The following is a 54,665-nucleotide window of genomic DNA, read 5'->3' on the forward strand; positions in this document are numbered from 1 at the left end:
GAGAGTAGGACGTCGCCGGACAACCACACAGCGCGAGGCCGCCCCAACCCTGGGGCGGCCTCGCTGCATTTACCCCCAGGATATTCTTGTCCACAGTCGGCCCACGGCGCCCTGGCGGCCAGGATGTGCGCGGGGCGAGTCTGTCGCCATGAGCGAAGAATCCGTCAACGCGGTATCCCTGGCGGGCCGCATCTCCGCGGCGCCGGTCACCCGGACGTTGCCGAGCGGCGACGAGATCGTCTCCTTTCGCGTGGTCGTCGACCGCAGCCGGGCGGCACGTCGTCGTTCGCGGGTGCGGGTCGACAGCTTCGAATGCGCGGCCTGGACGGCAGCGCTCCGCCGGTTCTGCTCGCGTCTCGAGGTCGGCGATCGGGTGGCGGTCGAGGGCGAACTGCGATCCCGGTTCGCTCGGTCCGGCGACGGTGTCGTCGGACGCGTGACCGTCGACGTCTCCTCGGTGCGCCGGGAGGTAGCCTCGTCCCCATGAGCCTGTCGAGCTGCGAGCGGCCCCTCGTCGATGGCTACGACGCGGTGGTGCTGGATCTCGACGGTGTCGTTTACGTGTCGTCGCAGGCGGTGCCCGAGGCCGTGCCGGTCCTCAACCGGGTCACCGACGCCGGGGTGCCGCTCGCTTACGTCACCAACAACGCGGCGCGCACCCCTCAGGAGGTCGCCGGGCAGTTGAGGTCGCTCGGACTGAAGGCCGACGATGACGACGTCATCACCTCGGCGCAGGCCATCGCCCGGGTCATGGCCGCCGAACTCCCCGCCGGCTCGCCCGTCCTCGTCGCCGGCGGCGCAGGACTGCGTGTGGCGGTGCAGGAGTCGGGCCTGTCGCCGGCGGCCGATCTCGGCGCCGGTCCGGTTGCCGTGGTGCAGGGCTACTTCCCGCAGATCGGCTGGGAGGACCTCGCGGAGATCGCCTACGCCGTCGAGGCGGGGCTCCCGTGGTACGTCAGCAATACCGACCTCACCATCCCCACGTCGCGGGGCATCGCACCGGGCAACGGTTCGCTCGTTCAGGCGGTCCAGAACGCCGCACGCGTCCCCCCGCGCGCGATCGCTGGCAAGCCGCACCGTCCGCTCTTCGAGGTGACCCTCGAACGGCTCGGTGCCGCGAACGCGCTCATGGTCGGCGACCGCCTCGACACCGACATCGCCGGAGCGCGCGGCGCCGGCCTCACGTCGCTGGCGGTGCTGACCGGCGTGTCCACGCTCGCCGACATCGCCGCGGCCACCGGCGACGACCGCCCGGACTTCGTCGCAGCCGACCTGCGCGGACTGTTCGCCCCCCACCCTCCGGTCACCGTCGACGATGTCGAAGCCCGGTGCGGTGCGGCGCGAGCGCTCCTGACCGGCGAACAGGTCGGGCTCGAGCGCCGATCCTCGCAGTCGGTCGAGAACCTCCGCGCCGTGCTCGGACTCGCCTGGTCGATCCGCGACAGGTCCGGCACATCGCCTCGCCTCGATGGGACACTGGGACCATGAGCAGTCCCGACGACACCGTCGCGTCCGTCCTCGCTGCCCTCGACGGGCTCGAGGACGTCGACGTCCACGAGCATCCTGCGCGGTTCGATGCAGTTCACGGCGCATTGCGACGGCTGCTCGACGGCGACGAGGCCGCCGAGTCCTGATGGGACGTCGGGTACGACTGGACAGCGAACTCGTGCGCCGCGGCTTGGCCAGGTCACGTGAGCACGCGGCAGAGCTGATCGATCAGGGCCTCGTCAGTGTCGGCGGGCAGACCGCGCGCAAGGCCGCCACCCAAGTCACGACCGATCAGCCCGTGGTGGTCAAGGAATCACTCGAACCGACCTACGCCTCCCGAGGCGCTCACAAACTCCTCGGCGCGCTCGCGGCCTTCGAGCCGCTCGGACTCGACGTCGCCGGGCGCCGGGCGCTCGACGCCGGGGCCTCCACCGGAGGATTCACCGATGTCCTGTTGCGCCGGGGGGTGCGTGAGGTGCTGGCCGTCGACGTCGGTTACGGCCAGCTCGTCTGGGCCTTGCAGTCCGATCCGCGCGTCCACGTCATGGACCGCACCAACGTCCGCTCGCTGACCCTGGAGCACACGCAGGGGCCGGTCGATCTGCTCGTCTCCGACCTCTCCTTCATCTCCCTGACCATCGTCATGCCCGCCCTCACATCGGTCACCGCCGCGGGCGGCGACATCGTGCTCATGGTGAAACCCCAGTTCGAGGTCGGCAAGGAGAACCTCGGCAAGAACGGCGTCGTCCGCGATCCCGCGCTGCACGCGACCGCGGTCCACCGTGTCTGCATGAGCGCCTACGATCACGGATGGGGTACGCGCGGTCTGGCTCCGAGTCCGCTTCCGGGCCCCGCTGGCAACGTCGAGTACTTCTGCTGGCTGCGCACCGACGCACCGGCACCCGACCCTGCCGCGGCCGACGAGGTCGTCGCGGCCGGACCGTTAGGAGGCGAGTGCGGATGAGACGAGTGCTGCTCACGGTGCACGTCGCACGCCCCGAAGCCGCCCGCGTCGTGACCGGGTTCGCTCGCGAACTGCAGGCCGCCGGTATCGAAGTGCGGGTCGTCGAGACCGAGCTCCCCGCGCTGATCAAGCAAGGAGCCGTCGACCTCGTACCGGTCGAAGCCCGTCCCGGTGCTGCCGCCGACTGTGAGCTCGCGGTCGTCTTCGGCGGCGACGGCACGATCTTGCGCACCGCCGAACTGTGCCGGGGCACCGGCACCGCCGTCCTGGGCGTCAACCTGGGCCATGTGGGCTTCCTCGCCGAGGCCGACGTCGAGGACCTCCACGAGATCGCGGCGCGGGTCATCGCCGGAGACCTCGAGGTCGAGGAGCGACTGACCGTCGACGTCGTGGTGTCGGTCGGGGGCGAGGTCATCGCTCACAACTGGGCGCTCAACGAGGCGACCGTCGAGAAGGCCTCGCGTGAGCGCATGCTCGAAGCGGTCGTCGAGATCGACGACCGGCCGGTCTCTCGGTGGGGCTGCGACGGCGTCGTGTGCGCCACGCCCACGGGGTCGACGGCCTACAACTTCAGCGCGGGCGGGCCGATCGTCTGGCCCGAGGTCTCGGCGCTGCTCATGGTGCCGATCAGCGCGCACGCGCTCTTCGCCCGGCCGCTGGTGGTCTCACCGGACTCCACCCTGGCGATCGAGATCGTCGGCGAGACCAGCACGGGCGTCCTCTGGTGCGACGGCCGACGCGCGGCGGAGGTGCCCATCGGCGCCCGGATCGAGGTGAGCCGCGGCGCGGAGCCGGTCCGCCTCGCCCGCTTGCATGCGGCCCCCTTCGCCGACCGGCTCGTGCGCAAGTTCGAGTTGCCCGTCGCCGGATGGCGCGGGGCGGCGGAGCGTCGCAGAGAGGAGCGCGGCTGATGTGGCAGTTCCTCCGGCTGTCGTCCCTCGGCGTCATCGAGGAGGCCGAGCTCGAGCTCGGCGCCGGCTTCTCGGTCATCACCGGCGAGACCGGCGCGGGCAAGACGATGGTCGTCACCGCGCTCGGGTTGCTGCGCGGCGAACGCGCCGACTCCGGTCTCGTCCGGATCGACGCTGACCGGGCCAGAGTGGAGGCCACAGTCGCGGTGGCGCCCGGATCGACCGTCGACCGCCTCGTCACCGAGGCCGGCGGGTCGCTCGACGACGGCGAACTCGTGCTCGGTCGCGTGCTCTCTGCGCAAGGTCGCTCCCGCGCCACCGCCGGTGGTGCCACCGTGCCCGCCGCGGTGCTCACCCAGGTCGCCCGCGAGCTCGTCGCGGTCCACGGCCAGTCCGATCAGCAGCGGCTCGTCCTGGCCAGTCAGCAGCGCGAGGCGCTGGACACCTTCGGGGGAGATGCGGCGGCGAAGGCGCTCACGGCGTACCGCGCCACCTACGCGCGATGGCGCGAACTCCAGCGCACCCTCGTCGAGCTGCGCGACCACGCGGGGGAGCGGCTGCGCGAGGCCGACATGCTCCGCCACGGGCTCGACGAGATCAACGCCGTGGAGCCGCAGGTCGGCGAGGACGAGGAGCTCGCTGCCGAGGAGGCGCGACTCGCGCACGCGGAGTCGCTCATCGGCGCCGCGCTCCATGCGGCCGGGGCCCTCTCCGACGACGAGAACGGCGCGGCGACGGCGGTCGCCGTCGCTCACCAGCAGCTCTCCGGTGCTGCCGGCCACGACCCCGTTCTCGACGCGCTCGCCACCCGAGTCGCCGAGGCGGGCATCGAACTGAGCGATATCGCCTCCGAACTGCAGCGCTACGGCTCCGACATCGACCTCGACCCGGCTCGGCTCGCCGCGGTGCAGGAGCGCCGAGCTGCGATCTCTGCGCTCGTCCGCCGCTACGGTCCCACCCTCGACGACGTCCTCGCCTGGGCCCGCGACGCCGCAGAACGGCTTCCCGAACTCGACGACGACGATCAGCGCATCGCCGCACTCGAGAGCGAGCTCGCCGAGGTGGAACCGCAGCTGCACACGTCGGCCGACCGGCTGCGTGAGGTACGCCGGGCCGCCGCGGCCGAGCTCGCCGAGCGGGTTCAACGCGAGTTGGCGGCGCTGTCGATGCCGTCGGCGCGACTCGAGGTGGTCGTCGAACCCGCCGAGGAACTGACCCAGCACGGCGGTGACGCCATCGAATTCCTCTTCGCCGCCAACAGCGGCACCGCGCCGCGCCCGATGAGCAAGGGCGCGAGCGGGGGAGAGCTGTCCCGACTCATGCTCGCGCTCGAGGTCGTACTCGCCCACGAGCACACCGTGCCCACCCTGGTCTTCGACGAGGTCGACGCCGGCATCGGCGGCAAGGCCGCGGTCGAGGTCGGCCGCCGGCTCGCCCGGTTGGCCCGCAACGCTCAGGTCATCGCCGTGACCCATCTTCCGCAGGTGGCAGCCTTCGCCGATCACCACTTCGTGGTCTCCAAGAGCGACGACGGAGCCGTGACCCGCAGCAGCGTCCGCCGCCTGTCCGATGACGAGCGGGTCGACGAGCTCGCCCGGATGCTGGCCGGCGTCGACGAGTCGCAGGCCGCTCAGGAGCACGCCCGCGAGCTGCTGGACCTGGCGCGCCGCTGATCTCCGGCCCTGCCTCCACGGATCGGGCCCCTTCGCGTGTCAGCATGGGAAGCGCTATGGCTCTTCTCAAACGCAAGCGTGCGGACGCGGTCGACGCCCCCGGTGTCGTCGGTCCCGCGCGGCTGGCTCGTCAGCCCTCGGACTTCGCCGGGGTCCGCCCCGGCGATGTCGTGGTCATCGACATCGCCGACCTCGAGGCGCAGGATGCCGAGACGCTCGCCGCGCGCGGGGTCGCCGCCGTGGTCAACGCCGCGCCCTCGTCGACGGGCCGCTACCCGAACCTCGGTCCCCAGGTCCTCGCGAGCACCGGCATCACGCTGGTCGACGACGTCGGCGAGGGCATCTTCGCGCGGTTGCGCAGCGGCGAACGCCTGCGCATCGACGGAGCCGCCGTCTACCGCGGCGACGAACTCGTCGCCACCGGCGTCGAGATGACCGGCGAGCGCATCTCCGCGGGCCTGACGCAGGCGTCCACGGAGCTGTCCAACCGGCTCGACTCGGTCACCGCCAACGCCTCGGATCAACTGCGCCGCGAGCGCGCGATGCTGTTCGAGGGCGCACGTGTCCCGCGGCTCACTCAATCCGCCCGCAACCGCGCCGCCATCGTCGTCGCCGATGCGTTCGACGTGGAGGTCGACCTCAAGGGCTTGCGCCGCTTCATCCGCGACAACGATCCGCTCCTCATCGGCGTGGGCAAGGGCGGCGACGTCCTCATCACGATGGGTCTCGTCCCGCACGTGCTCATCGGCACCGACGAGGAGCTCCCCACGAGTGCGATCGCCCGGGCCCGCGAGGTCGTGGTGGTCTCGCCCTCGGGACGCATCGCCCGTCCCGAGCGCTTCGAGCAGCACGGCACCCCGGCCACCGTCTTCGCCGCCAGCGGGACGAGCCAGGACCTCGCGATCCTGCTCGCGGACCACAACGACGCGTCGGTCATCGTGCTGGCCGGTGCGCCGCCCACCCTCGTCGCCCTCCTCGAACGCGACACGGCCGACGTCGGCTCCGCGTTCGTGGCTCGGCTGAAGGCCGGCACGAAGGTCGTCGACGCCAAGGCTGTCCGGTTCTTCGCCGTGCAGCGGTTGTCGTGGCTCGTGCCCGCTCTCTTGCTGCTGGCCGGCGTCGTCGCGGTCGTCGCGGCGATCGGCACCACCCCCGCCGGCATGAGCTGGTGGAGCGACCTGCGCGACCTCGTCGGCGATGGCGTCACCTGGATCGAAGGACTCTTCTCGTGATCAACCTGCGTTACCACCTCGTCTCCCTCGCCGCAGTGCTGTTCGCGCTCGCGGCCGGCATCGCCGTCGGAGCCGGCCTCCTCGACGACGCCGGTGCGACGCTCAACAACGACGACCAGGCGCGACCGGACATCTCGCCGGCCATCGCCGGCTTCGATGCGGCCTATGCCGAGAGCACGTCGCCCGGCCTGATCCGCAACACGCTGGCCGATCAGAGCGTCGTCGTGTTCACGACGCCCGGGGCTCGCGATGCCGAAATCACCGGCATGATGGAGAACCTGCAGAGCGCCGGTGCCACGGTCACCGGCCGGGTCGCGTTGACCGGCAAGCTCCTGTCGCCCTCGGAGCGGCAGTTCGCCGAGGGCGTCGCCACCCAAGCCGGCGGTGACGAGATCTCCGGCGACGGCGCGTACGAGCTCATCGGCAGCGCCCTCGGTCGGGCCTTCCTGGCCCCGGAGACCGGCGAGACCGACCAAGCCGCGCGCACGATCCGTTCGGCGTTCGCCCAGGGCGAGCTCATCGACATCGTCCAGGAGCCCGAACAGAACGCGACGCTCGCGGTGGTCATCACCGGTCCGTCCTCGTCCGAGGACGCGGACTACGGCGTGGTCGTCTCCCAGTTCGCGGGTGCCGTGGACGCGTCCGGAGCCGGACTGCTGGTCGCCGGCCCCGTCTCGTCCTCGGAGGACCGCGGCATCGTCGGCCGGGTGCGATCGTCGGAGGTCGCCTCGGAGGTCTCGACCTTCGACGTCACCGACACGGCCACCGGCCGGATCGCCGCGGTGCTCGCGCTGGTGCGTGAGTCCGCGGGCACCTCGGGTGCCTGGGGCACGTCGCGCTCGGCCGACGGCCCGCTGCCGTAGCAGACGCAGTGAGGCCAGCGACACGGCCTCGCCGCTCCAGAACGGCTTGCTTTCTTGGTAGGCTGGAATCCCGTGGAACACAGGACAGCGGTTCTACACTTTCACCCTCCGATCCACGGGAGTCACCTTGGCAGGTAGCGCGGTCACCAAGCACGTATTCGTCACCGGGGGCGTCGCCTCGTCCCTCGGCAAGGGTCTGACCGCCTCGAGCCTCGGTCGCCTGCTCAAATCGCGGGGGCTGCGGGTCACGATGCAGAAGCTCGACCCCTATCTCAACGTCGATCCCGGCACGATGAACCCCTTCCAGCACGGCGAGGTGTTCGTCACCGACGACGGCGCCGAGACCGATCTCGACATCGGCCACTACGAGCGCTTCCTCGACGAGGATCTCGTCGGTCGCGCCAACGTCACGACCGGGCAGGTGTACTCCGACGTCATCGCCCGGGAGCGGCGCGGCGATTACCTCGGCGACACCGTCCAGGTGATCCCGCACATCACGAACGAGATCAAGGACCGCATGCTCTCGATGGGCGGGCCGGACGTCGACGTGGTCATCCACGAGATCGGCGGCACCGTCGGCGACATCGAGAGCCAGCCCTTCCTGGAGTCGGCGCGCCAGGTCCGTCACGACGTCGGCCGCGGCAACGCCTTCTTCGTTCACGTCTCGCTCGTGCCGTACATCGGCCCCTCCAAGGAACTCAAGACCAAGCCGACCCAGCACTCGGTCGCCGCGCTCCGGTCCATCGGTATCCAGCCGGACGCCATCGTGTGCCGCTCCGATCGGCCGCTGACCGAGAGTGTCAAGGACAAGATCGCGCTCATGTGCGACGTCGACTCCGAGGCCGTGGTCACTTGCGCTGACGCGCCGTCGATCTACGACATCCCCAAGGTCCTGCACGCTGAAGGCCTCGACGCGTACGTCGTCCGACGCCTCGACCTTCCGTTCCGTGACGTCGACTGGCGCCAGTGGGACGATCTGCTGCGCCGCGTCCACCGTCCGGACGAAGAGGTCACCATCGCACTGGTCGGCAAGTACATCGACCTGCCCGACGCGTACCTCTCGGTGGCAGAAGCGTTGCGCGCCGGTGGCTTCGCACACTCGACGCGGGTCAACCTGCGCTGGGTGCCGTCCGACGAGTGCGCGACCGAGGCCGGGGCGGCCCGCCATCTGTCCGATGTCGACGGTATCTGCGTGCCGGGCGGATTCGGCGTCCGTGGCATCGAGGGCAAGATCGGCGCGCTCACCTACGCCCGTGAGCAGCGCATCCCGACCCTGGGCCTGTGCCTCGGTCTGCAGTGCATGGTCATCGAGTACGCGCGCCAGTTCGCCGGCATCACCGATGCGAGCTCCTCGGAGTTCGATCCGCAAACCGCTCACCCGGTCATCGCGACGATGGCCGAACAGGAGGCGTTCGTGGAGGGTGCGGGCGACCTCGGGGGCACCATGCGTCTCGGGCTCTACCCGGCATCGCTCACCGCCGGCAGTGTCGTCGCGACCGCCTACGGCAGTGAGTCGGTCGAGGAGCGTCACCGTCACCGTTACGAGGTCAACAACACCTACCGCAAGCAGATCGAGGACGCCGGGCTGGTGTTCAGCGGCACGTCGCCGGACGGTCTGCTGGTCGAGTTCGTCGAGTTGCCCCGCGAGGTCCACCCGTTCTACGTCGCCACGCAGGCGCACCCCGAGCTGCGGTCTCGACCCACCCGCCCGCATCCGCTGTTCGCCGGGCTCGTCCGTGCCGCGCTCGACCGGCAGCTCGAACTGCGGTTGCCGGTGGAGGACCTCGCCGCAGTGGCGGAGGAGAGGGCCTGAGATGACGGCTCCGGATCATCCGCGGCTGCCTGGACAGCTGGCCGACGCCGTCGCGGACGCACCGGCCGGCTGGCCGGTGGCGCGCGCCACGACGGCGTTCTCCAACGGCTACCTCGACGTCACGCTCGACACCATCGTCGACCCGGGCGGCGAGGAGCACGAGCGGGTGATCGTGCGACCGCACGGTGCCGTCGCCGTACTCGCCCTCGACGAGGACGACCGGATCCTGCTGGTGGAGCAGTACCGGCATGCCGTCGGCCAACGGCTCGTGGAGATTCCGGCCGGCACGCTCGACGTCCACGGTGAGCATCCGGCCGAGGCCGCCGCGCGCGAGCTGGCCGAGGAAGCCGACATCGTCGCCGGGCGCTGGTCGCCCCTGCTGGAGCTGACCGCGACGCCCGGATACTCGACCGAGCGCTGGACGGCGTACGTGGCGCAGGATCTCGCGGCCGTACCCGACTCGGACCGCACCGAGCGCGTGGCCGAGGAGGCCGACATGCGTCAGTGGTGGGCGCCGTTCCAGCAGGCCGTCGGCCTCGTGCTCGACGGCAAGATCACCGACGCGCTCACGGTGGCGGCGATCCTGGCCTGGGCTGTACGGCGGTCCGCGTGACCCTGGAGCGGGCAGTCTCGGACTACCTCGCGCACCTGGGCATCGAACGAGGACTCGCCGACAACACGTTGCAGTCGTATCGACGCGATTTGCGGCGCTACGCGCGGTTCCTGGCCGAACTCGGTCGCGAGCACCCGGCGGACATCACCGAGGCCGACGTGGCCGCCTTCAGCGCCGCGCTGCGCACCGGGGATGACGATCACCGCCCGTTGGGCACGTCCAGCGTCGCCCGGATGATCGTGGCGGTCCGCGGATTCCATCGTTTTCTGCTGCGTGAGCAGCTCGTCAGCACGGACGTCACCAATGCGGTCAAGCCGCCGCGGCCCGCGTCGCGGCTCCCCAAGGCGCTACCGCTCGACGACGTCGAGGCGATCATCGCCGCCGCCGGTGCTCCGGGGACGGCGCTCGCCAAACGCGACCAGGCGCTGCTGGAGCTGCTCTACGGAACGGGGGCCCGCATCTCCGAGGCGGTCGGGCTCGATGTCGACGACGTCGATCTCGAGCACGGCGCCGTCGTGCTGCGCGGCAAGGGGGCGAAGCAACGCATCGTGCCCGTCGGCAGTTACGCCCGCGACGCCGTGGCGGACTACCTGCGTGTCGCGCGGCCGAGCCTGGCCAACGGCACGAGCCATGCGCTGTTCCTCAACGCGCGCGGGGGACGGCTGTCGCGCCAGAGCGCGTGGACGGTGCTGACCCGTGCCACGGCGCGCGCCGGAATCGCGGCCGAACGGGTGTCACCGCACACGTTCCGGCACTCCTTCGCCACCCATCTGCTCGATGGTGGTGCCGACGTGCGAGTCGTGCAGGAACTGCTCGGTCACGCCTCCGTCACCACGACCCAGATCTACACGTTGGTGACCGTGGAGAAACTCCGCGAGGTCTACGCCACGGCGCATCCGCGGGCGCGATGAACGGCAGTACAGTGGCGCGAGAGAGAAGCAACATGTCGACACGTGAAGGACGGCGATGAGCACGGACGTCAGCACCAGCAGCCAGCTCGGCCCCACGGGTCGTCCGTTGCCGCAGTTCCGCGAGCCGGGGCCTCGCAGCTCCACGGCGCCCGCGCAGATCATCGCGATGTGCAACCAGAAGGGCGGCGTCGGCAAGACCACGACGACGATCAACCTCGGCGCCGCGTTGGTCGAGGAGGGGCGTCGGGTGCTGCTTGTCGACTTCGATCCGCAGGGCTCGATGACGGTCGGCCTGGGGTACAACGCTCACGAGATCGAGCAGAGCATCTACCACGCGCTCATGGACCCCGAGGTCACCCTCAAGGACGTCATCGTCTCGACCTCGACCGAGGGGCTCGACCTCGTTCCGGCCAATATCGACCTCTCCGCCGCCGAGATGCGCCTCGTGAGCGAGGTCGGCCGGGAGCAGGCCCTGGCCCGGGTCCTGCGCCAGGTCGCGCGCGACTACGACGTCGTCTTGATCGACTGCCAGCCCTCCCTCGGACTGCTGACCGTCAACGCGCTCACCGCCGCGCACGGTGTCATCATCCCGCTGGAGTGCGAGTACTTCGCCCTGCGCGGCGTCGCCCTGCTCACCGAGACCATCGAGAAGGTCCGCGAGCGCACCAACTTCGACCTTCGCATCGTGGGCCTGCTGGGCACGATGTACGACAGCCGCACCTTGCACGGCCGCGAAGTGCTGCGGACGCTCGTCGACGGGTGGGGCGACCTCGTCTTCCACACCGTCATTCGGCGAACGGTGAAGTTCTCCGATTCGACGGTCGCGGGCGAGCCGATCACGAGTTACGCCCCCACGTCGCCCGGTGCCGACTCCTACCGTCAGCTCGCCCGGGAGGTGCTGCAGCGATGCCCCGACGCGTGAACCTGCCCGGCGCGGACGAGCTGTTCCGCGCTACCGCACCCCAGCGTGAGGTTCCGGCCGCGCCCGAGCAGGAGTCGGCTGCCGCGGCGCGGGCCAGCGGACGGGTCAAGCACGACGAGAAGATGACCGTCTACCTGACCTCCGAGGAGCTGCTGGCGCTCGAACAGGCACGGATCCAGTTGCGCGCCGAACTCGGACGCAAGATCGACCGAGGTCGCTTCGTACGGGCGGCGATCGCGGCCGCGCTGGAGGACCTCGCCGCACAGGGTCGTGACAGCGACGTCGCGCGGAGGCTGGCCGACTCGTGAGTATCGCCGAGATCGACGGGACGGCCCCGGCGGGGGAGTCCGGCTTCTCGGTGACGCTGGGCAACTTCGAGGGGCCCTTCGACCTGCTGCTGCAGCTCATCGCCAAGCACCAGCTCGACATCACCGAGGTCGCGCTGTCGATGGTGACGACCGAGTTCATCGCCTACACCAAGACGCTCGACGACGATCTCGAGCAGACGACCCATTTCCTGCTGGTCGCCGCCACGTTGCTCGATCTCAAGACGGCGCGGCTGCTGCCGCAGGCCGAGGTCGAGGACGAGGACGACCTCGAGCTGCTGGAGGCGCGTGACCTGCTCTTCGCCCGGCTTCTGCAGTACCGCGCGTTCAAGCACGTGGCGGCGTTCCTCGGCGAACGACTCGATCGCGAGGTGCGCCGCGTTCCGCGCGCCGTGACTCTCGAGCCGCGGTTCGCCCAGCTGCTGCCCGAGGTCCAGATCCCCGCCACGATCGACGACCTCGCGGCGCTGGCCGCCGCGGCGCTCGCCCCGAAGCAGCCGCCCGTGCTGTCACTGGCGCACCTGCACGCCCCGGCGGTCAGCGTGCGCGAGCAGGGGCACCTGGTGGTCGACCGCCTGCGTCGTGAACGGTCCACGACGTTCCGCGCCCTCACCGCCGACGCTCCCGACGTGATCACCAAGGTCGCGCGGTTCCTGGCGCTGCTGGAACTCTTCCGCGAGGGCGTGCTGGCGTTCGACCAGGCGGTGCCGCTCGGCGACCTGACCGTCCGCTGGACCGGCACCGACGACGGAGACATCGACGTGGGCGACGAGTTCGACGAACCCGCGCCCGCGGCGGCCGAGCTCCACGCGGTGCCCGACCCTGATCCCGACGAGAGTGACGATGAGCCAGACGCCTGAGACCGAACCGGTCAGCTACCCCTTGCGCCCGAGCCTGGAGGCGATCGTGCTGATCGCCGACGAGCCGATCCAGGCCGTCGCGCTCGCCTCCGCCATCGGTCATCCCACCGAGGCGGTCGAGGCGGCGCTGCGCGAACTGGCCGAGGAGTACACCGCACAAGGCCGCGGTTTCGAATTGCGCGAGGTCGCCGGCGGGTGGCGTTTCTACACCCGCGACGAGTACGCCGACGCGGTCGCCGCGTTCGTGCTGGACGGCCAGCAGGCCAAGCTGAGCCAGGCGGCCCTGGAGACGCTGGCCGTGGTGGCCTACCGCCAGCCGATCAGCCGCTCGCGCATCTCGGCGATCCGGGGGGTGAACGTCGACGGCGTCGTGCGCACGCTGCTCACCCGCGGGCTCGTCGAGGAGCAGGGCAGTGACGCGACTACCGGTGCGACCCTCTACGGCACCACCGGTTACTTCCTCGAGCGCATGGGTCTCGGCAGCCTCGAGGAGTTGCCGCCGTTGGCGCCGCTGCTGCCCGAGCTCGACGAGCTCGATGGGGAGCTGGAGCGGGTCGCGGGCGAGGAGGCCGCGTCCACCGAGGAGCCGCAGGGGGCCGACGACACGCAGGAGCCCGCGCATGACTGAGATCGAGGACTCCGGCGAGATCCGGCTTCAGAAGGTCCTCGCACAGGCCGGGGTGGCGAGCCGCCGGCGGAGCGAGGAGCTCATGGCCAGCGGACGTGTGGAGGTCAACGGCGAGGTCGTCACCCGCCTCGGCATCCGTGTCGATCCGCTGCGCGACGTCATCCGCGTCGACGGCCGACGAGTGCCGCCGCCCACCGAACACGCGTACCTGATGCTCAACAAACCGCGGGGCGTGGTGAGCACGATGTCCGACGAGCAAGGCCGGCCCGACCTGCAGCAGTTCGTCGCCGGACGCGCCGATCGCCTGTTCCACGTCGGCCGGCTGGATACCGACACGTCCGGTCTGCTCCTTCTCACCAACGACGGAGACCTGGCGCACCGGCTCGCACATCCCTCGTTCGAGATCACCAAGACCTATGTCGCGCTGGTGCGAGGACAGGTGCCGTCCGGGCTCGGGCGTCGGCTCCGCGACGGCGTCGACCTCGACGACGGCCCGGCCCGCGTGGACCGGTTCGTGGTCCGCGACCGTGGCCGTGCACAGTCGCTCGTCGAACTCGACATCCATATGGGCCGGAACCGGATCGTCCGCCGGATGCTCGACGAGGTCGGTCATCCGGTCGTCGAGCTCACGCGCACGGCCTTCGGTCCGCTGCGGCTCGGGGACCTGAAGGTCGGCACGATGCGCGAGCTGTCCCGTGACGAGCGCGGTGACCTCTTCGATAGCGTGGGAGCATGACTGCCCCTGTGCCCGGACCCGTGCTCGTCGTCGGGTGCGGACTCATCGGCACGTCGGTGGCGCTGGGCTTGCGCGCCCGTGACGTCGAGGTCCATTTGCAGGACCTCGACCCGCGCAACGTCGCCCTCGCCGTGCAGGCCGGAGCGGGCACGGACGCCGTGGTCACCGAGCCTGCGCTCGTGGTCGTCGCCACGCCGCCGGGAGCGGTGGTCGACGCGGTGCGCTCGGCGCTTGCGTCCTACCCGGGGGCCGTCGTCACCGACGTGGCGAGCGTCAAGGCGCCGATCGTCGAGGCGATCGACGACCCCCGCTTCGTGGGTGGTCACCCGATGGCGGGCAAGGAACGCTCCGGGCCCACCGCGGGATCGGGCCAGCTCTTCGAGGGCCGGCCGTGGGCCGTCGTCCCCGGTGTCCGCGCGGGCGACGACGCCGTCGCGGTCGTCGAGCGGTGCGTCGTGGAGCTCGGCGCCGTGCCGTACCGCTTCGAACCTCGTGCCCACGACGACGCCGTCGCGCTGGTCTCGCACGTGCCGCACCTCATGTCCGTCCTCACCGCCAGCCTGCTGGCCGAGGCCCCCGAGGGCCATGTCGAGCTCGCCGGCCAGGGCCTGCGCGACGTCACCCGGATCGCGCGCAGCGACGCCGATCTGTGGGTCGACATCATCGGGCACAACGCCGAGGCGATCACGCCGCTGCTGACCCAGGTGCGCGACCGGCTCGACACGCTGATCGCCGCGGTCTCCGGCGACGCGGTTTCGCTGGAGTCGCTCCTCGAACGCGGGCGCCAGGGCACCATCACGATCCCCGGCAAACACGGCACGCTGCCCACCGAGCTGGCCTCGGTCTTCGTGCCGATCGACGACATGCCCGGTGAGCTCTCGCGGCTCGTCGGCGACGCCGAGGGATCGGTCAACATCGAGGATCTGCGCATCGACCACGAAATGGGCCGACCGGTCGGTCTGGTCGAGATCGTCGTCCTTCCCGAGCGCGCCGACAAGCTGCTGGACGCCCTGCGCGGCCATGGCTGGGCGGCCTACCGATGAGGAGCACCGTGGGAACACCGATCGTCATCGCCATCGACGGCCCGTCCGGGTCGGGCAAGTCGAGCACCTCGCGCGGGGTGGCGTCGGCTCTCGGCTACGACTACCTCGATACGGGTGCGATGTACCGCGCGATGACCTGGGCGCTGCTGCAGCGGGGGGTCGACGTCGAGGACGCCGACGCGGTGGCGGTCGCGGCGGACGACGTCAGCATCCGCGTCGGCACCGATCCGCAGGCTCCCACCATTCAGGCGGACGGGACGGACGTCGCGGGTCCCATCCGCCAGGACGAGGTCACCACCGCGGTCAGCCCGGTCTCCGCCGTACCGCACGTGCGTGAGCTGCTCGTGCGGGCTCAGCGCGAGGTCATCGCCACGTCCTCGGGCGCCGGTCGCGGCATCGTGGTCGAGGGTCGCGACATCGGCACGGTGGTGGCTCCCGATGCGCCGCTCAAGGTCTACCTCGTGGCCGACACCGCGGCTCGCGCCGCGCGGCGGGCCGCGGAACTCGGCGGCGTCGACGCGTCCCTGACCGAAGCCTCACTCACCCGGCGCGACACCATCGACTCCACGCGCACGGCCTCACCGCTCGTGCAGGCCGACGACGCCGTCGTCGTCGACAGCACGCACCTCACCCTCGACGAAGTCATCGAGCACATCGTCGGTCTGGCCCGCGAGCGCTCCTAGCCCTCCGGCCCGAGATGTGGTCACTCGTGGGTCACGCCGCGCCGGACACGTGATCCGGAACCGACCGCATCTCGACGGCGCGAGGCTCGGCCCGCCTCCACAGTCAACCGGCGTGGTCCGGACCGATAGGATCGAATGGTGTCAGAACAGCCCGTGCTCGCCGTGATCGGTCGCCCCAATGTGGGCAAGTCGACGCTCGTCAACCGCATCATCGGCCGTCGCGAGGCGGTCGTCGAAGACGTCCCCGGCGTCACGCGTGATCGGGTGTCCTACGACGCGGTCTGGAACGGCCGCACCTTCACCGTCGTCGACACCGGCGGATGGGACCCGGACGCGCGCGGGATGGCCGAACGCATCGCCCAGCAGGCCGAAGTCGCGATGACGGTCGCCGACGCGATCCTCTTCGTCGTGGATGCCACCGTGGGGATCACCGATGCCGACGAGCGCGTCGTCAAGCTGCTGCGCGCCTCCAAGAAACCCGTCATCCTCGCCGCCAACAAGGTCGACGACCAGCGCTCGGAGCTGGAAGCCGCGGCGCTGTGGAACCTCGGCCTCGGTGAGCCGATGCCGGTCTCCGCCCTGCACGGGCGCGGGAGCGGCGACCTGCTCGACGCGATCCTCGACGCCCTCCCCGACCCGCCGGAGGAGGACTTCGATGCGCCCGCCGGCCCGCGGCGGGTGGCCATCGTCGGCAAGCCGAACGTCGGCAAGTCCAGCCTGCTGAACAAGCTGGCCGGCGAGGAGCGCGTCGTGGTCGACAACGCGTCGGGCACGACCGTCGACCCGGTCGACGAGATCATCCAGCTCGGCGGCCGCGAATGGACCTTCATCGACACGGCCGGAATCCGCCGGCGGGTCAAGGAAGCGTCCGGGCACGAGTACTACGCGAGCCTGCGGACCAACGCCGCGATCGAGCGCGCCGAGGTCGTCATCATGATCGTCGACGCGAGCCAGGCGCTCAGCGAGCAGGACGTGCGCATCATCAACGCCATCCAGGAGGCCGGGCGCGCCCTGGTCATCGCGTTCAACAAGTGGGACCTGGTCGATGACGAGCGCCGCTACTACCTCGAGCGCGAGATCGACCGCGAACTCGTGCAGGTGCCGTGGGCACCGCGCGTCAACATCGCGGCGCTGACCGGCTGGCACGTGGACCGCCTCGTGCGCGCGCTCGACGCCGCCCTGGCAGGCTGGGAGACCCGCGTCCCGACTGGCGCGCTCAACTCGTTCCTCGGTCGACTGGTCGCCGAGCACCCGCACCCCGTGCGTGGCGGCAAGCAGCCCAAGATCCTGTTCGGCACGCAGGCCGCCACCGCACCGCCGACGTTCGTGCTCTTCACCTCCGGCAAGCTCGAAGCCGGCTACCTGCGCTTCATCGAACGCCGCCTGCGCGAGGACTTCGGCTTCGTCGGCAGCCCGATCCACCTGCAGCAGCGCGTCCGGGCGAAGCGCTCCCAGCGCTGATGGCGGCTCGTCCTTCGCGACCGACCCGCTCAGTCGGTGGCGGGGGAGCCGAGGACGACGTCGAAGGCGTCGACGCTGCGTCCGGGCAACGTGGTCTCGGCCTCGAGATGGACCGCTCCGCTCGGCAGGATGCCGGCGCCGCCCCAGCGCTCCATGACGCGCCACTCGGCGAGCACGTCCTCGCCGGTGTGGTCGTCGGGTAGGTCGTTCCAGAAGCGGAAGCCGCCGCATGCGACGAGGGCTTCACGGCGGAACATCACGCAAGCGCCGACCCACGCGACCTTGTAGAGCAGCCAGTGGCCCTCGGGCACGTCGTGCTCGGCCGCCACCTGCGCGAGGTTGGCCGCGTTGTGGAGGGTCCACCGCTCGAAGGCGGGGTCGCCGCGGCGGATCTTCTCCGGGTGGACCGGGCCGCGCCAGGGCTCGAAGACCGCCCGCTCTCGGGGGCGGTCATCGGCGAGGTAGGACAGCCCTTGCACCGCCGCGCCGACGAAACCGCAACCCGACTCCACCAACGCCTCATGAAGTCGGCGCAGCTGGTCGGGCTCCAGCCAGACGTCGCTGTCGAGGAAGAGGACGTAGGGCGCGCTCGACTGTTCGAGCAGGAACTGACGCTGCTCGGCCATCCCGCGGCGCGGCTGGTGCCGCTCGAGCCGGACGCGTCGTCCCTGCGCCCGCAGGACGCGCACCATCGCCGCGACGGACGCCTGACTCCAGACCGGGTGGTCCTCGGTCTGGTCGCTGATGATGACCGAGAAGTCGGGGACCCGCTGCCCGGCCAGACCCGAGAGCGTCACGGCCAGTTCGGCGGGTCGCTCGTAGGCGGGGATCAGCACCTCGACATCAGTCGGTAGAGGCTCGGCCGGCCGAGCCCAGTCGCCTGACCAGCGAGCGCTCACGGCGGCTCCGGCACGTAGTCGAGAATGCGGACCTGGCCGCCGGCGGCCAGTACCGCCGGTGTCTCCTCGAGCATCTGTGGCGTGTAGTCCCCGCCCTTGGCATAGACGTCGGGACGCAGCGCTTCGATGAGCGGGACGACCGTGTCGGTATCGAACGTCGTGACGTAGTCGACGCAGCTCAGCGCGGCGAGGACCGCGGCGCGGTCCGTGACACCGTTGCGCGGGTGCCCAGGACCCTTCAACCGGCGCGCGGAGTCGTCGGAGTTGACCGCCACGACGAGCACGTCACCAAGCTGCTTGGCCTGGTTGAGGTAGCGCGTGTGTCCTCGCAGCAGCATGTCGAAGCACCCGTTGGTCAGGACGATGCGACGCCCGGCGGCCCGCTCGGCGGCCACGCGGCGGATCAGTTCGTCCTGGTCCAGCGCGGTGTCGGCGAAGCTTCCCAGGTGCCGGGCGAGGTCGGCCGTCGTGCACACCGAGGTGCCCGGATGCCGCACTACGACGTCTGCCGCGGCCTGGCCGAGATCGGCACTCGTCGTGAGCGGGAGACCGGCCGCACGCCCCAGCGTGAGAGCGGCCACGAAGGTGTCGCCCGCGCCGGAGGCTTGCTTCTCGGTCTGCGGTTGCGCCCACGTGCGGTGCATCGAATCACTGCCGAGGAGGATCGTGCCGTCGCGGTCCAGGGTGACCACGGCGGCAGCCGCGCCGGTGGCCTCGAGCACCTCTGCGGCGTGCTCCTCGACCACTGCGGCCCGGTCGGCGCCGGCGTCGAAGGACAGGTCCAGCACTCGAGCGACCTCGGCGGCGTTCGGCGTGACGAGATCGGGTTCCACTACCCGCCAGGGGCGTGGGTCGTGGGCGTCGACCACCGTGAGGATCCGCTCGCGCCGGTGCGCCAGGGCATCGCATACCGCGCCGGTGAGCAGACCGGAGCCGTAGTCGCAGACCACGACCGCGGCGGCGTCGGCGAGGGCCTCGGGCACCGTTGCTGCCAGGCGGTCGACGGCGTCCTCGGGCCAGATGCCGGCCGCCTCATCGAGCCGGAGGATCACCTGGTCGCCGCTGATGATGCGGTACTTGGTGGTGGTCACGCCTCCGGGCTGCTCGACGAGCCCGCTGACGTCGACACCGGCCGCGCCGAGCAGCCGTCGCAGCTCACGGCCGGCGAAGTCGGCGCCCACGAGCCCGACCATGCGCACACGGGCCCCGAGCGCGGCGAGGTTCATCGCCGTGTTGGCAGCGCCGCCGGGCGCGTAGTCGCGGCGCTCCAGATCGACGACCGGCGCGGGTGCCTCGCGGCACAGTCGCTCGCTCGTGCCACTCCACCAGCCGTCGAGGATGACGTCGCCGACGACCGTCACGGGTACCTGAAGCTCGGCGAGGCGCCCGGGCAACCACGTCGAGAGCGCGTTGTGACGCTCGAGTGATTCCGTCGTGGTGGAGACCGGCGACTCGACGTCGGTGCTCACGACCGCGCCTCGCCGACACCGATGTGCACGACCTTCACCTGGGTGAACTCGTCGAGCAGCTCCGGGCCGTAGCCGAAACCGTCCCCGCTGTCGCGGCGTGGTTGCGCGGCACCACCGGGTGCGCCGCCGAAGACGCCGTTGACCTTGACCGTGCCGACGCGCAGGGCGGCGACCGCGCGGTTCGCGTGGTCGATGCGATTGGTCAGGACCGTGGCCGCGAGGCCGTAACGACCCTCCGCGGCGAGGCGCAGCCCCTCGTCGAAGTCGTCGACGACCTGCACGGGTGCGACCGGACCGAAGGTCTCCTCGGTCATGACCGTCATGTCCGGCGTGCAATCCCACAGCACCGTCGCGGGGTACCACGAGCCCGGGCCGTCGGGCACTTCGCCGCCGCACAACGCCGTCGCACCGGACGCGAGCGCGTGGGAGACCTGCGCATGCACCTCGTCGCGCATGCGGTGGTCGACGAGCGGGCCGATGAGCCGCTGCTCGTTGCGCTCACGGGCTTCGGCGACGAGAGCCTCACGGAACTCGTCGGCGATCGCTCGATGGACGTAGATGCGCTCGACGGACGTGCAGATCTGGCCGGCGTTGGCGAACGAACCGAGCGCGGCCTGCGCCGCCGCCCAGCGCGGGTCGACGTCGTTGTCGATCACGAGTGGGTCGTTGCCTCCGTTCTCCCGGATGACGTGGGCGCGCGTCAGGGCGGCGGTGCGCGCGATGCGCTCGCCGGTGGCGCTCGAACCCACGTGCGCGACGACGTCGACGTCCGGCTCGTGCGTGAGCAGCTCGCCGGTCTCGCCGCCGCCGGTCAAGGTGATGAGGACGTCCGGCGGGAACACCTCGGCGAGGATCTCGCCGAGGCGGGCGCCCAGGTGCGGGCAGCGTTCGCTCGGCTTGTGAATGACGGTGTTGCCGGTGACGAGGGCGGCACCGAGCAGGCCCGCCGCCACGGCCACGGGGTCGTTCCAGGGTGTCAGCGCGACCGCGACTCCTCGGGGTTCGGCGATCGTGTAGTCCGCGGCGAGCCGGCCGCCGCGCAGGCTGTGTCCGCGCTGCAGCGGTCCCAGCTCGGCGTATTGAGCGAGGGTGCCTGCGCCGGCCTCGACGCCGCCGCGGGCGTCGTCGATCGGCTTTCCGGTCTCGCGGAGGTTCAACTCGGCCAGTTCGTCGAGGTGGTCGTGCAGCGCGTTCGCGGCGGCGCCGAGCAGCTGTCCGCGTTGCTCGGGAGAGACGTCTTCCCATCCAGGCTGAGCCGCTCGGGAAGCCCGGACGGCCGCTGCGACGTCCTCGCGGGTCGCCGGTTCGAGCCGGCCGACGAGGCTCCCGTCGCGCGGATCGAGCACGGTGATGAGCGAAGCAGCGTCCCGGGTGTCCTGAATCGTCATGTCTCTCCTCACTCGTTCGGGTCTGCCTCGGGAGTACCCGTCTGCGTGCTGATTGAGACAGTGAGAGAGCGGGTACTTCTTCTCCGGCGACACCAGCCGACGGACGGCCGGTGCGAGAACGAGGAGGTCCGATGGCGAACGAGGCACGCTCGGTCGAACCGCGGCACGGAGTCGGCCCGGTGCTGGAACCCTTCGAGGACGTCCGGCGAATCGCGGTGCTGCGCGGGGGAGGCTTGGGCGACCTGATGTTCGCCATGCCGGCCGTCGAGGCGCTCGCCGCGGCCTATCCCGAGGCGACGATCACCCTGCTCGGCAGCGCGTCGCACGCGGCGCTTCTGTCGGATCGCCCCGGTCCGGTGGACGAGGTCGACGTGCTGCCGGTGAGCGAGGGCGTACGGCCGCCGCGCGACGGTGAGGTCGAGGATGAGGCCGAACTCGAGCGGTTCTTCGCCCGGATGCGTCAGCGCCGCTTCGGCCTCGCCGTGCAGGTCCACGGTGGCGGCCGGTACTCCAACCCGTTCCTGTTGCGCCTCGGAGCTCGGCACACCGTGGGAACCCGGACCCCCGATGCCGCGCACCTCGAGCGCGTCCTCCCGTATCACTACTACCAGAACGAATTCATGCGGGCGCTCGAAGTCGTCGGCCTCGCCGGAGCCGCGCCGGTCTCGGTGGAGGCGACACTGCACGTGACCGCATCGGAGCGTCGGTTCGCCGAGGACCTGCTCGGCCAGCTGGGCGCGGACCGGCCCATCGTCGGCATCCACCCGGGTGCGACGGACCCGCGGCGGCGCTGGCCGGCCGAGCGATTCGCCGAGGTGGTATCGAGCGCCCTCGCCGAGGGGGCCGCGGTCGTCGTCGTGGGCGACGAGACCGACGTCCCGGCGGCCGATGTGATCGTCGCGCAGGCCGAGCACGAGGCGCCCGGCCGGCTGCGTAGCCTCGCCGGCAAGCTCGACCTCGGCGAACTGTGCGCTGTGCTCGAGGCGTGCGCCGTGGTGATCGGCAACGACAGCGGCCCGCGCCATCTCGCGCAGGCCGTGGGTACCCCGACGGTGGGGATCTACTGGCTCGGCAACGTCATCAACGCCGGCGCGCTCGGCCGGTCGCGGCACCGGGTCCACATGTCGTGGGTGACGCACTGCCCGGTGTGCGGCATCGACGTCACCCAGGTCGGGTGGACGGCGGAGCGCTGCCCCCACGACGAGTCGCTCGTCGCAGGGATCAGCGCCGCCGCCGTCTACGAGGACGTCGCGCAGCTCACGGCCACGAGTCCTCTTCCTCATGACAGATGACGAGCTCGCGCATCTCGCATCCCCGCGGCTGCGCGAGGGCGAAGACGATCGCGTCCGCCACGGCCCGGGGGTCGTTGAGCCGCGAGTCGTCCGCCGGCTTGTACTGCTCGGTGCGGTCGTCGAAGAACCGCGTCTTCATCCCGCCCGGCGTCACCATCGTCACGCCGATCTCGCCGCTCGTCTCCGCCGCGAGTGAGCGGGAGAATCCCACCACCCCGAACTTCGAGGCGCAGTAGGCGGTGGCGTCCGGCAGTGCGCGGTGCCCGAGCGTCGACGCCACCGTCACCACGCGACCATGTACCCGCTTGAGGTGCGGCAGGGCTGCCCGGACGGTGGCCGCGGTGCCGATCAGGTTGACGCGGATCACGAGTTCCCAGTCGTCGGCGGAGACGTCGTCGAGGCGCCCGCAGCGGTCGAGGCCCGCGGCCGTCACGACCGCGTCGAGACCGCCGAGCGCCTCCGCGGCCTGCTCGACCGCGTCGTTGACCGCGGCGGTGTCCGCCACGTCCACCTGGAACGACTTGGCCGAGGTCACGCTGCTGGTGTCGCGGTCAAGCACGACGGGCGTCCCGCCGGCATCGAGAACGGCTTCGACGACGGCGGCGCCGAGACCGGAACCACCTCCGGTGATCAGGACGCGGCCGGGGTTCTTGATCGTGATCGTGCTCTCAGTCGTCATGGGTGTTTCCTTTCTCGGGGGATCGTGGCTTCAACCGACTTCGGCCAGCGCGGAAGCGAGGCGCGTGGTCGAGCGAGCGGGATGGAACGGCACCGTCACGGTGCGTCCGCCCCAGGTCTCGAGCAGCCGGGACTCCGGCAGCTCCTCGATGGTGTAGTCGCCGCCCTTGACCCACAGATCGGGCTGCAGACGCGAGAGCGCCGCCTCGGGCGTGTCCTCGTCGAAGATCAGGACCGCGTCGACGCACTCGAGGGCGAGCAACAGCTCGGCCCGATCGTCCTGCCCGATGATCGGCCGTGACTCGCCCTTGAGGCGGCGCACCGAGTCGTCGGAGTTCATGCAGACGATGAGGCAGTCGCCGAGCTGACGAGCGGCCGCGAGCGTGCGCGCGTGGCCCGCGTGAAGCAGGTCGAAGCACCCGCCGGTCGCGACGACGGTGCCGCCGGCCTCACGTGTGCGGTGCGCGACGCGCAACGCGGTGACGCCCTCGCCACCGAGTTCCACGGGGGCCGGTTCCTGGTCGAGAGAGCCGACGCCGCCGCGGGCGAGGAACGAGCTGGCGTCCTCGACCGCGCGCTGCGCCGCATCGCCCAGGTCGGCTCCGGTGGCGAGCGCGGCGGCGAGGGTGGCGGCAAGTCGGTCGCCCGCCCCGCACGTGTCGGGAGCATGGACCCGTGGCGCGGGGAGGACGTGCGGGGTCGCCTCGCTCCCGCGCGTCAGCAAGGCACCGTCACCGCCGAGCGTGACCAGGACGGCGCCGACCTGCCATCGAAGCAGCAGCTCGCTCGCCGCCGCGGTGGCAGCGGGTACGCCGGTGCCGCCGACATCGCTCAGGCGCAGGGCCTCGGACCGGTTCGGCGTGACTACCGCGACTCCTGAAACGGGGGCGGCGCCGGACGGATGGGGGTCCCACACGACCGGAACACTCGGCGCCACTTCGGACAGGCGAACCCGCAGCCGCTCGTTCGCGGCGAGTCCCCGTCCGTAGTCGGCGACGATGATCGCGTCGGCGGCGCTGAGCGCGGCGAGCATCTCGTCGGTCACCTCGGGGACGGGGACGGGCTCGCACCCGTGGTCGATGCGGGCAACGGCGTGCCCGTTGGCCCGCAGCCGCGTCTTGACCGGGGTCGGCCCGGTGGAGGGCCCGGCGACGAGGCGGACTCCATCCAGGGCCTCCCGCAGCCGCCCGGCCGCGTCGTCGTCGGCCATGACCGTCACCAGGGTCACGTCGTGTCCGTCGTGGGCGAGGAGCCTCGCCACGAGTCCGGCGCCACCGGGCCGGCGGTCCTCGTCGCCGACATCGACGACGGGCACCGGCGCATCCGGGCTCAGCCGCTCGGACGCGCCGTCCAGATCGACGTCGAGCAGCACATCGCCGACCACGACGAGGGACGGGGAACGGCGGCTCATCGCGCGCTCCTCTTCACTTCGGCGTCGAACACCCGGCACATGCTGTGCACCGCGATGAGGTGGCCCTCCTGGACGTTCGGCGTCGCCCCGTCGACGGCGAGCACCTCGTCGCCGACGAACTCGGCGAGGGGATTCGGCGCGGGCCCGGTCATCGCCCAGACCGAGACGCCGACAGCACGCGCGGCCTCGGCGGCGGCGAGGAGGTTCGGGCTGCGGCCGCTGGTGGTCAGCAGCATGAGCACGTCGCCGGGTCGACCGTGCGCGCGGACCTGGCGGGCGAACACCTCGTCGTACCCGTAGTCGTTGCCGATCGCGGTCAGCGAGGAGGTGTCGGCGTGCAACGAGATCGCCGCGAACGGTTGCCGGTCCCCGTCGAATCGGCCGACGAGTTCGGCGGTGAGGTGCTGTGCCTCCGCCGCGGAACCGCCGTTACCGGCGACGAGCAGCCGTTGACCCGCCATCAGGCGGTGAGCGAGCTCGGTGCCCCAAGCGGAGATCAGGTCGGCTTGCGACTGCAGCGACTGCAGGGCCGGGGCGACGGCGTCGAGGTGATCGCGCACGACTCGCGTCGGGGTCGCCTCCCCGGTGCGCGAGGTGGTGGTCGGCGTGGACGTCATGATCGGATTCACAGCGCACTTCCCTCGATTCGTTGCAGCTGACCGCTTCGGCGCGACAGCGTGGTCTGGTAGGCACGTTCGGTCTCCGCGGCGATGCGGTCCCACGAGTAGCGGGCGTGGACCCGTTTCTGCCCGGCCGCGCCGAGCTTGCTGCCGAGCGAGGGGTCATGGAGGAGTTCGGCGAGTGCGTCGGCGAGCGACTCCGGGTCCTGCGGGGGCACTTGTAGACCGGTGACGCGGTCGACCACGGTGTCGATGAGGCCGCCGACGGCCGCGGCGACCACGGGCACTCCGCACGCCATCGCCTCGAGCGGCACGATGCCGAACGGCTCGTACCAGGGGGTGCAGACGACGGCGTCGGCGCTGCGCATGAGGTCGGGCATGTGGTCGCGTGGCACCTGGCCGCGCAGGATGACCTGGTCCTCGACGCCGAGCTCCCGGGCGAGGGCGCGCAGCCGTTGTGCCTCCGGGTCGCCCGCGAGCTTCTCGGCCTCGGCGCCGCCGCCGACGATGTGCAGCTCGATGTCGTCGAGACCCGCGTCACGGAGCAGGCTCAGCGCGCGGATCGGCAGGTCCAGACCCTTGCGGGGGACGAGGCGTCCCACGGCGACGAGCCGGTGCCGGCGAAGCCGCGGTTCGGCGGGACCCGTGCGGGGGAAGAGCGACAGGTCGACGCCGCACGGCACCATCGAGATGTTGCCGGTCGGCACGCCCATGGACTTGAGCTCGAATACCTCGTCCGAACACGTGGCGACGATCCGGTCGGCGGTGCGACCCACCCAGGGCTCCAGCCAGGCACGCGCGGGCGGGCTCGTGTCGTCGGCGCCCTGGTGTCGGCGCTTGACGGTGCCGAGCGCATGGAAGGTGTGCAGTGCCGGGACCTCCGGTCCGTCGGGTCGCATGACGGCATCGAGCGTGGCGACCCCGGACATCCAGAAGTGGGAGTGGACGACGTCCGGTGGCTGGGTGGCCCAGTCCTTGGCGATCTCGTCGGCGAGTTCGCTCATGTAGGGCAGCAGATCGTCCTTGGGGATGTGCCGGGACGGTCCCGCGTCGAGATGGACGACGTCGACGCCCGGGCACAACGGCACGGTGCGGGGAAGATCGGGGTCGTCGCGTCGGGTGTAGACGGTGACGTCGTGCCCACGTCGCGCCAGCGCCGCCGACAACGCGGCGACGTGGACGTTCTGTCCCCCTGCATCCACTCCGCCGAGCGCGGCCAGCGGGCTCGCGTGCTCCGATACCATCGCGATCTTCATGCCAGAATCCCTTCCTCCGTGGCGTACGCGGGCCGGGAACCGGCCGCGACGGACGCCAGCACGTCGTCCCAGTCGTCAAGGAACCGTTGAAGCCCGAACCGGGCCAGCGCCACCTCCCGGGCCACGGCACCGCGGCGGCGGGCCTCGTCCGGGTCGGCGACGAGCCGAGCCGCCTCCTCCCGCAGCTCCTCGACGTTGGTGGAGATCGCGCCGGCCTCCGGGGGCACGGCGCGGATCGCCTCGGTCGTGGCGAGCGCGACGACGGGCATGCCGAGGTGCATCGCCTCGATGAGGGCGAGTCCGAGTGACGTCCAGCGGAACGGATGCAGGTAGACCCGGCAGTGCGCGAGTCGCTCGTGCAGCCGGGCGGTGGGCAGGTCGCCGTGGACGATCAGCTGGTCGGGACCAAGACCGACCGCGTCGGGCAGCGAGTCGCCGCCCATGCCGAACACCTCGACGGGCGCGCGGTCAGCGAAGCGGGGCAGCAGGTCGGTCCCAGCGACACGCCAGCGACGGACCGGTTCGTTGACGACGACGCCCAGCGTGGGCAGGTCGCCGGAGTACAGCGCACCCGGGTCGTTGACGCCGTGCTCGATCACCCGGGTCGGTGCGCGACCGCTGTCCCACATGAGGTCGTTGAAGTGGGTGACATGGATCAGCGGGATGTCGCTGCGTTCCGCCAGCGGATGCACGCTGGTGGGGACGTCGCCCTTGGGTGTGTTGTGCTCGACGAAGACCGCGGGGATGTCCCGACCGGGCCGGGGGCCCAGGAGGCGCTCGCACTCCTCGATCTCGTCGGTGCGTTGGAGGATGACGACATCGACGTCCTCGTGGCGCAGCTCCTCGGGAGCGACCTCGCGCGCGGCCGCGGGCCAGTCCCGGCCGCCGCGGCCGAGGCCCCACGGGCCACCCTCGGGCGTCGTCGGCAGCAGATACTCGTGCTGACCGCGGACGATCGCGTCGGTCCAGGCACCGTGGACGTGCCACAACAGGATCCTCATGCGTTCCTCTTCTCTCTACGGCTGCTCAAGGACGGCACGCGGTGGGCGAGACGCTCGACCGCCTCGACGACCTCCTCGGGCAGGACTCCGGCAAGACAGGGGTGGCCGGGAACGGGGCAGTTGCGGGCGCGGGTACCTCGGCAGGGCGCGTTCTGATCGCCCAGCAGCTCGACCGGCACGCCGTACGGGGCCCAGCGCAGTGCCGGGACGACGGGGGAGAACAGGCTGACGACGGGTGTGCCGACCGCGGCGGACAGATGCGCAGGGCCGGTGTTGCCGCTGATCAGCACTTCGGCGCCGGCGAGGATGCCGGCCAGCCCACGGAGATCTGTGCGGCCACCGAGGTCCAGGCCGTGCTCGCCCGCGACGTAAGCGGTGAGGTCGCGTTCGCTCGGGCCGCCGGTGACGACGACGCGATGGCCCGACTCGGCCAGCAGTTCGACGGTGGCGCGGTGGCGTTCCGCCGGCCAGGCGCGGGCGGGGACGGCGGCACCGGGATGCACGACGTGGTACGGGCCGGTGCCGACGAGCTCGGTGACGTCCGGGACGTCGCGAACGCGCAGCAGACCGGAATCGCCCTCGGGCAGTTCGTAGCCCGCGGCCCGCGCGATGGTGAGCGCGCGTTCGGTTTCGGGCTGGTCCTCGGGGAAGTCCTCGCCGGGTTTGAGCCGGACGTCGAGCAGGCTGCCGGCGAAGTCGACGGACGCCCCGGCGATGAACTCGACGCCGGCGAGCCGGAGTTGCAGCGCGAGGGGGAGGGGCGACTGGTGGAACGAGGTGAGGATGACCGCGCGGTCGACGTCAGCGCCGACCACGACGTCGTGAAGCTCCTGCAGATGCTCGGCGGTCACCGCTGGGGGAGGGTCGACGATCCACGGGGCGGCCCAGGTCACGACGTTCGTCACACCCGGCAGGAGCGCGGCCGCGGGGGCACCCTGCGGACCGCAGAGCATCACGACCTCTCGGTCGCCCTGGCCGGCCACCGCGCGGACGGCGGGACCTGCGAGCAATACGTCGCCCGCACTGTCGAGTCGTGCCACGAGGACGCGGCTCAACTGACGCCTCCTACCGCGGCCGCCTCACTCGCCTCCTCCAGATCGAGGGACGGGAGCAGCAGGCGCACGGCTTCGGCCAGCGAGTCGGCGCGCAGGGGTGCGGCGGCGATCTCCTGAGGCCGGGTGATGAGCGTGGGCACCATGACGGCGCGGGCGCCGGCGGTGCTGGCCGCCTCCACGTCGGCGCCGATGTCGCCGATCATCGCGACCCGCTGCGGCACCGTGCCGAGGCGGCGGCAGGCCTCGCGGATCATGCCCGGAGCCGGTTTGCGGCACTCGCAGCCGTCCTCCTGCACGTGCGGGCAGAGGACGGTCACGTCCACGCCACCGACGAGTTCGGCGACCCGGGCGTTGACGGCGTCGGCCTGCTCACGGGTGATGAGACCGTGGCCGATGCCGGACTGGTTGGTGACGATGCCGACGGCGATGCCAGCACGACGAAGGGCCCGGACCACGGTGTCGGCGCCGGGCATCAGACGGACTTGGTCGGGGTCTCCGTTGTACGGGACATCGACCACGAGAGTGCCGTCGCGATCGAACAGCACGGCGTCGAGCGACGGCTGCGAGGAGTAGCTCATGACCTCCACATGCCCTCTGACGTGCACTTCTAAACGTCCGAGGCGCTACTTCTTCTTCTCGAGGGGTCGAGTCGCGCACTCGTGTCGGCCGGGGCATGCTTCACTGCGTGTCGTTTCCGTACTCCGATGACCGGCCCGTTCTGCTCGCGCTGCGGGCGCTGAAGCTCGGCGATCTGCTGGTCGCCGTCCCGGCGCTCCGGGCCCTGCGGAGGGCGTTCCCGGAGCACCGGATCGTGTACGCGGCGCAGGGGTGGCTGGAGCCGGTGGTGCGGCTGACCGGGAGCGTCGACGAGCACCTGCACGTGCACGGGCTCGACGAGCCGATCCCGCTGCCCCCAGGTGTGGTGGATGTCGCCGTGAACCTGCATGGCAATGGGGCGGAGAGCCGCGGGCGGCTGGAGGCGCTGGAGCCGCGGCGCCGCATCGGACATCAGGCACCCGGATGGGAGGGCCCGGAGTGGGTGCTCGGCATCCACGAGCGGGAGCGGTGGTGCCGGTTGCTCCAGGGGCACGGCATCGACGCGCATCCGGGCGACTTCCGGTTGGACCCCCCGGCGGCGGCCAACCCGGTGCCGGACGCCGCTGTCGTGCACGTCGGCGCCGCCTACGGCAGCCGGCTGTGGCCGCTCGACCGGTTCGCCGCCGTGGCGCGGGAACTGCGCGACGCCGGGCACCCGGTGGTCTTCACGGGAAGCGAGGGGGAGCGACCACGAGCGCTGGAGGCGGCACGACGCGCAGGGTTCGAGGAATCGACCGTGGTCGCCGGCACGCTGGGGCTGGGGGAGTTCGCGGCGGTGGTGGCCGGTGCGGCGGTGGTCGTCGCGGTCGACACCGGCGCGGCGCACCTGGCGTCGGCGTACGGGCGCCCGTCGGTGGTGATCTTCGGTCCCGCGCCGCCGAGTGAGTGGGGCCCGCCGCCCGGACACCACATCGCGCTCACCGACGAGTCGCAGCGCCGAGGCGACGTCTTCTCCGACGATCCCGACCCGGCGCTCCTGGCCGTCACGGCCGCCGACGTCCGCGCCGCCCTCGTCGACCTCGGCGTCCTCTAACCCCGGCCCTCCGGCCCGAGATGTGGTCACTTTCGTGTCCTCGCCCGAGATGTGGTCATTTACGGGCCACCACGGGCACTCGGCGTGACACGAAGGCGACCACATCTCGCGGCGGAGCCGCGCGGGTCTCAGCCCTCGGACGGGTAGGTGTAGAAGCCCTCGCCGGTCGCGACGCCGAGCTTGCCCTGGTCGATGAAGTTCTCCTTGAGCAGCTGGGCGAACTTCTGCGAGGTCTCGTCGCCCATGATCGACACGTTGTAGGCGGTGGTGAGGCCGACGACATCGAAGATCTGGAACGGGCCCATGGGAGCACCGGTGCCGATGCGCCAGGTCTTGTCGACGGTCTCGGGGTCGGCGACACCGTTCGCGTACAACGCGCCGGCGGCGTTGAGCAGCGGAACGAGCAGCGAGTTGAGCACGTAGCCGGGCTGTTCCTTCTTGATCTCGATCGGGACCATGCCCTGCTCTTCGGCGAATGCCACGACCTTGCGGTACACCTCGGGGTCGGTCTTGGAAGTCCCCATCACCTCGGCGGTGTTCATCGCCCAGATCCGGTTGGCGTAGTGCAGCGCGAGGAACTTCTCGGGGCGGCCGGTCGCCTCCATGAAGCTGCTGGGCAGGAGCGTGGAGGAGTTGGTGACGAAGACGGTCTTCTCCGGCGCGGCCTCACCGACCTTGCGCCAGGTCTCGTTCTTGATGGCCGGGTCCTCGGGGACGGCCTCGATCACGAGGTCGGCGTCTTTCACGGCATCAGCGATGTCGGTGGAGTAGCGAATGCGCTCGAGCGCGGCGGCCGACTTGCCGCCCTTGGCGCCCTCGACCTCGGCGTCGTAGGTCGTGGCGAGGCCGGCGAAGCGCTCCTTGGCCTTGGCGATGGCGTCGTCGTTGATGTCGTAGGCCGTGACCTCGAAACCTTGGTAGGCGCTCTGGTACGCGATCTGTGAGCCGAGGACGCCGGTTCCGAGCACGGTGACGTTGGTGAAGGTGTTCATCGGATGGTCCTTTCCTGGGTGGGGTCAGACAGCCGCGGGCGGTCGGGTCGACCTGTGCGCGGGATTGCGGGGCGACCGGCGGTAGCGCGGTGAGCGCTCGGGCCGAGCGAGGGGAGAGGGAGAGGAAGGAACGACGCTGCTGGCGACATGCGGCCGGGCGCGCGAGAGGCGGAAAGGTGCTGTGGCTCGAGGCGTTCGCGCCGCCCAGTGGCCGGGGCGCCCATCTGCTCATCTCCTCGGTGATCGGAGTGATCACCCTCATTTCCGAGCCTAGTCCGACCCGCTGGGGCCACAAGACGAGCGCGTGTGAGATGCCAGACCTCCCTGCCGGCGGCGGCGAGGGGTGCGCTAGTATCGTCGAGTTGTCACGGGCTGTGGCGCAGCTTGGTAGCGCACTTGACTGGGGGTCAAGGGGTCGCAGGTTCAAATCCTGTCAGCCCGACGTATGTGATCTCTCAGGAGATCGGAGACACCCGAGCCTGCGGTGGTGGGTTCGGGTGTCTTTGTTTTTGGGGCTGGCAGTCGCGGCTGGTGTCGATGTGTAATTCGCGGGCGAGTTCGCCGGTGGTGCCGTTGACGACTCTGACCTGTATGTCGGCGATGAGCAGGATGTCGTGGATTCGTCCGCGGCGATGCGCAGAGTGAGGACGCCAAGGTTCAGAGCCATGATCGGCCTCGACGAGCTACTTGCGCAGAATCAGCAGTAGCCAAGCTCTCGCTGTTCGAGACCGCGATTCGAATGCCGCTTCTTCCTCGGAGTACCATCGGACTATCCGTAGCCGGCATGCTCAGTGACCCGGCGCGTGAGGGCCGCTTCTGCCCGGCTCAGACCCTCCCTGGTGCGGTGAGGATCAGCCATGCTCCCGACATCCCCAAGTCAGCGCACGTCTTGCGTGAGGTGGGACCTGCCGGCCGGAACGTCCTAATCCCTCCGGCTAACCGGCCGTGGAGTCTCAAGACGTCGACAAAGACCGAATCTTTGAGTTGTCCAGAAGTTGGGTGGTCGCGCTCGAGTCGACGCGAATGATGAACGCTTTCGCGGTGAGGATTAGCTGTCCAGTGGCAGGCGACATGGCCGCGGCCTCTCCATCGTAAGCCAGCTTCAGCGTCGACACGCCCGTGACCGGCTCTCGGCTACAGATAGATACCGATCGCGCTAAGGTAACCTCGCCAAGGACGTCGGCTGGGTGGAGCAACGAGATCGTCGCAAACGTGCAGCCAGGTACTTGACTTTGATCGCACCACCGAGCAGCCAGCTTTTGAAAGGGAGGCGCCTTGCTTCCTTGGTTCCGTGAGCGGCTCTACCTCGTCGCCCTCCTCGTTTGCATCGCTGCAATCGCTGGTCTTCTCACCGTGGCCGCGCACGGGCCGGGCGGGCGCGGTTGGTCCCTCGATCAGACGACATACACGGCACTTTCGACAATTTTCAGCACGCTATTGAGCGTTGGCCTTTTGTCCTTGATCGTGGAGCTTTTCCTGCGTGAAAGCTACGCCCGTGCATTGCGGCGCTTCCTAGGGCTCAAAGCGACGCTAGTGGAGTCTGGTTTAGTCGATGTCGTGAGCGATAAGCCCAGTGACCTATTGAAGCGGATCGAGGGCGCCACGGAAATCAAGGCGATTGTACGCGATCCTAATGCGTGGGTTCTGGCATACTATTCCAGCGTGATGAAGGCGGCGGTTAAACGTCCGGTAAAGGTCGTCCTACTGTTCCCCGACGTGGACAGTGACTACTTTAATTCAGTTGCGGAGAGTCTCGATTTTTCCGCCACCGAACTGCGACAGAACATCGAACTAGCGATGGGTGCGTTGAAGCAGCAATGGGGCAGTGCAGGGCCAGTGCATTCGGACTCCTCAATCGTAGTGAAGACGACCCACCTGCCGTTATACGAGATCATCTGCGTAGACCAGTATGCTGTTTGCTCACTAGAAGCCTCGGTCGAGCACCGGCAAGGCGCGCGCCGAATAGTGCTCGTTTTCGAGGGAGATCAGAGTGAGTCGACCTGGTTCGCGGAGCAAATCGAGTCGGCTAGTGAAGCAGGCGAAGTGTGGGCCGCGGATGGCCGGACGCCTGCACCAAGTCGGAAGAACCGGATCCCGCAAGCGCCGGACGGTACTACGCGGGACGGAAAGGTCTGAAGTTGTCAGTTGTTGTGAACGGCTCGTTTAGTAGAGACTTGGACCTTTTGTCCCTGCTCGATGGAATTGATGCGGGTACGGTTGCGCTCCCGAACTTTCAAAGAGACTTCGATTGGAACGAACCTGACGTCGTCAGTCTATTGGCAACGGTATTATGTGGATGGCCCGCTGGCAGTTTGCTCCTGATGTCCGGCGACCCATCCTTCTTCAAGGTTCGCGAGTTCGATTCCGCGCCGCCTGTTCGTCGTGCCGCGCTTGAATACGTCGTACTCGACGGCCAGCAGCGCTTGACTAGCCTCTTCCACGCTTTCCGCGGCGCGGGCGACAAAATGTATGCGATAAAAGCCGAGTTGGCAGCGGATGGGCTTAGGACCGCGGAGGCTGTAGAGGACGCTTTAGTGGTGCTCAAGGAGAGTGAGTTGGCGCGCCCAGATACCCAGGCGGCACTCCGCGAGGGTAGGCTAGTTCCGCTCTCGGTTGCGAGGACGCCGGCCGACTTCTACGAGTGGCGTGACGAACTAGTCGAGGCGCTACCAGCGGGTGAGAGGCCCGAGGTCTCAAGGAGGTTGGCGACGCTCTACAAGAACATTCTGAGTCATGCGCACAGGTACAAGTTTCCGTCCATGTTACTTGGCCGTGGCCTCCAACCGGAAGCTGTAGCGCGAATCTTCGAGCGCATAAACAAGACGGGCATGAGGTTGTCGACCTTCGACCTACTCGTTGCGCGTTCGTACACCGAGGATTGGAACCTTCGGGAGGTGTGGGAGGCAGCGCGTGAGGAGCGGCCCAATCTCGATAAGTTCATCGGAGAAGATGGGCTTGCGGTTGCACAAATCATCGCCTTGCGAAGCGCGTTTCAGGACGTTCGCCAGCCAGCCGTTCTACGACTCAGTCCAGACGACGTTCAAAGGGAATGGGATCGCCACGTTGATGCCATGGACGCGGCGGCCGCTTTTCTCGCGAGCCTCGGGTGCGCAGACATCAGTTGGCTTCCCTACAAGGCGCAACTACTGCCTCTCGCTGCGCTGGCTGTGGACCATGACCTCGAAGAGAGCCGAGAACTGCTGATCGCCTGGCTCTGGGGAAGCTCCTTCTCGTCGAGTTATGACACGGCGTCCAGCACCGTAGCCGTGGACGACTACGTGTGGTTGAGAGCTGCCATTGCGGAAGGCCTGGGCCAGATTCCGCGCTACGAAATATCGCGACAGCGCCTCCGGACGGCGACGAGAAGCAATAGCGGTGCCCTTTGGCGGGCCGTGCGGCTGCTGATTATGTCCCGGCAGCCTTGGGACCTTGTTACTGGAGCAGAGCTCTTCAACGAGGCGAGCGACAACCTTTCAATGGTGAGTGTGCTTCCTCGCACTGCGCTATCGGCAGACGCTCCGGCTCCGCATCTTCTCGCCATGGGACAGGTACTCTCCGAGAAAGCGGGAGTTCGGGGACTGCGCTCCCGGCCGCTCGGGCTGCGTTCGGAAAAGGAAGTAGACGTACGGGCGCTGGAGCGGCAGCTTCTGCCTACTGACGAGCTCGGCAATCACCTTTTCGATTGGCCGCTCCTGATTCGTGAGCGGGTTGCGCGTGTAGAAAGCCTGCTCACCGAGATTTGTGGGCCCACGGTCACTTTCCGTGATTGAGAGTGCTACCCGGGCCGGGTGGGAGCAGGTCCCCGCTACAGACGAGTGCTTTGGTGCGCAGTTTCGCGATGCTCGGCGATCTCCGCGGCAATTAGGTCGAGGACGGCATCGAGGCTTGTTACTCTCTCAGCGACCCGGGTAGCGTCGGTGGCGGGCATATACCCGTCGCCGGCGTCATTCGTAATAAAACCATAGACTCCCACCCGGTCGAGGTAGGTTTCCGTGAGTTCCCGTGCCTGCGTCACCATGTACTCGTGCTCTGTTGGAGTTTCTAGCCGGCCTGCCCAGATCGCATAGACCTTCGGCGCGGCATTCTGGCGCCAGTGCTCCCAATTGCGAATACCCGGGCTGTTGCGTTGTCGATAGAGCTTTAGATCGGTGGCTTGGAACTTAAGTTCCTTCCTGCGGTTCGTCCAATCGGACCTAACGCTGCGAGCTGGCGTGTCTGCAAACGCTGGAGCGCCGGTCAGCTTGGCCTCACAGCACACGATCGGTTCGGTAGCGACGCCGATGTCGGGGGCTGGCCATGCGATGTCGATCTGGTGGAGTTGCGAGAAGCCCTTGACCTGCGCCCGGGGGGCCAGAGGGCTCTCGGTCTTGTTGCTGAGGATGGCGGTGATGATCTCAGAGAAGAAATTGCCCTTCTTGCGATAGATGCCGCCAGCGAGTTGCTCGGCAGAGTAGCCTGCCACCTTCGCTCCCGCTGGTGCGCGAGGGATCACTTGCTCGATCCGATAGGTGTCGATGCTCCAGAGCAGTCCGAGGAACTGGCTTTCGATCTCCTGAAACCGAGTGACGTTGCGGTCTTGAATGTGAGCCTTTAGATCAAGGAGCCGCTCGCCGGGAACGCCGACTAATCGCTCTATTCGTTGCTGATCTTCGGGATTGGAGGACTGAGCCATGGGATCATTCTGCCCGACGTAACCGCCGTCGCCGAAGATCACGGGCTGCAGAGAGCAACTGTGCGATCTCAGCTTGCCCGAGGCCGCACGCAGCACCTAGTACGGCGGCGTCGACACGTTTCGAGACCTCGGTCCAGGAGCCGTTTCGCAACTGGCGATCGAGCTGGGGCTTGAGAGGCTTGAGCTGTTCCCAAGCGCTCTCCATTACCTCGGGTCCTGGCAGGGGCAGCGAGGCAGCTTCGCGGGGTTCCATTTTGAGAATGCCGCCTCCGTATGAGCGCCCGTTCACCTCGGCGCCGAGCATAGTCACGGAGTTCAGGCACATGAACGGCAACGCAGCAGCAGCTTCTCTTGGAACGCTGTCTTTCAGAGTCACACCGTGCATGGAGTTCAGGAACCCGGCTTTAGCTGTGTTCGCAATGAGCCGGGGGTAGTTGTGGCTCATGTAAGTGAAGAACAAGTCCGGAATGGGAGCGAGCGGTGGTCGCCACCAGGGTGTGCGAATCTTGCACTTGTACGCCTGATCGACACCGATAGACTCTCCGTGAGTTGTGTAAGCGACGCGGGCCTCGGTCTCGTCGCTGGCATCGGGCCGGAACAACCAGACTCGCTCGCCCGAGTCGCGCAGCGCCCGCCACTGCTGAATGGTAAAGGCGGAGCCTCGCAGGTGTCGTGTCCCTGGTGGACTGATGCGCACGAGTTGGGGCTCCTCTAGCCCGTACTCGAGACGGGTTGCCTCGCTCATTGCGAAGAAAGAGTTGCCACCAGTCACCGACCCAAGGGTGGACGTCCCGTAGTCGCTGAGCGTGGTGAAGTGCGATGACGTAATCTCGCGGTACAGACCGCGAGCAGTATTCGGGATGAGGATATCCGTCCACTTTCCCGACTCGGGAGGGGTTACGTTTCGTTGCATGTAGGGACGTACTTGTGCAAGGTCTTCGGCGGACTCGACGTGCCACAGCGAGAAGGCGTCGCAGCCGCCTCGTCCTTCAGCGAGAAGTAACACGACGTCGGCGAGCGCGTCATTAAACTGGAGGCGCTCGAATAGCACTAGGTTGACGCGCTCGAACCGCTCCTTGAGCCAGCGCCGAATCGGTTCGGCATATCCAACCGTTAGAAGTTCGGCGGGTAGCACCATCGCAAGTCGTCCGTCGGGTTTCAAGAAGCCCGCGGCGTGCGCGAGGCTCGCCGCCCACGAAGAAGCGAGCCCGTTTAGTCGTACGCCCTGCCGCAGCGCAGCGGTCACTGACGATTGACGTGACGCACCGGAGTGCTGCTGGTAACGGACGAATGGCGGGTTCCCGACCACCGCGTCAACGTACTCAAACGGAGATCCGAGTTGGTCGGGCGTGGGTACCAGGAAAAAGTCTGAAGCGATCAGGCGGGCGCTGAGTGCCTTTTCCGCGAGAAGTCGCTCAGCCTCACGCAGCGACGCCTCGTGCAGGTCGATCCCAAAAACCTGGCTGTCCAGATCGCTCGTCTGCCGTCCTAACGCCTTGAGCTGTTGCCCAGCAGCCATGAGGAAGGCGCCGTCGCCGCAGGTTGGATCTAGCACCATCGCCAGGGGGTCGTCTCGAATCGCCCAACCTGTCAAATGATCTGCAATCGCGGGCGGTGTGAAGAATGCCCCCCTGGACTTGCGGAGCTCCGCGTTGTCGCCGGGAAGGTAATCCATGCCTCCCAGCATACGGTCGGCTTCCGAACCCTTGAGGATGCCTCGCCACGGCTCACGAGGACGCGCCTTTTTAGCCAATGTCGTCCTGCCTCACACTCGGTTACGCATCAAGAGGATATTGAGCTCCATGATGCTTCTTGCCACTGACATTGACATGGGAAAGAGCAGGAAGGGTCGCGTGTCGGAGGCGTATCGGTGTGGCCAAACGTTCAATTCGCTAGGTCCTCGGGGAGGTTCGTGTGTCGACGAACCGGGCGGCCAACTGGTCGGCGGAGTCCGGTACCCGGGCACTTCCCTCGGCCGCACGCACACCGATGCGGCCGTCGGCGAGTTCATTCGTCATTTAATCGCCAGCCATGCAATCGTGAACGTGGACGAGAAGTTCGGGCCTGTGTGATATGGACGTGCGGTGTTCACCTCTGGGCGAATCGTAGCTAACTCACAACCGCGAAGCACGCAGAACATCCAGCCCGCGGCGATTCCGTCCGCACTTCGTCAGGACGGAGCACGATGACAGAGCCCACCGCCCAGGCAGCCTGGCTGAGAGGGCGTAGCTGGCTCATCGTTGTCATTGCCGTGGGGCTCGTCCTGGTCGTCATCGGCGCGCGGTACGGCCCTCAACTTTTGGAACGCAGTGAGGCGGCCGTGGTCGCGACGAGTGCGGCCGAAGCAGCGGAAGCCCTCCCCGGGGTCACGTCGGCTGAGGCCACGGTGGATCAGCAATTCCGCAGTCACCGGCGCGTACTTCGGGAACGACTCAACGGGTCCGTCAGCCCCCGTGGCGAGGTCACCATAAACGTCGTCCTGGCATCGGACCTGGACCCGGAGCAACTCGCCGCGGTGCTCAGGCGCATTCGCCAGGACTTGTCAGACCCAGCGCTGGCGCGGCACGCGGTCTCGGTCAACTACACCCAGCTCGGCAGCGAGCGGCGGATCTTCGACGGGTGGGGCGTGGTGCAGCCGCTGGCCACTCGATCCGATGACGAGCTGAGCCGGATCGCCGGTTTCGCGCTCGATCTCCCTGACGGCGCCTGGTTCGATCTCGATCCGGCCACCTTCGAGCAGGGACAGTTCATGGACGCCGGGCCGCCGCTGTACGACGAGATCCTCGGACGCGACGTCCACGAGAGTTTCACCGCCGGGGCTCGCCTCGATCTCGCGGCCGCGGACTTCCTCGGCGAAGCGGCGCGTCTGACCGATGTTGCAGCTGATGTTCTCGACGGTCCGACCGCCTTGTACCTGGTGGGCCGGAACGACACCACCGTGCTGACGACGACCGAACTGCCGGGGCTCAATGAGGCATTGCGCCAGATCGCCGCGCGAGCCGCCGAGGGCGACGCCGACGCGCTGGACGTGTCCTTCGACGCCGAGCGCGTGTGGACGATTGGCGGAGACCTCGACGGCACGGTGAAGGCGACGCTCACGCTGGACGTCGCCGGCACCTGCGCAAACGACGATCTGTACGCCTCGTTCATCAGCGACGCGGCCAGGATCTTCGACGAGCAATCCATCGAGCACACCATCGGCGTCGCCGGCTGCCCGTAAGCACTTCAGACCCAACGACTCGCGGGGGAGCGCAGCAGGTCTCAACGGAGACGTGCCGCTTCGCCGGTCAGGAGCCGAAGACGAGGGGATCGGCTCGTCCGGGAAACTCGCTGACGATGGTGTACACGCGCGGATGGGCCTGGGCGAGCGCGGCGGTCCTCTTGGCGTACTCGGCCGCCTCGGGGTCGCCCTGCGTGGACTTCACGTCGTCGGCGCTCTCCCACTGAGCGACGTTGATGACGCAGCTCTTGTCGAAGCTCGCGAGCAGAGTGGCCGAGATGAACCCTGGCCGCTTCGAGATGATTCTCTCGGTGCCCTCGACCAGCAGGTCGATCACCTCCTGCTGCTTCGACGGTTCGACCTCGATGACGTTGATGAACGTGACGGGATTGGGCATGGTTTCCTCTCATTCGTGTTCGGTGACCGGTTGCGTGGGACGAGTGAGCAGGCGTCATCACGTCACGGCCGTGCCGTCATGACGAGTGCGAAGTAGATGGCGGAGCCCGCCGCGAGCGCGAGGAAGACGAGTGGGAACGCGAGGTTGTGCAGGACTGACGCTCGTATGTGGGCACCGACGGCACCTACGTAGAACATGACCAGCGCTAGTGCGGCGGTGAGCCCGAGCAGTGTGACGCCGATGAGCCCGATCACCAGTCCGACCGACCCGGCGCCCTTGAGTGCCGCAAGATAGGGCAGTGTCGTGGGGCTCAACCCGACCGCGGCGGAGTTGGCCAAGACGAAGCCGGCACGTTTCAGGTCGGCGCCGACGATGAACACATTCGCGCCGACGCATGCGACAGTCACTGCAGCGAGTGTTGTGAGGGCGGATTCAGTCAAACCGAGCACCGCCTGAGACCGGCCGGCTGGTCGATTCGCTCGTTCATGCTCCTTCTCACCTCCAGGGCCGTTGTCGTGTCATGAGGGAGACGACGCCGCGTGTCGAAGTGTGAGGTGACGTTCACGGCAACCCGATCCGGGCGCTGCCACCTCACACTTCGCCGGCCCGTTTCGTCTCTTTGACAGATGGCGTGATCCGATGAGCGGGTGTGCCGCGTAGGGCGCGAAGGAAGGAGGGGGAGTGTCGGCAGGAGCCGCATCGCAGTCCGGTGAACCGCCGGAGCTCGTCGACGCGATCCGCGAACGCAGTGTTCTGCTCGGCTTGAGCTACCGCCTCCTCGGTTCCCTCGCCGATGCCGAGGACGCGGTGCAGGAGACCTACATCCGCTGGCATCGCCTCAGCGATGATGAGCGCCGCAGCATCGCGAATCCCCGCGCGTGGCTCATCACAACGGCCAGCCGCATCGGGCTCGACATGCTCAAGACGGCCCGTGCGCGTCGAGAGCAGTATGTCGGCGAGTGGCTTCCAGAGCCTGTTCCCGTGGCCGCCCGATGGAGCAGCCAGGGCGCATCAGGCGCGGTAGATCCTGCCGAGCGCGCAACCGTGGGCGACTCGGTCGAGATGGCGCTGCTGATCGTCCTGGAATCGATGACGCCCGCTGAGAGGGTGGTGTTCGTCCTCCATGACGTGTTCGCCTACACCTTCGTGGAGATCGCCGGCATCGTCGGACGGACGCCAGCAGCATGTCGTCAGCTCGCGTCGGCCGCCCGGCGCCGCGTCGGTGACCACCAGCGCCGACCTGTGCCGCGCGCCGAGCATGTCGCAGCCGTGCGATCGTTCAAGGCTGCGTGGCAGACCGGAGACCTCGCCGGGCTGATGGACGTGCTCGATCCTGGCGCCACCGCGATCACCGACGGCGGTGGCCTCGTCTCCGCGTCCCTCGAGCCGCTGCACGGAGCCGAGGACATCGCGAGGTTCTTCGTCGATGTGCTCGCCCGACAGCCCGGCCTCACCATCCACGAAGAACTCGTCAACGGTGAGCCTGGGCTCGTGACAACTGACGGAGCGGATCGCACGCTCGCCGTACTCGCCTTCGCCACGACGGACGGCGGCACGATCGAGCAGGTGTGGGCGGTCCGCAACCCGCAGAAGCTCGCGAGCTGGAGCTGAGCCGACTGAGCGTCGGCCCGTCTCAGGCGCGTGCGTATTCGGCGAGCACGACGCCGGATTCGTACGGGGTGATGGCGAGCGGACGCAACGCCGCCGGGTCGTACGACCTGTCACCGAACAGGCGGACTCCGTCGCCGAAGAGCACCGGGTTGAGTTTCAGCGCGAGGCGGTCGATCTCGTCAGCGAGCTGAGCGGCAAGCGCACCGCCCCCGCAGAGCCAGATGCCCCCGCCGTCCTCAGCCTTCAGCTCGCGAACGACCTCCAGCGGGTCGCGATCGGTGAACTCGACGTCGTCGGCACCTTCGGGACGCTCGTGGTCACGAGTGAACACGATCTGGCGCAGGTGGCGGTAGGGGTTGGGCAACTCGGGAAGGCCGACGGCGTAGGTGTTCCATCCCATCAGGACGGTGTCGAACGGCCCGTTCTCGTACTCGAGGCCCGCCGCGTTCGCGAGTTCCGTTGGCGCGGTGCCCCGGTACTTCTGCCAGATACCGGCGGCATGGTCGCCCTCGAACAGGAACTGGTCGAACTCGCCGGCGGGGCCGGCGATGAATCCGTCGGTGCTGACAGCGACGTAGTAGGTGAGTTCTCGCATCGGATCTCCAATCACAACAGGTGCAGTGATTGTGACCATAGCAGGTGCTGTGGTTGGACTATCCTCGACTCATGGTGAAGAACGATGAGCGACGCAATGCCCTGGCCGACGCCGGTATCGCGGTCCTGGCTCGCGAGGGCTCACGAGGCCTTACCCACCGCGCGGTGGACACCGAGGCCGGCGTTCCGCTGGGGACGACGTCGAACTACTTCCGCAGTCGCGAGCGGCTCATCCACGGGTTGTTCGAGCGGATCGGCACGCGGCTCGCGCCCACGCCGGAGGTCCTCGCCGGGCGAGCGTCCGAGCAGCCGAGCCGCGCGCTGTTCGCTCTCTACCTTCGCGACATCGTGCAACGTCTGATGACCCATCGAGAGGTCACCCTCGCCCTCTACGAACTGCGCCTCGAAGCCGCCCGTCGGCCCGAACTGGCAGGCGCTTTGGGTGACTGGCAGCGTGCTGGGCTCGAGGCCGACATCGCCTTCAACGAGGCAGCCGGCCTCCCCGGAGGACGCCGCGAGATCGCCCTGTTCCACTACGCGATCGAGGGCCTGGTGTTCGACCGGCTCACCTCGCCCATCGACCCTGACACTCCCACCGATGAGGTCGTGGACGCGTTGGTGAAAGGCCTTCTCCCGTGACGTCAGTCGTCACGCCTTCGTCGGGACCCGCTCGATGCGGGTCCAGCCCCTCCAGCCGCGCTGCTCCAGCAACTGCATCACGCGTTCGGCGGCAGGCGCGGATTCGGCGGTGTTGGTGTCCAGCAGATTCACGAACTGGTCGTCGAAGCCGAGCTCGCCGGTGCGGCCCTCTTCTGTCGCACGCGTGATGATCCGGTCGAGGATGTCGGCGAGTTCCTCGGTGCGCGGGTCGTCGGCCGACCAGTCGAGGGCTCCGCTCAGCAGACTGTAGAGCCGGACGAGGTCGGGGTCGTCGAGGTCGCGGTGCTTCTGTTCGATGATGTCGTCGATCTGGCCGGGTAACTGCGCGGTGACCAGGATCCATGCGTCGCGTTCCTTCTCGATGTAACGCTCCTCGACGCCCAGCCCGCGCAAGCGATCGAGATAGCCCACCACCGACGCGGGCAGTGCCAGGTGGTCGCCGGCAGCGAGCCGGGCGAGGCGCTTGCGCGTGTCCTGGAGGCGACGGATCTCGGTCCGCAGCCGCTTGTCGATCCCCTGGACGCGGGCGGCGAACTCCGCCAGTTCCGCGTCCAGGAGATCCTCCACCTGCGCGAGGGGTACACCGGCGCTGGCCAGCACGTGCACCCGGATCAGCTGCACCACCGCGTCGGCGTTGTAGCTGCGGTAGCCGGACCGGTCGCGCTCGGGCTCGGGAAGGAGCCCGATCTTGTGGTAGTGCCGGACCGCGGCCACCGTCACCCCGGCGTACGCGGCGAGCTGGCTGATCGTGAGCATGGCCCCACCCTGCCTCAGGAAATCTTCCGGCGGTAGGTCACGGCCGCGCAGGCGTACCCCACCACGAAGATGCCGACGCACCACGCGAGGGCGACCCAGGTGCCGTCACCCGCCGGCTGCCCCGTGAACAGATCGCGGATCGTGTTCACGATCGCCGTCACCGGCTGGTGCTCGGCGAACCAGCCCACCGGTCCGGGCATCGAATCGGTCGGGACGAAGGCGGAGCTAAGGAATGGCAGGAAGACGAGCGGGTACGAGAAGGCCGTCGCACCCTCCATCGACGACGCCGACAAACCGGCGATGACCGCCACCCACGTGAGCGCCAGGATGAACAGCGCGAGGATGCCGGCCACCGCCAGCCATTCCCCGATCCCTGCTCCGGTCCGGAATCCCATGGCGAGGGCGACCGCCACCACGAGCACCACCGAGATGACGTTCGCGGTCAGCGAGGTGAGCACGTGCGCCCAGAGTGCGGACGACCGCGCGATCGGCATCGAATGGAAGCGGTCGAAGATCCCTCCCTGCAAGTCGGTGAAGAGACGGTAGGCGGTGTAGGAGACGCCCATCGCGACGGTGATCAGCAGCACGCCGGGCAGCATGTAGTCGATGTAGGAGCCCGAACCGGCCTGCGGACCGGTCTCGATGGCGCCGCCGAACACATACACGAACAACAGCATGATCGCCACCGGCATGATGGCCGTCGAGATGATGGTGTCCGGGCTGCGGGTGACGTGCTTCATCGAACGTCCGGTGAGCGCAGCGGTGTCGGCGAGGAAGTGCATGCTCATGACGTTTCCTCCTTCTGGTCGGTGGGTGTGGCGAGGGCGTCGCCGCGGGTCTCTCGGGCTCCGCCGCCGACGAGGGTGAGGAAGATGTCCTCGAGCGACGGTTGCTTCTCGACGAACTCGACCTTCGCCGGGGGAAGCAGCTGCTTCAGCTCCGTCAAGGTCCCGTCGACGAGGATGCGTCCCTCGTGCAGGATCGCGATGCGGTCGGCGAGTTCCTCGGAGTCTTCCGACGAGTACCAGGTTCTCCCGACCGCTCAGGATGCCGTCGACGGCGGCGAACTGCCCGGTGAGACTGATGGACTGACGGACCTCAGCCGGCTGCGTGCCGACGTCGAAACCGTTGACCTCCGCGGTTCCCGCGTCGGCCTTGAGCAACGTGGCCAGGATCCTCACTGCGGTGGTCTTGCCGGCGCCGTTGGAGCCGAGCAGCGCGAAGATCGTCCCGCGCTCGACCTCGAAGTCGACCTCACGGAGCACCTCGACGTCCCCGTACGACTTCGTCAGGCCGTCAACCCGGATCGCGGGGGAGGAGGTCGGCGCTGTCATGCGTGTGCCTTTTCCTGCTGTGCTTCTGCGGCGGCGATCGTCGCGATCAGCCGTTGATGCTCCGGGTCGGTGTGCTCGCGGTCGGCGTACGCGGCCGCGAGGTCGTCGGCATAGCGGACGGGATCGGCTCCGACGACCGCGCGGATTGGCCGTCCGTCCGCCGCGGCACGTTCGAACTGGTCGGCGAGCTGCTCCAGCATCGACATGAGCGCGTCAGCGCGCGTGACCGTCCCGCGCGACAGGAGGTAGCGCTCCAGCCCGTCGGCGGCCGTGCCGTATGCCGCCGGCAGGGCCTTCACGCGCGCCTTGTACTCGCGCCATCGCCGCTTGTCGCTCATCTCGCCCACGACTTTGTCGAGGAAGTTCGTCATCGTCCTGCTCCTTGACTCAGTGCTCGCCCGCCTCGCGCGGAGAGCTCATGTCATGAGCATGGAGGGTTGATGCAGCATCAAGGTCAAGCGCGAACTTTCGAGAGTTGGCGCAGCTGGCGGCCGTCGCGACTCGCCCTCCTGGTTCAGTGCCGGAATCCCTCCCGGCCGGCCAGGCCTGTCGCGCTACTGCGGGAGCGGCACGACGTACGAGTCGACGCGGGCGATGAGCCCCTCGCGGAAGGTGAAGAGGTCGTTGAACGCGAACCGGAACGGCGTGTGGCCGACCGTCTCGGCTCGACCTTCACCCGTGGTGATCACGACCGGCCCGTCTTCGAAGACTCGCTGGACCGTGAGCTCAGGGCCTCCGATGAAGGCAGGGTTGTCGATCTCGCTGTCGAATTCCGCTTTGCCGCGGGTCGTGCGGTGTCCGTGAATCACCCACTCGACGTCGTCGGTCACAGTGGCCAGGATTCGTGCGTGATCGCTGGCGCGGAACCCGTCCATGTACTCGTTCACGAGAGCGCGTTGCGCGGTGTTCGTCATGACGTGACCTCTCCTTTCGAGTCCTGGGCGCCGAGGTGGGCGGCAAGGGCATCGACCATCGAGGCAAGGCCCTCGCGCGCCTGGTCGGTGCGAAGCTCGGCGGGAAGCTTGCTCTGGTGGATCGTGAGGAAGCTCGCGGCGCCGTCGGCCTCGATGGAGATGCTGGTGCGGATGCCGGTGGCCGGTTCATCGAAGGCCAACCTCGTCGGTTCCTCGACAGCTAAGTAGATGAACCGCAGCCGGCGCACCTCTCCGTCGGGGGACCGTGTGTCGAGTGAGAACTCGCCGCCCGAACGTAAATCGATCCGGACCGAGTCGGCGGGAACCGTCGCGTGGGACCCACCCCAGAACGCCGCGACCCCTCCCGCCGTGGTGAAGGTGCGACACACGACCTGCGGCGGGGCCGGAAGCCTGCGCGCGGCGATGAGCTGGTCACCGCGAAGTTCCGTCGTGGTCATAATGTCTCCGATTCCGACAGGTGGGCTTCCAGGGCCGAGAGCCGGTCGTCCCACGCCCGGCGTTGGTCGTCGATCCACGTCGAGAGCGACTGAAGACGTTCGGTGTTGAGCCGGCACGGACGACGGGTGCCGTGGACTCGCTGGTCCACGAGCCCGCAACGGCGAAGCACGCCGACGTGATGGGAGATGGCCTGCTGGGTGAGTTCGAACGGTTCGGCGAGTTCGGTCACCGTCGCGTCGCCGTGGGCCAGTCGGGTCACGATAGTGCGCCGGACGGGGTCACCAAGAGCGGCGAAGGCGGCGTCCAGGCCATCGGTGTCGACAGTTGAGAGCATGTCACGATCGCTCGCCGATGCCAGCATCTGCGAGAACGACCGGTAGGTGTTCGCTCCCAGGACGAGTCGCAGATCCTCGTTGTACTGCCTGAGGCGGTGGTCGAGGAACTCGGGGCTCTGCTTGCCCCAGTAGCCGCCCCAATCGCCGTCGTCGCTGTAAGAGCCGAACCCGTCGAGGCTGCTGAAGACGTCGAAGGTGTAGGTCGCGGTCATGGTGGTCCTTGTTCGTGGGTGGTGCGGTCAGGCGCTGCCGGGGCCCGGGGGGAGCGGGGCGTCGAGCACGCGTGGTCGGTAGTCGAGGAGCTGAGCTCCTCCTGGGAAGGTGCGGGTTTCGACGAGGTCGAGGACGACATCGGGATAGCCGCCGTAGATGCGCTCCTGTCCGGTCTTCCCGGTGATCACCGGGAAGACCACGACGCGAAATCGGTCCACGAGTCCTGCTGCGAGCAGTGATCGCGACAGTGAGAGACTGCCGAGGGTCGACAGCGGACGTTCACTGTGCTTCTTCAGTTCCCGGACGGCTTCGACCGCGTCGCCACGCACGAGCTGCGAGTTCTCCCACTCCAACGGCTCGCTGAGAGTGTTCGAGAAGACGATCTTCGAGGCGGTGTCGAGTGCGTCGACGCTCTCCTTCTGTGATGCCGCAAAGCTATGCATGAGCCGGTACGTGTTCGCTCCCATGAGCAGCGTGCGCTGGTCCGGGGAGTTCTCAGCCAACCAGTCCAGGTACTCCCGGTCTTCGAGGCCCCACCAGCCGGGCCAGCCATCGGCGGCGCCGTAACCGTCGAGCGAGGTGATGTAGTCGATCATGAGTTCCATGAAGGCTCCTTGCGCGGGGTCCTCGACCGGACCCGTCGCCCGTGTACTGCATAAAGTAAAGCAAGAAGCATTTTCTGAAGTCAACGGGTAGTCTTGCCCCATGCCAACTCGTGAGTACGGCCAGTTCTGCGGTCTGGCGCGCGCCGCCGAGGTTATCGGTCAGCGCTGGACGTTGTTGATCCTTCGTGATCTGTCGGTCGGGCCGCGGCGTTACTCCGACCTCACCGCGGGCCTGCCGGGCATCCCTTCCAATCTCCTTTCGACCCGGCTCAAGGAGCTGGAGCGCGATGGGTTGATCGTGCGAGAAGCGAGGGCAGGTGGCGACCGCTCCATCGTGTATGCCCTCACCCGGCGCGGGGCGGACCTGCAGCCTGCGCTGGACGCGATCTCGCGTTGGGGCGCCGCGGACATGCGCGAGCCGCGTGAGGGTGAGATCGTCACGGAGGCGTCCCTCGTGTCGGCCCTCCGGGTCGCGGTCCGCGAGGATGCGGTGCCTGCCCGCTCCCTGACGTTCACCGTCAGAGCCGCGGACGCCGCCGCTCATGCGCTCGTCCGAGATCGGACTGTGGAGGTGCGGCCCGGGCCGGCCGCGGACGCGGACCTCGTCATCACCGCCGGCCCGGGGCTTCGGGACCTGCTGGCAGGGGTCCTCGAGCCGGACGAAGCGATGGTGAGCGGCGCGGTGGACGTCGACGGGGATCCCGGCCTTCTGAGGGACTTCGTGTCGATTTTCAACGTTCCCTACGCGTCAGGTGATGAAGCGTGAGCCGTCCGGAAAGTCTGACGGTTCCCCGCGCACCCGAGTTCGTGGTGCCCGAACTAGTTCGTCCGCGCCGAGATCGTTCGATGCGGGCTCAGCCCGTCCAGCCGCGCTGTTGCAGCAGCGTCGTCAACCCCACGACACGATGAGGAAGAAATGACTGTTATTGCAAGCCTGAGCGTCTCTCTCGACGGGTTCTACACGGGACCGGACCCGAGCGCGGAGAACATGATGGGCACGGGCGGTGCCCCGCTGCACGGGTGGTTCGCCCACGATGTCGCCGATCGGCACCAGCTCACCGCAGACGACATCCTGCGCCCAGAGTTCGAACGCACGGGCGCTCTCGTCATGGGCCGAGACAGCTACGAGCATGCCCAAGCCGCCTGGGGTCCGCATCCGCCCTTCGAGATGCCGATCTTCGTCGTCACCAGCCGTGCCCGCGAAGCAGACGTGCGCGACGGTTCGACGTTCCACTTCGTGACCGAGGGGTTCGAGTCCGCGATCGCTCACGCTCAGCAGGCTGCAGCGGGAAAGGACGTCGGACTCCACGGTGGCGGAGCGGTGCGCCAGGGCCTACGTACCGGTCTCCTCGACGAACTTCAACTCCACCTTGTCCCGGTCTTACTCGGGCGAGGGCGCCGATGGTGCGATGAACTCGACAGCGCGTCCGTCGAGCTCGACATCGACCGTGTCGCTGAAGGTCCCGGCGTGACCCACCTGCGGTATCGAGTCCGTCGGGACGCTCGACAGCTTTCCCGCGCGCGCTGAGCGCGGCGGGCGGTCAGAGTTCGACGGTGACGGTGGCCAGGTGCGGACCACCGCACTCTTCGGTGCCGCCGACCCGCACCCACTCGGGCTGCACGTGCTCCTCAGCGAGGATCGTTCCATCGGGTCGGTAGGCCCGGACCGTCAGAACGTCCGGGGTGCTCATGTTCGTGGTGAAGACCCACTCCTGAGTCTCGGGCGGTGCCAGCGTCGCGTCCGGCGACGGATGCCCCTGACCGGGTGGTGCGCAATCTCCGTCGACGCAGAGCTCGACGCTCGCGACCGGCGAGGACTCCCCGTCGAACTGGACGGATACCTCGTTGAACCAGCCGATCGTCGTGCAGGCCGTTCCTGACGGGGAGCAAGCGGCGAGGACACCGAGAGACGCTGCGCCCGCGACGATCAGCAGGCTCCTGCTCGTGACGGCGCCTCGTCGCCGAGGACGGCGGGGGACACGGCGAGGCCTGTTCATGAACCCATCGTGCAGGGTCCAGGTGCACGTTCTCCACCGCTTCGGCGCGTGGCACCGCTTCTCTTGACCGGTTCCAGTGAAGGGCCCAGACTGGGTGAGGTGTCGACGGCTGCCGAGTTCGCGGAGCAACTGCGGACTGCTCACCTGCGCGTGACGCGCCCTCGCCTAGCGGCGCTGGCGGCGGTGCAGGCCCGGCCGCACGCCGATACGTCCTCGATCATCGACGCCGTTCGCGCCGAGCTTCCGAATGTCTCGCACCAGGCCGTCTACGACTCGCTGAACACCCTGACCGACATGGGGCTCGTGCGGCGCATCCAGCCGGCCGGTTCGGTGGCCCGGTACGAACTGCGGGTCGGGGACAACCACCATCACCTCGTCTGCCGCTCCTGCGGCGCGATCGAGGACGTCGACTGCACGACCGGTGAGGCGCCCTGTCTCGCTGCGCCAGCCGGCCACGGTTTCCTCATCGACGAGGCCGAGGTCGTCTTCTGGGGCCTGTGCCCCGACTGCTCCACCGCAAGTTCCTGAATCAGCAACGCCGGAAGGAATCCCATGACCGACCAGTGCCCCGTCCACCGCGAAGGCGTGACCGAACACGGCAGCGAGAGCGAGAACCCGGGCATCGATTCGCCGGAACCCGTGGTGCCGAACCCCCGCACCATCCGCGACTGGTGGCCCAATCAGCTCGACCTCAGCGTGCTGCACCCGCACTCGCCGCAGGCGAACCCGCTCGGTCCGGACTTCGACTACTCCGAGGAGTTCACAAAGCTCGACGTCGAGGAGCTCAAGGCCGACCTCGTCGCCCTGATGACCGACTCGCAGGACTGGTGGCCTGCCGATTTCGGCCACTACGGCGGTCTGTTCATCCGCATGAGCTGGCACTCCGCCGGCACGTACCGCATCACCGACGGCCGCGGTGGCGCGGGTGACGGGGCGCAGCGCTTCGCGCCGCTCAACAGCTGGCCCGACAACGCCAACCTCGACAAGGCCCGCCGGCTGCTCTGGCCGATCAAGCAGAAGTACGGCCAGAAGCTCTCGTGGGCCGACCTGTTGGTCTTCGCCGGCAACGTCGCCCTGGAGTCGATGGGCTTCAAGACGTTCGGCTTCGGCTTCGGGCGCGAGGACATCTGGGAGCCCGAGGAGATCTTCTGGGGCCCGGAGGACGCCTGGCTCGGCGACGAACGCTACGTCAGCGAGTCCGAGATGATTCCCGACGTCGGTGCCACCGAGATGGGCCTCATCTACGTCAACCCCGAGGGTCCGCAGGGCCGTCCCGACCCGGCGGCGGCCGCGCACTTCATCCGCGAGACCTTCGCCCGCATGGCGATGAACGACGAGGAGACCGTCGCGCTCATCGCCGGCGGCCACACGTTCGGCAAGACGCACGGCGCCGCCCCCGCCGACGACTACGTCGGCCCGGAGCCCGAAGCCGCGCCGCTGGAGAACCAGGGGCTCGGCTGGCTCAACCGGTACGGCTCGGGCAAGGCCAACGACACCATCACCAGCGGCCTCGAGGTGACGTGGAGCCAGACCCCGACCCAGTGGAGCAACTACTTCTTCGACAACCTCTTCGGTTACGAGTGGGAGCTCGAGCAGAGCCCCGGCGGCGCGAACCAGTGGGTCGCCAAGGACGCCGAGCCGAGCGTGCCCGACCCGTTCGACCCGGAGACGAAGCACAAGCCGACCATGCTGACGACCGACCTGGCGCTGCGCTTCGACCCCGCCTACGAGGAGATCTCGCGTCGGTTCTGGCAGAACCCGGACGAGTTCGCGCTGGCGTTCGCCAAGGCCTGGTACAAGCTGCTGCACCGCGACATGGGGCCCGTCTCGCGTTACCTCGGCCCGTGGGTCCCGGAGCCGCAGATCTGGCAGGACCCGGTGCCGGAGGTCGACCACGAGCTGGTCGACGACGGCGACGTCGCCGACCTCAAGCGGCGGCTGCTCGACTCCGGACTATCGATCACGCAGCTGGTGAGCACCGCGTGGGCTTCGGCGGCGAGCTTCCGCAGCACCGACAAACGCGGCGGCGCCAACGGTGCTCGCGTCCGGCTGACGCCGCAGAAGGACTGGGAGGTCAACGATCCGGCCACGTTGACGACGGTGCTGCCGGTGCTCGAGCAGATCCAGCAGGACTTCAACGCCGCGCAGACCGGCGGCAAGAAGATCTCGCTGGCCGACCTCATCGTGCTCGGCGGCACCGCTGCGGTCGAGCAGGCAGCACGCAACGCGGGCGTCGAGATCACCGTGCCGTTCCACCCCGGTCGCACCGACGCCTCGCAGGAGGACACCGACGTGGAGTCGTTCTCGGTCCTCGAACCGAGGGCCGACGGTTTCCGCAACTACCTGAGCGAGGGCGCCAAGCTCCCGGCCGAGCAGCTGCTCGTCGACCGGGCGTACATGCTCAACCTCACCGCGCCCGAGATGACGGTCCTGGTGGGTGGCATGCGGGCCCTCGGAGCCAACCACGGCGGCACGAACCACGGTGTGTTCACCGATCGCCCCGGCACCTTGACGAACGACTTCTTCGTCGCGCTGCTCGATCAGAACACCGAGTGGACGTCGGTTGCCGACAACGTGTTCGAAGGGCGCGACCGGACGACCGGCGAGGTGACCCGCACGGCCACCTCGGTCGATCTGGTGTTCGGCGCCAACTCGCAGCTGCGCGGTCTCGCCGAGGTGTACGCCAGCGGTGACGGCCAGGACCGCTTCGTGCGGGACTTCGCCGCGGCGTGGGTCAAGGTCATGGAACTCGACCGCTTCGACCTGCGCTGAGCTGATCCACCGCAAGGAGCCCCCGAGCCGGCAGGTGTCGGGGGCTCCTTCAAGTCGGCGTGAGCTGCCGGCTTGCGCCGAGCGACATCGCTTTTTACGCTCGAATTGCGGCGTCGGTCCCCCCGACACTGAGGCGCCTCCTCTCGATGCTGAGCAATTCAGCAGAACGAAGGCCGACATGAGCGCCAATGACACCGTCACCTCGAGTGCTGCGAGCCTCGAAGAGCTTTACCGCGACTTGCACCGGCACCCCGAGCTCGGGTTCCAAGAACACCGCACCGCGTCGATCGTTGCGGAGCGCCTCACGGCACTCGGTTACGAAGTGACGTCGGGGGTGGCACAGACGGGCGTGGTCGCGATTCTGGCGAACGGACCCGGGCCGACGGCGTTGGTGCGCGCAGACATGGACGCCCTCCCAGTGAGGGAGGAGACGGGGCTGGACTACGCGAGCACCGCGACCGCGACCGACGCATCGGGGACCACTGTCCCGGTAAGCCATGCGTGCGGCCACGATCTGCACACGACATGTCTACTCGGTGCTGCCGCGCAACTGGCTGCCGACCGTTCGTCGTGGACCGGCACGTTGATGCTGGTATTCCAGCCCGCCGAGGAGCTTGGATCCGGTGCCCAAGCCCTGGTCGACGACGGACTGTTCGAGCGGTTCCCGAAGCCTGACGTCGTCTTGGGACAGCATGTTGCCCCGTTGCCCGCCGGGAAGATCGCAGCTCACGCGGGTGCGGCATATGCGGGTTCGGACTCGCTGCGTGTGCGGCTGATCGGTCAGGGCGCACACGGCTCGATGCCACAGAATTCGATCGATCCCGTCGTGATGGCTGCCGAGACGGTGCTGCGCCTGCAGACGATCGTCTCGCGCGAGTTGGCGAGCACCGATGTCGCGGTGCTCACGGTCGGTGCGCTGCACGCGGGCAATGCGGCCAACGTCATCCCGGGGGAGGCCACGCTTCTGCTCAACATCCGCAGCTACACCCCCGCCGTGCGCCAGCACATCCTCGAGAGCGTTCAGCGGATCGCCCACGGCGTCGCAGCAACGTCGGGCGCTGCGCACGTTCCGTTGATCGAGGAAATCGAGCGGTTCCCCGTCGTCGTGAACGATCCGGAGGCGCTCGCGACCACCTTCGACGCATTTCGCGATTGGTTGGGCGCCGACCAACTGCTCGAGCCAGGTGCCGGCGCCGGCAGCGAAGATGTCGGCATCCTGGCGACGAGCGCCGGCGCACCGCTGTCGTTCTGGCTTCTCGGTGGCAGCGACCCGTCGCTGTTCACGATCGGCGACATGACCGACCCGGCACTCCTGACGATCCCGTCCAACCACTCGCCGCACTACGCTCCGGTGATCGAGCCGACGCTCTCGATCGGGGCCACCGCGCTCGTCACGGCCGCACGAACCTGGCTGGCACCTGCCCGATGACCTCCGCCCGCTCCGCAGGCTTACCGGTCGGCGGTCCGGGCGTAACGATCGGACAAAGTCCCGAAGGCGTCGGCGAGCGCGATCGGTGCGGGCTCGGACAACTCGGCGTCGAATCGTCCGAACCAGGTGGCGAGCGCGATCCAGGACCACGACCCCGCGGTCACCCGGCACCGGCCGTCCCCGAGGTCCGCGACGGTCCCGTCATCGGCGAACGGAGCGACTCGCTCCGCAGGGGCGGCCAGGGTGACCGAGCCCGAGCACGGCCACCGGTCCTCACCCTCCGAGCCCTTGAACAGCCCCGCGACGAACGCGGCCGCGTCCCCTCCGGGCACCTCGCGCGGCGTGAACCGCGGTCCAGCAGGAATCCGCGGAGTCAACCGGTCGAGCCGGAACGTCCGCCACGCGTCGGTGTCGAGATCCCAGGCGAGCAGGTACCAGCGTCCCTGTGACATCACGACGTGGTGCGGCTCCGCGGTGCGCGCCGGTCGGTCATTGTCCCCGGCGTACGTGAACCGCAGCCTCTCGTGTCGGTGGATCGACGTGGTCACGGCGACGAGCGACTCAGGGGCGATCGGAGCAGGAGACCGGTGCGGCAACGACGCGACCTCGATGCTGTCGACCCGATGCCGGAGCCGGGATGGGAGCAGCTGCCGCACCGTAGCGAGCGCTCGCCGCGCGGCGTCGTCATCGTCGATGCCCTGTGCGGTGGCCAGCTGCAGCGCGACGACCAGTGCCACGGCCTGGTCGTCGTCGAACAGCATCGGCGGCAGCTGGGACCCGGCGTCGAGTCGATACCCGCCAGCAGGTCCGCGAACGGCCGTGATCCGGTACCCCAGCTCGCGCAGATGGTCGATGTCGCGGCGCACGGTCCGCGGGGTGATGGCGAGCCGCTCGGCGAGCGCCTGCGCCGGCCAGACGCGGGGCGACTGCAACAGCGAGAGCAGCTGGAGCAGCCGCGAGGTCGGCGTGGACATGTCGCCACCCTACGGCCGATAACGGACCGAATCTGACCGCTACCACTGCGATCGTCCTCGTATTCACACCACGGCGGCGTCGACCGCCCTGAGCTAGGAGACGATCACATGTCCGTCAATGTCACTCCCCACCTGAACTTCCGCGGCGAGGCCCGAGCTGCACTCGAGTTCTACCAGTCGGTCTTCGGAGGTCAACTGGCCGTCGTGACGTACGCCGACACCGGCAACGTCGCGGCCGCCGAGGAAGCCGACCAGGTGTCGTGGGGGCAGCTCGCATCGGAGGCAGGGTTTCGGGTCATGGCCTACGACGTGCCGTCCGGAACCGACTGGCAGCCCGGCGTCATTCCCTTCTTCGTGTCCGTCCGCGGCGCCGACGCAGAGGAGATCACGCGGTACTGGAAGGCGCTGAGCCAGGACGCGACTGTCGTGGCCGCGCTGGCTCCCGCGCCGTGGGCACCGTTGTACGGCATGCTCACCGACCGTTTCGGCGTCACGTGGGTGCTCGACGTCGAAGCCGCGTGGGACGCCAGCTGACACCACGGACGGCGGTCCGCAGCGCGGTCACTCCTCGTGCTCGCGCTGCTCGTGCAGGAGGTCGGCGGCGCGGTGCCCGTCGGCCTCCTGCTCGATGCCCTGCAGCGTCTTCTCCACCTTCTCGGCCGACTGACGTGGAGGCAGCAGGGGAGTGTCTCGATCGACCACGGCTTCGATGACGACGGGTCGGTCGGCGGTCAACGCCTGCGTCCACGCGTCGGCCACCTGGCTCTCGTCGTCGACGCGGATGCCCCTCAGCCCCAGCAACTCCGCGTACTCTGCGTAGGGGAAGGCCGGGACCTCTTGCGAGGTCGGGAACCGGGGGTCGCCTTCCATCTCGCGCTGCTCCCAGCTCACCTCGGACAGGTCGC

Annotated in this window: 59 protein-coding genes, 1 tRNA gene and 1 pseudogene (1 of these 61 running past the window's edge); 33 read left to right on the top strand and 28 right to left on the bottom strand. The window is 68.7% G+C overall.

The features are described from left to right. The first annotated feature begins 148 nt into the window (after window positions 1–148). From D9V41_RS10235 to der, 19 genes are all read left to right on the top strand, one after another. Window positions 149–487, top strand: coding sequence for a single-stranded DNA-binding protein (locus D9V41_RS10235; protein WP_121794476.1), 339 nt, complete (start codon window positions 149–151; stop codon window positions 485–487). After that, complete coding sequence (locus D9V41_RS10240) at window positions 484–1,488, top strand: HAD-IIA family hydrolase (RefSeq protein WP_121794477.1); 1,005 nt, start codon at window positions 484–486, stop codon at window positions 1,486–1,488. Before D9V41_RS10235 ends, D9V41_RS10240 begins: the two co-directional genes overlap by 4 nt. After that, window positions 1,485–1,634: a hypothetical protein gene (locus D9V41_RS17805; protein WP_166375994.1), complete on the top strand. Its 150-nt coding sequence runs from the start codon at window positions 1,485–1,487 to the stop codon at window positions 1,632–1,634. The genes D9V41_RS10240 and D9V41_RS17805 overlap by 4 nt, the downstream gene beginning before the upstream one ends. Continuing rightward, the gene (locus D9V41_RS10245; protein ID WP_121794478.1) at window positions 1,634–2,452 is read left to right on the top strand and encodes a TlyA family RNA methyltransferase; all 819 of its coding nucleotides are present in this window, start codon (window positions 1,634–1,636) and stop codon (window positions 2,450–2,452) included. The genes D9V41_RS17805 and D9V41_RS10245 overlap by 1 nt, the downstream gene beginning before the upstream one ends. Beyond that, on the top strand, window positions 2,449–3,363 hold the full coding sequence (locus tag D9V41_RS10250; protein ID WP_121794479.1) for an NAD kinase: 915 nt from the start codon (window positions 2,449–2,451) through the stop codon (window positions 3,361–3,363). Before D9V41_RS10245 ends, D9V41_RS10250 begins: the two co-directional genes overlap by 4 nt. Then, window positions 3,363–5,036, top strand: a complete 1,674-nt coding sequence (gene recN, locus D9V41_RS10255) for a DNA repair protein RecN (protein ID WP_121794626.1) — start codon at window positions 3,363–3,365, stop codon at window positions 5,034–5,036. Before D9V41_RS10250 ends, recN begins: the two co-directional genes overlap by 1 nt. A gap of 56 nt (window positions 5,037–5,092) precedes the next feature. Next, window positions 5,093–6,268 carry a putative cytokinetic ring protein SteA gene (steA, locus tag D9V41_RS17810; RefSeq protein WP_166375995.1) on the top strand — a complete coding sequence of 392 codons (1,176 nt, stop codon included), beginning with the start codon at window positions 5,093–5,095 and terminating at the stop codon, window positions 6,266–6,268. After that, window positions 6,265–7,131, top strand: coding sequence for a copper transporter (locus D9V41_RS10260; protein WP_166375996.1), 867 nt, complete (start codon window positions 6,265–6,267; stop codon window positions 7,129–7,131). The genes steA and D9V41_RS10260 overlap by 4 nt, the downstream gene beginning before the upstream one ends. 127 nt (window positions 7,132–7,258) lie before the next feature. After that, the gene (locus D9V41_RS10265; protein ID WP_121794481.1) at window positions 7,259–8,944 is read left to right on the top strand and encodes a CTP synthase; all 1,686 of its coding nucleotides are present in this window, start codon (window positions 7,259–7,261) and stop codon (window positions 8,942–8,944) included. Window position 8,945: 1 nt separating this feature from the next. Further along, window positions 8,946–9,557 (top strand): NUDIX domain-containing protein, encoded by a 612-nt coding sequence (locus D9V41_RS10270; protein ID WP_121794482.1) that lies wholly within the window; start codon window positions 8,946–8,948, stop codon window positions 9,555–9,557. After that, entirely contained in the window at window positions 9,554–10,468 is a 915-nt protein-coding gene (gene xerD / locus D9V41_RS10275; RefSeq protein ID WP_243697230.1) for a site-specific tyrosine recombinase XerD, read from the top strand. Before D9V41_RS10270 ends, xerD begins: the two co-directional genes overlap by 4 nt. Before the next feature lie 55 nt (window positions 10,469–10,523). Continuing rightward, window positions 10,524–11,390 (top strand): ParA family protein, encoded by an 867-nt coding sequence (locus D9V41_RS10280; RefSeq protein ID WP_121794483.1) that lies wholly within the window; start codon window positions 10,524–10,526, stop codon window positions 11,388–11,390. Next, window positions 11,375–11,698 (top strand): hypothetical protein, encoded by a 324-nt coding sequence (locus D9V41_RS10285; protein ID WP_121794484.1) that lies wholly within the window; start codon window positions 11,375–11,377, stop codon window positions 11,696–11,698. The genes D9V41_RS10280 and D9V41_RS10285 overlap by 16 nt, the downstream gene beginning before the upstream one ends. Next, window positions 11,695–12,576, top strand: a complete 882-nt coding sequence (locus tag D9V41_RS10290) for a segregation and condensation protein A (protein ID WP_243697231.1) — start codon at window positions 11,695–11,697, stop codon at window positions 12,574–12,576. The genes D9V41_RS10285 and D9V41_RS10290 overlap by 4 nt, the downstream gene beginning before the upstream one ends. After that, on the top strand, window positions 12,560–13,204 hold the full coding sequence (gene scpB / locus D9V41_RS10295; RefSeq protein ID WP_121794485.1) for an SMC-Scp complex subunit ScpB: 645 nt from the start codon (window positions 12,560–12,562) through the stop codon (window positions 13,202–13,204). The genes D9V41_RS10290 and scpB overlap by 17 nt, the downstream gene beginning before the upstream one ends. Next, the gene (locus D9V41_RS10300; RefSeq protein ID WP_121794486.1) at window positions 13,197–13,940 is read left to right on the top strand and encodes a pseudouridine synthase; all 744 of its coding nucleotides are present in this window, start codon (window positions 13,197–13,199) and stop codon (window positions 13,938–13,940) included. The genes scpB and D9V41_RS10300 overlap by 8 nt, the downstream gene beginning before the upstream one ends. After that, window positions 13,937–14,983, top strand: a complete 1,047-nt coding sequence (locus D9V41_RS10305; protein WP_121794487.1) for a prephenate dehydrogenase — start codon at window positions 13,937–13,939, stop codon at window positions 14,981–14,983. The genes D9V41_RS10300 and D9V41_RS10305 overlap by 4 nt, the downstream gene beginning before the upstream one ends. Window positions 14,984–14,991: 8 nt before the next feature. Then, complete coding sequence (gene cmk / locus D9V41_RS10310) at window positions 14,992–15,666, top strand: (d)CMP kinase (protein ID WP_243697232.1); 675 nt, start codon at window positions 14,992–14,994, stop codon at window positions 15,664–15,666. 138 nt (window positions 15,667–15,804) lie between these two features. Beyond that, window positions 15,805–17,127 carry a ribosome biogenesis GTPase Der gene (gene der, locus D9V41_RS10315; protein WP_424922799.1) on the top strand — a complete coding sequence of 441 codons (1,323 nt, stop codon included), beginning with the start codon at window positions 15,805–15,807 and terminating at the stop codon, window positions 17,125–17,127. A gap of 29 nt (window positions 17,128–17,156) precedes the next feature. Here der and D9V41_RS10320 read toward each other — a convergent pair whose 3' ends face one another. From D9V41_RS10320 to D9V41_RS10330, 3 genes are read right to left on the bottom strand one after another with little or no spacing between them, the layout of a single operon-like run. Further along, on the bottom strand, window positions 17,157–17,963 hold the full coding sequence (locus tag D9V41_RS10320) for a glycosyltransferase family 2 protein (protein ID WP_208006824.1): 807 nt from the start codon (window positions 17,961–17,963) through the stop codon (window positions 17,157–17,159). Window positions 17,964–18,022: 59 nt separating this feature from the next. After that, window positions 18,023–19,495 carry a PfkB family carbohydrate kinase gene (locus D9V41_RS10325; protein ID WP_121794491.1) on the bottom strand — a complete coding sequence of 491 codons (1,473 nt, stop codon included), beginning with the start codon at window positions 19,493–19,495 and terminating at the stop codon, window positions 18,023–18,025. Then, the gene (locus D9V41_RS10330) at window positions 19,492–20,883 is read right to left on the bottom strand and encodes an aldehyde dehydrogenase family protein (protein WP_121794492.1); all 1,392 of its coding nucleotides are present in this window, start codon (window positions 20,881–20,883) and stop codon (window positions 19,492–19,494) included. The genes D9V41_RS10325 and D9V41_RS10330 overlap by 4 nt, the downstream gene beginning before the upstream one ends. A 131-nt stretch (window positions 20,884–21,014) precedes the next feature. On the opposite strand from D9V41_RS10330, the gene D9V41_RS10335 reads away from it, so the two are divergent. Beyond that, complete coding sequence (locus D9V41_RS10335) at window positions 21,015–22,175, top strand: glycosyltransferase family 9 protein (RefSeq protein WP_121794493.1); 1,161 nt, start codon at window positions 21,015–21,017, stop codon at window positions 22,173–22,175. On the opposite strand, the gene D9V41_RS10340 is transcribed toward D9V41_RS10335, so the two are convergent. The 7 genes from D9V41_RS10340 to D9V41_RS10370 are packed head-to-tail and all read right to left on the bottom strand — an operon-like array spanning window position 22,141 to window position 28,774. Beyond that, window positions 22,141–22,854 carry an SDR family oxidoreductase gene (locus D9V41_RS10340; RefSeq protein WP_121794494.1) on the bottom strand — a complete coding sequence of 238 codons (714 nt, stop codon included), beginning with the start codon at window positions 22,852–22,854 and terminating at the stop codon, window positions 22,141–22,143. The two genes, D9V41_RS10335 and D9V41_RS10340, sit on opposite strands and share 35 nt — an antisense overlap. Window positions 22,855–22,884: 30 nt before the next feature. Then, on the bottom strand, window positions 22,885–24,264 hold the full coding sequence (locus D9V41_RS10345) for a PfkB family carbohydrate kinase (protein WP_121794495.1): 1,380 nt from the start codon (window positions 24,262–24,264) through the stop codon (window positions 22,885–22,887). Further along, window positions 24,261–24,881, bottom strand: a complete 621-nt coding sequence (locus D9V41_RS10350; protein ID WP_121794629.1) for a D-sedoheptulose-7-phosphate isomerase — start codon at window positions 24,879–24,881, stop codon at window positions 24,261–24,263. Before D9V41_RS10350 ends, D9V41_RS10345 begins: the two co-directional genes overlap by 4 nt. Window positions 24,882–24,889: 8 nt before the next feature. After that, window positions 24,890–26,140 carry a glycosyltransferase gene (locus D9V41_RS10355; RefSeq protein ID WP_121794496.1) on the bottom strand — a complete coding sequence of 417 codons (1,251 nt, stop codon included), beginning with the start codon at window positions 26,138–26,140 and terminating at the stop codon, window positions 24,890–24,892. Further along, on the bottom strand, window positions 26,137–27,141 hold the full coding sequence (locus D9V41_RS10360; RefSeq protein ID WP_121794497.1) for a glycosyltransferase: 1,005 nt from the start codon (window positions 27,139–27,141) through the stop codon (window positions 26,137–26,139). The genes D9V41_RS10355 and D9V41_RS10360 overlap by 4 nt, the downstream gene beginning before the upstream one ends. Beyond that, window positions 27,138–28,196, bottom strand: coding sequence for a glycosyltransferase family 9 protein (locus D9V41_RS10365; protein ID WP_121794498.1), 1,059 nt, complete (start codon window positions 28,194–28,196; stop codon window positions 27,138–27,140). The genes D9V41_RS10360 and D9V41_RS10365 overlap by 4 nt, the downstream gene beginning before the upstream one ends. Then, the gene (locus D9V41_RS10370) at window positions 28,193–28,774 is read right to left on the bottom strand and encodes a D-glycero-alpha-D-manno-heptose-1,7-bisphosphate 7-phosphatase (protein ID WP_121794630.1); all 582 of its coding nucleotides are present in this window, start codon (window positions 28,772–28,774) and stop codon (window positions 28,193–28,195) included. Before D9V41_RS10370 ends, D9V41_RS10365 begins: the two co-directional genes overlap by 4 nt. 107 nt (window positions 28,775–28,881) lie before the next feature. Here D9V41_RS10370 and D9V41_RS10375 point away from each other — a divergent pair, with 107 nt between their 5' ends. Beyond that, on the top strand, window positions 28,882–29,826 hold the full coding sequence (locus D9V41_RS10375) for a glycosyltransferase family 9 protein (protein WP_208006825.1): 945 nt from the start codon (window positions 28,882–28,884) through the stop codon (window positions 29,824–29,826). A gap of 128 nt (window positions 29,827–29,954) precedes the next feature. Here D9V41_RS10375 and D9V41_RS10380 read toward each other — a convergent pair whose 3' ends face one another. After that, on the bottom strand, window positions 29,955–30,818 hold the full coding sequence (locus D9V41_RS10380) for a 3-hydroxyacyl-CoA dehydrogenase (protein ID WP_121794500.1): 864 nt from the start codon (window positions 30,816–30,818) through the stop codon (window positions 29,955–29,957). A gap of 368 nt (window positions 30,819–31,186) precedes the next feature. Between D9V41_RS10380 and D9V41_RS10385 the strand changes: the two genes are divergently transcribed. From D9V41_RS10385 to D9V41_RS10395, 3 genes are all read left to right on the top strand, one after another. Continuing rightward, window positions 31,187–31,260: transfer RNA gene (locus tag D9V41_RS10385), tRNA-Pro, on the top strand. A gap of 833 nt (window positions 31,261–32,093) precedes the next feature. Beyond that, window positions 32,094–32,954 carry a hypothetical protein gene (locus tag D9V41_RS17590; protein WP_133434167.1) on the top strand — a complete coding sequence of 287 codons (861 nt, stop codon included), beginning with the start codon at window positions 32,094–32,096 and terminating at the stop codon, window positions 32,952–32,954. A gap of 14 nt (window positions 32,955–32,968) precedes the next feature. Then, window positions 32,969–34,588 (top strand): DUF262 domain-containing protein, encoded by a 1,620-nt coding sequence (locus tag D9V41_RS10395; RefSeq protein WP_243697243.1) that lies wholly within the window; start codon window positions 32,969–32,971, stop codon window positions 34,586–34,588. Window positions 34,589–34,623: 35 nt separating this feature from the next. Here the strand turns inward: D9V41_RS10395 and D9V41_RS10400 are convergent, their stop codons facing one another. Then, complete coding sequence (locus tag D9V41_RS10400; protein ID WP_121794502.1) at window positions 34,624–35,490, bottom strand: hypothetical protein; 867 nt, start codon at window positions 35,488–35,490, stop codon at window positions 34,624–34,626. 4 nt (window positions 35,491–35,494) lie between these two features. Beyond that, window positions 35,495–37,165, bottom strand: a complete 1,671-nt coding sequence (locus D9V41_RS10405; RefSeq protein WP_166375998.1) for an N-6 DNA methylase — start codon at window positions 37,163–37,165, stop codon at window positions 35,495–35,497. 510 nt (window positions 37,166–37,675) lie between these two features. Here D9V41_RS10405 and D9V41_RS10410 point away from each other — a divergent pair. Then, window positions 37,676–38,710, top strand: a complete 1,035-nt coding sequence (locus D9V41_RS10410; protein ID WP_133434168.1) for a hypothetical protein — start codon at window positions 37,676–37,678, stop codon at window positions 38,708–38,710. 67 nt (window positions 38,711–38,777) lie between these two features. Here D9V41_RS10410 and D9V41_RS10415 read toward each other — a convergent pair whose 3' ends face one another. Both D9V41_RS10415 and D9V41_RS10420 read right to left on the bottom strand, forming a co-directional pair. Further along, the gene (locus D9V41_RS10415) at window positions 38,778–39,107 is read right to left on the bottom strand and encodes an antibiotic biosynthesis monooxygenase family protein (protein ID WP_121794505.1); all 330 of its coding nucleotides are present in this window, start codon (window positions 39,105–39,107) and stop codon (window positions 38,778–38,780) included. Window positions 39,108–39,169: 62 nt separating this feature from the next. Continuing rightward, on the bottom strand, window positions 39,170–39,514 hold the full coding sequence (locus D9V41_RS10420; RefSeq protein WP_208006826.1) for a DoxX family protein: 345 nt from the start codon (window positions 39,512–39,514) through the stop codon (window positions 39,170–39,172). A 274-nt stretch (window positions 39,515–39,788) separates the two neighbouring features. Here D9V41_RS10420 and sigJ point away from each other — a divergent pair, with 274 nt between their 5' ends. Next, complete coding sequence (gene sigJ / locus D9V41_RS10425; protein ID WP_208006827.1) at window positions 39,789–40,718, top strand: RNA polymerase sigma factor SigJ; 930 nt, start codon at window positions 39,789–39,791, stop codon at window positions 40,716–40,718. 22 nt (window positions 40,719–40,740) lie between these two features. Here the strand turns inward: sigJ and D9V41_RS10430 are convergent, their stop codons facing one another. Continuing rightward, window positions 40,741–41,313, bottom strand: coding sequence for a dihydrofolate reductase family protein (locus D9V41_RS10430; protein ID WP_121794506.1), 573 nt, complete (start codon window positions 41,311–41,313; stop codon window positions 40,741–40,743). 71 nt (window positions 41,314–41,384) lie between these two features. Between D9V41_RS10430 and D9V41_RS10435 the strand changes: the two genes are divergently transcribed. Further along, window positions 41,385–41,951, top strand: a complete 567-nt coding sequence (locus tag D9V41_RS10435; protein WP_121794507.1) for a TetR/AcrR family transcriptional regulator — start codon at window positions 41,385–41,387, stop codon at window positions 41,949–41,951. A 9-nt stretch (window positions 41,952–41,960) separates the two neighbouring features. On the opposite strand, the gene D9V41_RS10440 is transcribed toward D9V41_RS10435, so the two are convergent. The 9 genes and pseudogenes from D9V41_RS10440 to D9V41_RS10480 all read right to left on the bottom strand — a co-directional run bounded on the left by D9V41_RS10440 (window position 41,961) and on the right by D9V41_RS10480 (window position 46,588). Further along, entirely contained in the window at window positions 41,961–42,728 is a 768-nt protein-coding gene (locus D9V41_RS10440; protein ID WP_121794508.1) for a MerR family transcriptional regulator, read from the bottom strand. Window positions 42,729–42,742: 14 nt separating this feature from the next. Continuing rightward, on the bottom strand, window positions 42,743–43,516 hold the full coding sequence (locus D9V41_RS10445) for an ABC transporter permease (RefSeq protein WP_121794509.1): 774 nt from the start codon (window positions 43,514–43,516) through the stop codon (window positions 42,743–42,745). Beyond that, complete coding sequence (locus tag D9V41_RS18600; protein ID WP_279432346.1) at window positions 43,513–43,674, bottom strand: hypothetical protein; 162 nt, start codon at window positions 43,672–43,674, stop codon at window positions 43,513–43,515. The genes D9V41_RS10445 and D9V41_RS18600 overlap by 4 nt, the downstream gene beginning before the upstream one ends. Window positions 43,675–43,759: 85 nt before the next feature. Further along, window positions 43,760–44,062, bottom strand: a pseudogene (locus D9V41_RS18605) (ATP-binding cassette domain-containing protein); the annotation flags it as partial. Continuing rightward, on the bottom strand, window positions 44,059–44,433 hold the full coding sequence (locus tag D9V41_RS10455; RefSeq protein ID WP_121794510.1) for a DUF1048 domain-containing protein: 375 nt from the start codon (window positions 44,431–44,433) through the stop codon (window positions 44,059–44,061). The gene D9V41_RS10455 and the pseudogene D9V41_RS18605, both read right to left, overlap by 4 nt. A 183-nt stretch (window positions 44,434–44,616) precedes the next feature. Beyond that, window positions 44,617–44,976, bottom strand: coding sequence for a nuclear transport factor 2 family protein (locus tag D9V41_RS10460; protein WP_121794511.1), 360 nt, complete (start codon window positions 44,974–44,976; stop codon window positions 44,617–44,619). Continuing rightward, window positions 44,973–45,434: an SRPBCC family protein gene (locus D9V41_RS10465; protein WP_208006828.1), complete on the bottom strand. Its 462-nt coding sequence runs from the start codon at window positions 45,432–45,434 to the stop codon at window positions 44,973–44,975. Before D9V41_RS10465 ends, D9V41_RS10460 begins: the two co-directional genes overlap by 4 nt. Beyond that, complete coding sequence (locus D9V41_RS18490; protein ID WP_243697233.1) at window positions 45,431–45,982, bottom strand: ArsR/SmtB family transcription factor; 552 nt, start codon at window positions 45,980–45,982, stop codon at window positions 45,431–45,433. Before D9V41_RS18490 ends, D9V41_RS10465 begins: the two co-directional genes overlap by 4 nt. A 27-nt stretch (window positions 45,983–46,009) precedes the next feature. Further along, entirely contained in the window at window positions 46,010–46,588 is a 579-nt protein-coding gene (locus D9V41_RS10480) for a dihydrofolate reductase family protein (protein WP_121794512.1), read from the bottom strand. A 100-nt stretch (window positions 46,589–46,688) separates the two neighbouring features. On the opposite strand from D9V41_RS10480, the gene D9V41_RS10485 reads away from it, so the two are divergent. Continuing rightward, window positions 46,689–47,354, top strand: a complete 666-nt coding sequence (locus D9V41_RS10485) for a winged helix-turn-helix transcriptional regulator (RefSeq protein WP_121794513.1) — start codon at window positions 46,689–46,691, stop codon at window positions 47,352–47,354. Window positions 47,355–47,504: 150 nt separating this feature from the next. Next, a complete protein-coding gene (locus D9V41_RS10490; RefSeq protein WP_121794514.1) occupies window positions 47,505–48,116 on the top strand; it encodes a dihydrofolate reductase family protein in 612 nt (203 codons plus the stop codon). A gap of 13 nt (window positions 48,117–48,129) precedes the next feature. On the opposite strand, the gene D9V41_RS10495 is transcribed toward D9V41_RS10490, so the two are convergent. Further along, entirely contained in the window at window positions 48,130–48,585 is a 456-nt protein-coding gene (locus D9V41_RS10495; RefSeq protein WP_121794515.1) for a hypothetical protein, read from the bottom strand. Window positions 48,586–48,684: 99 nt separating this feature from the next. Between D9V41_RS10495 and D9V41_RS10500 the strand changes: the two genes are divergently transcribed. The 3 genes from D9V41_RS10500 to D9V41_RS10510 all read left to right on the top strand — a co-directional run bounded on the left by D9V41_RS10500 (window position 48,685) and on the right by D9V41_RS10510 (window position 52,786). Continuing rightward, window positions 48,685–49,113, top strand: a complete 429-nt coding sequence (locus D9V41_RS10500) for a Fur family transcriptional regulator (protein ID WP_208006829.1) — start codon at window positions 48,685–48,687, stop codon at window positions 49,111–49,113. 24 nt (window positions 49,114–49,137) lie between these two features. Beyond that, a complete protein-coding gene (gene katG / locus D9V41_RS10505) occupies window positions 49,138–51,357 on the top strand; it encodes a catalase/peroxidase HPI (RefSeq protein ID WP_121794516.1) in 2,220 nt (739 codons plus the stop codon). Window positions 51,358–51,535: 178 nt separating this feature from the next. Next, on the top strand, window positions 51,536–52,786 hold the full coding sequence (locus D9V41_RS10510; protein WP_121794517.1) for an amidohydrolase: 1,251 nt from the start codon (window positions 51,536–51,538) through the stop codon (window positions 52,784–52,786). Window positions 52,787–52,806: 20 nt separating this feature from the next. Here the strand turns inward: D9V41_RS10510 and D9V41_RS10515 are convergent, their stop codons facing one another. Continuing rightward, window positions 52,807–53,760 (bottom strand): helix-turn-helix transcriptional regulator, encoded by a 954-nt coding sequence (locus D9V41_RS10515; protein WP_121794518.1) that lies wholly within the window; start codon window positions 53,758–53,760, stop codon window positions 52,807–52,809. Between the two features lie 108 nt (window positions 53,761–53,868). On the opposite strand from D9V41_RS10515, the gene D9V41_RS10520 reads away from it, so the two are divergent. Beyond that, window positions 53,869–54,294 (top strand): VOC family protein, encoded by a 426-nt coding sequence (locus D9V41_RS10520; RefSeq protein ID WP_121794519.1) that lies wholly within the window; start codon window positions 53,869–53,871, stop codon window positions 54,292–54,294. 27 nt (window positions 54,295–54,321) lie between these two features. On the opposite strand, the gene D9V41_RS10525 is transcribed toward D9V41_RS10520, so the two are convergent. Beyond that, window positions 54,322–54,665 carry the final stretch of a thiamine pyrophosphate-requiring protein gene (locus D9V41_RS10525; RefSeq protein ID WP_121794520.1) on the bottom strand. The gene runs 1,426 nt beyond the window's last position, so the window shows 344 of its 1,770 coding nt (coding positions 1,427–1,770); the start codon falls outside the window, past its right edge; its stop codon occupies window positions 54,322–54,324.

Origin of the sequence: Aeromicrobium phragmitis (genome assembly GCF_003674095.1) — a bacterium.
Lineage (GTDB): Bacteria > Actinomycetota > Actinomycetes > Propionibacteriales > Nocardioidaceae > Aeromicrobium > Aeromicrobium phragmitis.

What these genes read in the sequence shown, in the direction of transcription:
- D9V41_RS10235 (WP_121794476.1), top strand. Translation starts at nt 149, where the DNA reads ATGAGCGAAGAATCCGTCAACGCGGTATCCCTGGCGGGCCGCATCTCC.
- D9V41_RS10240 (WP_121794477.1), top strand. Translation starts at nt 484, where the DNA reads ATGAGCCTGTCGAGCTGCGAGCGGCCCCTCGTCGATGGCTACGACGCG.
- D9V41_RS17805 (WP_166375994.1), top strand. Translation starts at nt 1,485, where the DNA reads ATGAGCAGTCCCGACGACACCGTCGCGTCCGTCCTCGCTGCCCTCGAC.
- D9V41_RS10245 (WP_121794478.1), top strand. Translation starts at nt 1,634, where the DNA reads ATGGGACGTCGGGTACGACTGGACAGCGAACTCGTGCGCCGCGGCTTG.
- D9V41_RS10250 (WP_121794479.1), top strand. Translation starts at nt 2,449, where the DNA reads ATGAGACGAGTGCTGCTCACGGTGCACGTCGCACGCCCCGAAGCCGCC.
- recN (WP_121794626.1), top strand. Translation starts at nt 3,363, where the DNA reads ATGTGGCAGTTCCTCCGGCTGTCGTCCCTCGGCGTCATCGAGGAGGCC.
- steA (WP_166375995.1), top strand. Translation starts at nt 5,093, where the DNA reads ATGGCTCTTCTCAAACGCAAGCGTGCGGACGCGGTCGACGCCCCCGGT.
- D9V41_RS10270 (WP_121794482.1), top strand. Translation starts at nt 8,946, where the DNA reads ATGACGGCTCCGGATCATCCGCGGCTGCCTGGACAGCTGGCCGACGCC.
- D9V41_RS10280 (WP_121794483.1), top strand. Translation starts at nt 10,524, where the DNA reads ATGAGCACGGACGTCAGCACCAGCAGCCAGCTCGGCCCCACGGGTCGT.
- D9V41_RS10285 (WP_121794484.1), top strand. Translation starts at nt 11,375, where the DNA reads ATGCCCCGACGCGTGAACCTGCCCGGCGCGGACGAGCTGTTCCGCGCT.
- scpB (WP_121794485.1), top strand. Translation starts at nt 12,560, where the DNA reads ATGAGCCAGACGCCTGAGACCGAACCGGTCAGCTACCCCTTGCGCCCG.
- D9V41_RS10300 (WP_121794486.1), top strand. Translation starts at nt 13,197, where the DNA reads ATGACTGAGATCGAGGACTCCGGCGAGATCCGGCTTCAGAAGGTCCTC.
- D9V41_RS10305 (WP_121794487.1), top strand. Translation starts at nt 13,937, where the DNA reads ATGACTGCCCCTGTGCCCGGACCCGTGCTCGTCGTCGGGTGCGGACTC.
- D9V41_RS10330 (WP_121794492.1), bottom strand. Translation starts at nt 20,883, where the DNA reads ATGACGATTCAGGACACCCGGGACGCTGCTTCGCTCATCACCGTGCTC.
- D9V41_RS10335 (WP_121794493.1), top strand. Translation starts at nt 21,015, where the DNA reads ATGGCGAACGAGGCACGCTCGGTCGAACCGCGGCACGGAGTCGGCCCG.
- D9V41_RS10340 (WP_121794494.1), bottom strand. Translation starts at nt 22,854, where the DNA reads ATGACGACTGAGAGCACGATCACGATCAAGAACCCCGGCCGCGTCCTG.
- D9V41_RS10345 (WP_121794495.1), bottom strand. Translation starts at nt 24,264, where the DNA reads ATGAGCCGCCGTTCCCCGTCCCTCGTCGTGGTCGGCGATGTGCTGCTC.
- D9V41_RS10350 (WP_121794629.1), bottom strand. Translation starts at nt 24,881, where the DNA reads ATGACGTCCACGCCGACCACCACCTCGCGCACCGGGGAGGCGACCCCG.
- D9V41_RS10355 (WP_121794496.1), bottom strand. Translation starts at nt 26,140, where the DNA reads ATGAAGATCGCGATGGTATCGGAGCACGCGAGCCCGCTGGCCGCGCTC.
- D9V41_RS10360 (WP_121794497.1), bottom strand. Translation starts at nt 27,141, where the DNA reads ATGAGGATCCTGTTGTGGCACGTCCACGGTGCCTGGACCGACGCGATC.
- D9V41_RS10370 (WP_121794630.1), bottom strand. Translation starts at nt 28,774, where the DNA reads ATGAGCTACTCCTCGCAGCCGTCGCTCGACGCCGTGCTGTTCGATCGC.
- D9V41_RS10380 (WP_121794500.1), bottom strand. Translation starts at nt 30,818, where the DNA reads ATGAACACCTTCACCAACGTCACCGTGCTCGGAACCGGCGTCCTCGGC.
- D9V41_RS10400 (WP_121794502.1), bottom strand. Translation starts at nt 35,490, where the DNA reads ATGGCTCAGTCCTCCAATCCCGAAGATCAGCAACGAATAGAGCGATTA.
- D9V41_RS10405 (WP_166375998.1), bottom strand. Translation starts at nt 37,165, where the DNA reads ATGGATTACCTTCCCGGCGACAACGCGGAGCTCCGCAAGTCCAGGGGG.
- D9V41_RS10410 (WP_133434168.1), top strand. Translation starts at nt 37,676, where the DNA reads ATGACAGAGCCCACCGCCCAGGCAGCCTGGCTGAGAGGGCGTAGCTGG.
- D9V41_RS10415 (WP_121794505.1), bottom strand. Translation starts at nt 39,107, where the DNA reads ATGCCCAATCCCGTCACGTTCATCAACGTCATCGAGGTCGAACCGTCG.
- D9V41_RS10430 (WP_121794506.1), bottom strand. Translation starts at nt 41,313, where the DNA reads ATGCGAGAACTCACCTACTACGTCGCTGTCAGCACCGACGGATTCATC.
- D9V41_RS10435 (WP_121794507.1), top strand. Translation starts at nt 41,385, where the DNA reads ATGGTGAAGAACGATGAGCGACGCAATGCCCTGGCCGACGCCGGTATC.
- D9V41_RS10440 (WP_121794508.1), bottom strand. Translation starts at nt 42,728, where the DNA reads ATGCTCACGATCAGCCAGCTCGCCGCGTACGCCGGGGTGACGGTGGCC.
- D9V41_RS10445 (WP_121794509.1), bottom strand. Translation starts at nt 43,516, where the DNA reads ATGAGCATGCACTTCCTCGCCGACACCGCTGCGCTCACCGGACGTTCG.
- D9V41_RS10455 (WP_121794510.1), bottom strand. Translation starts at nt 44,433, where the DNA reads ATGACGAACTTCCTCGACAAAGTCGTGGGCGAGATGAGCGACAAGCGG.
- D9V41_RS10460 (WP_121794511.1), bottom strand. Translation starts at nt 44,976, where the DNA reads ATGACGAACACCGCGCAACGCGCTCTCGTGAACGAGTACATGGACGGG.
- D9V41_RS10465 (WP_208006828.1), bottom strand. Translation starts at nt 45,434, where the DNA reads ATGACCACGACGGAACTTCGCGGTGACCAGCTCATCGCCGCGCGCAGG.
- D9V41_RS18490 (WP_243697233.1), bottom strand. Translation starts at nt 45,982, where the DNA reads ATGACCGCGACCTACACCTTCGACGTCTTCAGCAGCCTCGACGGGTTC.
- D9V41_RS10480 (WP_121794512.1), bottom strand. Translation starts at nt 46,588, where the DNA reads ATGGAACTCATGATCGACTACATCACCTCGCTCGACGGTTACGGCGCC.
- D9V41_RS10485 (WP_121794513.1), top strand. Translation starts at nt 46,689, where the DNA reads ATGCCAACTCGTGAGTACGGCCAGTTCTGCGGTCTGGCGCGCGCCGCC.
- D9V41_RS10490 (WP_121794514.1), top strand. Translation starts at nt 47,505, where the DNA reads ATGACTGTTATTGCAAGCCTGAGCGTCTCTCTCGACGGGTTCTACACG.
- D9V41_RS10495 (WP_121794515.1), bottom strand. Translation starts at nt 48,585, where the DNA reads ATGAACAGGCCTCGCCGTGTCCCCCGCCGTCCTCGGCGACGAGGCGCC.
- katG (WP_121794516.1), top strand. Translation starts at nt 49,138, where the DNA reads ATGACCGACCAGTGCCCCGTCCACCGCGAAGGCGTGACCGAACACGGC.
- D9V41_RS10510 (WP_121794517.1), top strand. Translation starts at nt 51,536, where the DNA reads ATGAGCGCCAATGACACCGTCACCTCGAGTGCTGCGAGCCTCGAAGAG.
- D9V41_RS10515 (WP_121794518.1), bottom strand. Translation starts at nt 53,760, where the DNA reads ATGTCCACGCCGACCTCGCGGCTGCTCCAGCTGCTCTCGCTGTTGCAG.
- D9V41_RS10520 (WP_121794519.1), top strand. Translation starts at nt 53,869, where the DNA reads ATGTCCGTCAATGTCACTCCCCACCTGAACTTCCGCGGCGAGGCCCGA.